The 57546-nt window shown below is 73.1% G+C and carries 50 protein-coding genes; 35 read left to right on the top strand and 15 right to left on the bottom strand.

Annotated elements, in window-relative coordinates; genetic code table 11:
• Nucleotides 1-9: 9 nt before the first annotated feature.
• Entirely contained in the window at nucleotides 10-699 is a 690-nt protein-coding gene (locus AB0I06_RS18100; RefSeq protein ID WP_363119802.1) for a formylglycine-generating enzyme family protein, read from the top strand.
• 63 nt (nucleotides 700-762) lie between these two features.
• Here AB0I06_RS18100 and serC read toward each other — a convergent pair whose 3' ends face one another.
• Nucleotides 763-1881: a phosphoserine transaminase gene (gene serC, locus AB0I06_RS18095; protein ID WP_363119801.1), complete on the bottom strand. Its 1119-nt coding sequence runs from the start codon at nucleotides 1879-1881 to the stop codon at nucleotides 763-765.
• A gap of 75 nt (nucleotides 1882-1956) precedes the next feature.
• On the opposite strand from serC, the gene AB0I06_RS18090 reads away from it, so the two are divergent.
• From AB0I06_RS18090 to AB0I06_RS18075, 4 genes are all read left to right on the top strand, one after another.
• Nucleotides 1957-4842: an FAD-binding and (Fe-S)-binding domain-containing protein gene (locus tag AB0I06_RS18090; protein WP_363119800.1), complete on the top strand. Its 2886-nt coding sequence runs from the start codon at nucleotides 1957-1959 to the stop codon at nucleotides 4840-4842.
• A gap of 121 nt (nucleotides 4843-4963) precedes the next feature.
• Entirely contained in the window at nucleotides 4964-6100 is a 1137-nt protein-coding gene (locus tag AB0I06_RS18085; RefSeq protein WP_363119799.1) for a peptidoglycan bridge formation glycyltransferase FemA/FemB family protein, read from the top strand.
• Between the two features lie 161 nt (nucleotides 6101-6261).
• A complete protein-coding gene (locus AB0I06_RS18080; RefSeq protein WP_363119798.1) occupies nucleotides 6262-7221 on the top strand; it encodes an EamA family transporter in 960 nt (319 codons plus the stop codon).
• Nucleotides 7222-7292: 71 nt separating this feature from the next.
• Nucleotides 7293-7895, top strand: a complete 603-nt coding sequence (locus AB0I06_RS18075; protein ID WP_363119797.1) for a DinB family protein — start codon at nucleotides 7293-7295, stop codon at nucleotides 7893-7895.
• A gap of 89 nt (nucleotides 7896-7984) precedes the next feature.
• Here AB0I06_RS18075 and AB0I06_RS18070 read toward each other — a convergent pair whose 3' ends face one another.
• Nucleotides 7985-8773, bottom strand: coding sequence for a hypothetical protein (locus tag AB0I06_RS18070; protein ID WP_363119796.1), 789 nt, complete (start codon nucleotides 8771-8773; stop codon nucleotides 7985-7987).
• Between the two features lie 341 nt (nucleotides 8774-9114).
• Between AB0I06_RS18070 and AB0I06_RS18065 the strand changes: the two genes are divergently transcribed.
• Genes AB0I06_RS18065 through AB0I06_RS18020 form a run of 10 tightly spaced genes read left to right on the top strand, consistent with a single transcriptional unit; the run spans nucleotide 9115 to nucleotide 19834 of the window.
• Nucleotides 9115-9909 (top strand): TIGR03084 family metal-binding protein, encoded by a 795-nt coding sequence (locus AB0I06_RS18065; RefSeq protein ID WP_363119795.1) that lies wholly within the window; start codon nucleotides 9115-9117, stop codon nucleotides 9907-9909.
• A complete protein-coding gene (locus AB0I06_RS18060) occupies nucleotides 9906-11573 on the top strand; it encodes an acyclic terpene utilization AtuA family protein (RefSeq protein WP_363119794.1) in 1668 nt (555 codons plus the stop codon). The genes AB0I06_RS18065 and AB0I06_RS18060 overlap by 4 nt, the downstream gene beginning before the upstream one ends.
• Nucleotides 11570-13168, top strand: coding sequence for a carboxyl transferase domain-containing protein (locus AB0I06_RS18055; RefSeq protein ID WP_363119793.1), 1599 nt, complete (start codon nucleotides 11570-11572; stop codon nucleotides 13166-13168). The genes AB0I06_RS18060 and AB0I06_RS18055 overlap by 4 nt, the downstream gene beginning before the upstream one ends.
• Before the next feature lie 10 nt (nucleotides 13169-13178).
• Nucleotides 13179-15023, top strand: coding sequence for a biotin carboxylase N-terminal domain-containing protein (locus AB0I06_RS18050; protein WP_363119792.1), 1845 nt, complete (start codon nucleotides 13179-13181; stop codon nucleotides 15021-15023).
• 42 nt (nucleotides 15024-15065) lie between these two features.
• Nucleotides 15066-16196: an acyl-CoA dehydrogenase family protein gene (locus AB0I06_RS18045; protein WP_363119791.1), complete on the top strand. Its 1131-nt coding sequence runs from the start codon at nucleotides 15066-15068 to the stop codon at nucleotides 16194-16196.
• 38 nt (nucleotides 16197-16234) lie between these two features.
• Nucleotides 16235-17803, top strand: coding sequence for a 4-coumarate--CoA ligase family protein (locus tag AB0I06_RS18040; protein WP_363119790.1), 1569 nt, complete (start codon nucleotides 16235-16237; stop codon nucleotides 17801-17803).
• On the top strand, nucleotides 17800-18534 hold the full coding sequence (locus AB0I06_RS18035) for an enoyl-CoA hydratase family protein (RefSeq protein ID WP_363119789.1): 735 nt from the start codon (nucleotides 17800-17802) through the stop codon (nucleotides 18532-18534). The genes AB0I06_RS18040 and AB0I06_RS18035 overlap by 4 nt, the downstream gene beginning before the upstream one ends.
• Nucleotides 18522-19133 carry a TetR/AcrR family transcriptional regulator gene (locus AB0I06_RS18030; protein ID WP_363119788.1) on the top strand — a complete coding sequence of 204 codons (612 nt, stop codon included), beginning with the start codon at nucleotides 18522-18524 and terminating at the stop codon, nucleotides 19131-19133. Before AB0I06_RS18035 ends, AB0I06_RS18030 begins: the two co-directional genes overlap by 13 nt.
• A 54-nt stretch (nucleotides 19134-19187) precedes the next feature.
• The gene (locus AB0I06_RS18025; protein ID WP_030849479.1) at nucleotides 19188-19436 is read left to right on the top strand and encodes a type II toxin-antitoxin system CcdA family antitoxin; all 249 of its coding nucleotides are present in this window, start codon (nucleotides 19188-19190) and stop codon (nucleotides 19434-19436) included.
• Complete coding sequence (locus tag AB0I06_RS18020; RefSeq protein WP_363119787.1) at nucleotides 19433-19834, top strand: DNA-binding protein; 402 nt, start codon at nucleotides 19433-19435, stop codon at nucleotides 19832-19834. The genes AB0I06_RS18025 and AB0I06_RS18020 overlap by 4 nt, the downstream gene beginning before the upstream one ends.
• 3 nt (nucleotides 19835-19837) lie before the next feature.
• Here the strand turns inward: AB0I06_RS18020 and pdxH are convergent, their stop codons facing one another.
• Nucleotides 19838-20506, bottom strand: a complete 669-nt coding sequence (gene pdxH, locus AB0I06_RS18015; protein WP_363119786.1) for a pyridoxamine 5'-phosphate oxidase — start codon at nucleotides 20504-20506, stop codon at nucleotides 19838-19840.
• Between the two features lie 283 nt (nucleotides 20507-20789).
• Here pdxH and AB0I06_RS18010 point away from each other — a divergent pair, with 283 nt between their 5' ends.
• Nucleotides 20790-21890, top strand: coding sequence for a citrate synthase 2 (locus AB0I06_RS18010; RefSeq protein WP_363119785.1), 1101 nt, complete (start codon nucleotides 20790-20792; stop codon nucleotides 21888-21890).
• Here the strand turns inward: AB0I06_RS18010 and AB0I06_RS18005 are convergent.
• Nucleotides 21869-22411, bottom strand: coding sequence for a diadenosine tetraphosphate hydrolase (locus AB0I06_RS18005; RefSeq protein WP_363119784.1), 543 nt, complete (start codon nucleotides 22409-22411; stop codon nucleotides 21869-21871). The two genes, AB0I06_RS18010 and AB0I06_RS18005, sit on opposite strands and share 22 nt — an antisense overlap.
• 465 nt (nucleotides 22412-22876) lie before the next feature.
• Between AB0I06_RS18005 and AB0I06_RS18000 the strand changes: the two genes are divergently transcribed.
• Nucleotides 22877-24271, top strand: coding sequence for a PAS domain-containing protein (locus AB0I06_RS18000; protein WP_363119783.1), 1395 nt, complete (start codon nucleotides 22877-22879; stop codon nucleotides 24269-24271).
• A 22-nt stretch (nucleotides 24272-24293) separates the two neighbouring features.
• Here AB0I06_RS18000 and AB0I06_RS17995 read toward each other — a convergent pair whose 3' ends face one another.
• Entirely contained in the window at nucleotides 24294-25049 is a 756-nt protein-coding gene (locus AB0I06_RS17995) for an SIS domain-containing protein (protein ID WP_363119782.1), read from the bottom strand.
• A 271-nt stretch (nucleotides 25050-25320) separates the two neighbouring features.
• Here AB0I06_RS17995 and AB0I06_RS17990 point away from each other — a divergent pair, with 271 nt between their 5' ends.
• Together AB0I06_RS17990 and AB0I06_RS17985 are read left to right on the top strand one after the other, a co-directional pair.
• Nucleotides 25321-26013 carry a metal-dependent transcriptional regulator gene (locus AB0I06_RS17990; protein WP_363119781.1) on the top strand — a complete coding sequence of 231 codons (693 nt, stop codon included), beginning with the start codon at nucleotides 25321-25323 and terminating at the stop codon, nucleotides 26011-26013.
• Between the two features lie 632 nt (nucleotides 26014-26645).
• On the top strand, nucleotides 26646-27533 hold the full coding sequence (locus AB0I06_RS17985) for an alpha/beta hydrolase (RefSeq protein ID WP_363119780.1): 888 nt from the start codon (nucleotides 26646-26648) through the stop codon (nucleotides 27531-27533).
• Between the two features lie 19 nt (nucleotides 27534-27552).
• On the opposite strand, the gene AB0I06_RS17980 is transcribed toward AB0I06_RS17985, so the two are convergent.
• The 3 genes from AB0I06_RS17980 to AB0I06_RS17970 all read right to left on the bottom strand — a co-directional run bounded on the left by AB0I06_RS17980 (nucleotide 27553) and on the right by AB0I06_RS17970 (nucleotide 30737).
• Nucleotides 27553-29175 carry a transporter gene (locus AB0I06_RS17980; RefSeq protein WP_363119779.1) on the bottom strand — a complete coding sequence of 541 codons (1623 nt, stop codon included), beginning with the start codon at nucleotides 29173-29175 and terminating at the stop codon, nucleotides 27553-27555.
• Entirely contained in the window at nucleotides 29172-29963 is a 792-nt protein-coding gene (locus tag AB0I06_RS17975; RefSeq protein WP_363119778.1) for an ABC transporter ATP-binding protein, read from the bottom strand. The genes AB0I06_RS17980 and AB0I06_RS17975 overlap by 4 nt, the downstream gene beginning before the upstream one ends.
• Before the next feature lie 111 nt (nucleotides 29964-30074).
• Nucleotides 30075-30737 carry a bifunctional DNA primase/polymerase gene (locus AB0I06_RS17970; protein WP_363119996.1) on the bottom strand — a complete coding sequence of 221 codons (663 nt, stop codon included), beginning with the start codon at nucleotides 30735-30737 and terminating at the stop codon, nucleotides 30075-30077.
• Between the two features lie 306 nt (nucleotides 30738-31043).
• Here AB0I06_RS17970 and AB0I06_RS17965 point away from each other — a divergent pair, with 306 nt between their 5' ends.
• Both AB0I06_RS17965 and AB0I06_RS17960 read left to right on the top strand, forming a co-directional pair.
• Entirely contained in the window at nucleotides 31044-32429 is a 1386-nt protein-coding gene (locus AB0I06_RS17965; protein ID WP_363119777.1) for a transcriptional regulator, read from the top strand.
• Between the two features lie 200 nt (nucleotides 32430-32629).
• Entirely contained in the window at nucleotides 32630-34360 is a 1731-nt protein-coding gene (locus AB0I06_RS17960) for a hypothetical protein (RefSeq protein ID WP_363119776.1), read from the top strand.
• 88 nt (nucleotides 34361-34448) lie between these two features.
• Here the strand turns inward: AB0I06_RS17960 and AB0I06_RS17955 are convergent, their stop codons facing one another.
• Nucleotides 34449-35759: an ABC transporter substrate-binding protein gene (locus AB0I06_RS17955; protein ID WP_363119775.1), complete on the bottom strand. Its 1311-nt coding sequence runs from the start codon at nucleotides 35757-35759 to the stop codon at nucleotides 34449-34451.
• A 117-nt stretch (nucleotides 35760-35876) separates the two neighbouring features.
• Here AB0I06_RS17955 and AB0I06_RS17950 point away from each other — a divergent pair, with 117 nt between their 5' ends.
• Entirely contained in the window at nucleotides 35877-36377 is a 501-nt protein-coding gene (locus AB0I06_RS17950) for a hypothetical protein (RefSeq protein WP_363119774.1), read from the top strand.
• 46 nt (nucleotides 36378-36423) lie between these two features.
• Nucleotides 36424-37305, top strand: coding sequence for a formyltetrahydrofolate deformylase (gene purU, locus AB0I06_RS17945; protein ID WP_363119773.1), 882 nt, complete (start codon nucleotides 36424-36426; stop codon nucleotides 37303-37305).
• A gap of 42 nt (nucleotides 37306-37347) precedes the next feature.
• Here purU and AB0I06_RS17940 read toward each other — a convergent pair whose 3' ends face one another.
• Both AB0I06_RS17940 and AB0I06_RS17935 read right to left on the bottom strand, forming a co-directional pair.
• On the bottom strand, nucleotides 37348-38658 hold the full coding sequence (locus AB0I06_RS17940; protein WP_363119772.1) for a maleylpyruvate isomerase N-terminal domain-containing protein: 1311 nt from the start codon (nucleotides 38656-38658) through the stop codon (nucleotides 37348-37350).
• The gene (locus tag AB0I06_RS17935; protein ID WP_363119771.1) at nucleotides 38655-39236 is read right to left on the bottom strand and encodes a sigma-70 family RNA polymerase sigma factor; all 582 of its coding nucleotides are present in this window, start codon (nucleotides 39234-39236) and stop codon (nucleotides 38655-38657) included. The genes AB0I06_RS17940 and AB0I06_RS17935 overlap by 4 nt, the downstream gene beginning before the upstream one ends.
• Before the next feature lie 363 nt (nucleotides 39237-39599).
• On the opposite strand from AB0I06_RS17935, the gene AB0I06_RS17930 reads away from it, so the two are divergent.
• Nucleotides 39600-39980 (top strand): STAS domain-containing protein, encoded by a 381-nt coding sequence (locus AB0I06_RS17930; RefSeq protein ID WP_363119770.1) that lies wholly within the window; start codon nucleotides 39600-39602, stop codon nucleotides 39978-39980.
• Between the two features lie 168 nt (nucleotides 39981-40148).
• Nucleotides 40149-40661 carry an EF-hand domain-containing protein gene (locus tag AB0I06_RS17925; RefSeq protein WP_363119769.1) on the top strand — a complete coding sequence of 171 codons (513 nt, stop codon included), beginning with the start codon at nucleotides 40149-40151 and terminating at the stop codon, nucleotides 40659-40661.
• A gap of 29 nt (nucleotides 40662-40690) precedes the next feature.
• On the opposite strand, the gene AB0I06_RS17920 is transcribed toward AB0I06_RS17925, so the two are convergent.
• Nucleotides 40691-42193 carry an AMP-binding protein gene (locus AB0I06_RS17920; RefSeq protein WP_363119768.1) on the bottom strand — a complete coding sequence of 501 codons (1503 nt, stop codon included), beginning with the start codon at nucleotides 42191-42193 and terminating at the stop codon, nucleotides 40691-40693.
• Between the two features lie 100 nt (nucleotides 42194-42293).
• Here AB0I06_RS17920 and AB0I06_RS17915 point away from each other — a divergent pair, with 100 nt between their 5' ends.
• From AB0I06_RS17915 to AB0I06_RS17900, 4 genes are all read left to right on the top strand, one after another.
• The gene (locus AB0I06_RS17915) at nucleotides 42294-43496 is read left to right on the top strand and encodes an amidohydrolase family protein (protein WP_363119767.1); all 1203 of its coding nucleotides are present in this window, start codon (nucleotides 42294-42296) and stop codon (nucleotides 43494-43496) included.
• 9 nt (nucleotides 43497-43505) lie between these two features.
• A complete protein-coding gene (locus AB0I06_RS17910) occupies nucleotides 43506-44639 on the top strand; it encodes an acyl-CoA dehydrogenase (RefSeq protein ID WP_363119766.1) in 1134 nt (377 codons plus the stop codon).
• 6 nt (nucleotides 44640-44645) lie between these two features.
• Entirely contained in the window at nucleotides 44646-45620 is a 975-nt protein-coding gene (locus AB0I06_RS17905) for an acyl-CoA dehydrogenase family protein (RefSeq protein WP_363119765.1), read from the top strand.
• Between the two features lie 443 nt (nucleotides 45621-46063).
• Complete coding sequence (locus tag AB0I06_RS17900) at nucleotides 46064-46543, top strand: ATP-binding protein (protein ID WP_363119995.1); 480 nt, start codon at nucleotides 46064-46066, stop codon at nucleotides 46541-46543.
• 400 nt (nucleotides 46544-46943) lie between these two features.
• Here the strand turns inward: AB0I06_RS17900 and AB0I06_RS17895 are convergent, their stop codons facing one another.
• A complete protein-coding gene (locus AB0I06_RS17895) occupies nucleotides 46944-47870 on the bottom strand; it encodes a cyclase family protein (RefSeq protein WP_363119764.1) in 927 nt (308 codons plus the stop codon).
• Nucleotides 47871-47974: 104 nt separating this feature from the next.
• On the opposite strand from AB0I06_RS17895, the gene AB0I06_RS17890 reads away from it, so the two are divergent.
• From AB0I06_RS17890 to AB0I06_RS17880, 3 genes are all read left to right on the top strand, one after another.
• Nucleotides 47975-48889, top strand: a complete 915-nt coding sequence (locus AB0I06_RS17890; RefSeq protein WP_363119763.1) for an SDR family NAD(P)-dependent oxidoreductase — start codon at nucleotides 47975-47977, stop codon at nucleotides 48887-48889.
• A gap of 110 nt (nucleotides 48890-48999) precedes the next feature.
• Nucleotides 49000-50148, top strand: a complete 1149-nt coding sequence (locus AB0I06_RS17885; RefSeq protein ID WP_363119762.1) for an acyl-CoA dehydrogenase family protein — start codon at nucleotides 49000-49002, stop codon at nucleotides 50146-50148.
• Entirely contained in the window at nucleotides 50148-51197 is a 1050-nt protein-coding gene (locus AB0I06_RS17880) for a Zn-dependent alcohol dehydrogenase (RefSeq protein WP_363119761.1), read from the top strand. Before AB0I06_RS17885 ends, AB0I06_RS17880 begins: the two co-directional genes overlap by 1 nt.
• Here the strand turns inward: AB0I06_RS17880 and AB0I06_RS17875 are convergent.
• Nucleotides 51187-52200: a helix-turn-helix domain-containing protein gene (locus AB0I06_RS17875; protein ID WP_363119760.1), complete on the bottom strand. Its 1014-nt coding sequence runs from the start codon at nucleotides 52198-52200 to the stop codon at nucleotides 51187-51189. The genes AB0I06_RS17880 and AB0I06_RS17875 overlap by 11 nt on opposite strands.
• Before the next feature lie 71 nt (nucleotides 52201-52271).
• Here AB0I06_RS17875 and AB0I06_RS17870 point away from each other — a divergent pair, with 71 nt between their 5' ends.
• Nucleotides 52272-53573 carry an MFS transporter gene (locus AB0I06_RS17870; protein ID WP_363119759.1) on the top strand — a complete coding sequence of 434 codons (1302 nt, stop codon included), beginning with the start codon at nucleotides 52272-52274 and terminating at the stop codon, nucleotides 53571-53573.
• A gap of 22 nt (nucleotides 53574-53595) precedes the next feature.
• Here the strand turns inward: AB0I06_RS17870 and AB0I06_RS17865 are convergent, their stop codons facing one another.
• A complete protein-coding gene (locus tag AB0I06_RS17865) occupies nucleotides 53596-54567 on the bottom strand; it encodes a WYL domain-containing protein (protein ID WP_363119758.1) in 972 nt (323 codons plus the stop codon).
• A gap of 62 nt (nucleotides 54568-54629) precedes the next feature.
• Here AB0I06_RS17865 and AB0I06_RS17860 point away from each other — a divergent pair, with 62 nt between their 5' ends.
• Nucleotides 54630-56120 (top strand): MFS transporter, encoded by a 1491-nt coding sequence (locus tag AB0I06_RS17860; protein ID WP_363119757.1) that lies wholly within the window; start codon nucleotides 54630-54632, stop codon nucleotides 56118-56120.
• A 206-nt stretch (nucleotides 56121-56326) separates the two neighbouring features.
• Nucleotides 56327-57445 (top strand): class I SAM-dependent methyltransferase, encoded by a 1119-nt coding sequence (locus AB0I06_RS17855; RefSeq protein WP_363119756.1) that lies wholly within the window; start codon nucleotides 56327-56329, stop codon nucleotides 57443-57445.
• The last annotated feature ends 101 nt before the right edge of the window (nucleotides 57446-57546 follow it).

The following is a 57546-nucleotide window of genomic DNA, read 5'->3' as shown; positions in this document are numbered from 1 at the left end:
TTTCCGTTCATGGGGCAGGGTGTGGACAACGACATGGTGGCCGTCCCGGCGGGGTCCGTCACCCTGTCCGACCGGCGGACCGAGCGCAGTTGGACGGTCGAAGTCGCGCCGTTTCGGATGTCGGCGTACCCGGTCACCCAGGCCTGGTACGCAGAGGTCACCGGCGAACGCCCGAGCGCGGCCCGGGGCGAGCTGCTGCCCGTCGAGGGCGTGTCCTGGTGGGACGCCGTCCGCTTCTGCGACGCACTGTCCCGGCGCGAGGGCCTGACCCCCGCCTACACGGTCCGGCCCGGTGATGAGACCGCCGACTGGGACACCACCGCCGACGGATACCGGCTGCCGACCGAGGCCGAGTGGGAACACGCCTGCCGCGCCGGCACCACCGGCCCCCGCTACGGCCCGCTCGACGACATCGCCTGGTACCGGGCCAACTCCGGCGACGGCGTCCACCCGGTGGGCGGCAGGGAACCCAACGCCTGGGGCCTGTACGACATGCTGGGCAACGTCTGGGACTGGTGCTGGGACCTCTACGACGCCGACGTCTACGGCTCCTACCGGGTGCTGCGGGGCGGCGGCTGGTCCGACGAGCACTGGAGCTGCCGCGCCTCGGTGCGCCGCCGGAGCCACCCGACCTTCCGGATCGACGACGTGGGATTCCGCGTGGCGCGCTCGGCCCCGCCCGAGCCCGAACGGGGCTGAGCACGGCCGAGGGCGCCCCGCTCGTGCGGGACGCCCTCGTCACTCAGGTCGTGTGCGTGAAGGTCAGAGCTTCTCGATCACGTAGTCGACGCACTTGGTGAGCGCCTCGATGTCCGCCGGGTCGATCGCCGGGAACATCGCCACCCGCAGCTGGTTGCGGCCCAGCTTGCGGTACGGCTCGGTGTCGACGATGCCGTTGGCGCGCAGCACCTTGGCGACGGCGGCGGCGTCGACCTCGTCCGTGAAGTCGATCGTGCCGATGACCTGCGAGCGCTTGGCCGGGTCGGTGACGAACGGGTTGGCGTACTTGATGTCCTCGGCCCAGCCGTACAGCGTGCGGGCGGAGGTCGCCGTGCGCCGGACCGCCCAGTCCAGGCCGCCCTGGCCGTTGATCCACTCCAGCTGCTGGTTCAGCAGGAAGAGGGTGGCGAGGGCCGGGGTGTTGTACGTCTGGTTCTTGCGGGAGTTGTCGATGGCCGTCGGCAGCGAGAAGAACTCCGGCACGTGGCGGCCGGAGGCGTGGATCCGCTCGGCGCGCTCGATCGCGGCCGGGGAGAAGACGCCGATCCACAGGCCGCCGTCGGAGGCGAAGGACTTCTGCGGGGCGAAGTAGTAGACGTCGGTCTCGGAGACGTCCACCGGCAGGCCGCCGGCGCCGGAGGTGGCGTCGACCAGGACCAGCGCGCCCTCGTCGGCACCGGCCACGCGCTTGATCGGCATGGCGACACCGGTCGAGGTCTCGTTGTGGGTGAACGCGTAGACGTCCACGCCCGCCTCGGCGACCGCCTCGGGGTGGGTGCCCGGGTCGGCGGAGATGACGTCCGGCTCGGCCAGCCAGGGTGCGAGCTTGGCGGCCTTGGCGAACTTGGAGGAGAACTCGCCGAAGCTGAGGTGCTGCGACCTGTTCTCGATCAGGCCGTGCGTCGCGACGTCCCAGAACGCCGTCGAGCCGCCGTTGCCGAGGACGACCTCGTAGCCGTCGGGCAGCTGGAACAGCTCGCTGATGCCTTCGCGCACCTGGCCGACCAGGTTCTTGACGGGGGCCTGGCGGTGTGAGGTGCCCAGCAGAGAGGTGCCGGTCGCGGCGAGGGCGTCCAGCGCCTCCGTCCGCACCTTGGAGGGACCCGCGCCGAAACGTCCGTCCGCGGGCTTGATGTCAGAGGGAATCCGGATCTCAGCCACGCAGGCGAGCGTAGCCGTTTGTGGAAACGCGGGCGAAACGTCGTCCGTCGGGTGAGACGGTGTTGAGTGGGGGACATGGGGAATCTCGAAGCAGAACTGCGGGGGGCCGTCCGCGGCGAGGTGGGGTTCGACGTCACCTCCCGTGCGCTGGTCACGATGGACGCGTCCAACTACCGGCGCATACCTCAGGGGGTCGTCGCCCCCGTCGACGCCGACGACGTGGCCGCCGTCCTCGCGGTGTGCCGGGAGCACGGCGTTCCGGTCGTCGCCCGCGGCGGGGGCACGTCCATCGCCGGCCAGGCCACCGGCACCGGTGTCGTCCTGGACTTCACCAGGCACATGAACCGGCTGGTCGCCCTGGAGCCCGGGGAGCGGACGGCCGTGGTGCAGCCGGGACTGGTGCTCGACCGGCTCCAGGAGGCCGCCGCCCCGCACGGGCTGCGGTTCGGGCCGGATCCGTCCACGCACAGCCGGTGCACGCTCGGCGGCATGATCGGCAACAACTCGTGCGGCTCCCACTCGGTGGCGTGGGGGACCACGGCGGACAGTGTGCGGGAGCTGGACGTCGTCACCGCCCGCGGGGAGCGCCTGCGGCTCGGCCGGGACTGGACCGGGGCGCCGGACGGGCTGAGGGCCCTGGCCGAGGGGGAACTGGCGCGCCTGCGCACCGGGTTCCCGGAACTGCCCCGCCGCATCTCCGGCTACGCGCTGGACGCCCTGCTGCCCGAGCGGGGCGCCGATGTGGCCCGCTCCTTCTGTGGCTCCGAGGGCACCCTCGGTGTGCTGACGGAGGCGGTCGTACGCCTGGTCGAGGCGCCCCGCGCGCGGGCGCTCGCCGTGCTGGGGTACGCCGACGAGGGCGCGGCGGCGGAGGCCGCCGCCGGGCTGCTGCCACTCCGGCCGCTGACCGTGGAGGGGATGGCGGCGGACCTGGTGCCGTCCGCGGCCGGACTGCCGCGGGGCGGGGCCTGGCTGTTCGTGGAGACCGGCGGGGAGTCGGCGGCCGAGGCACGCGCGCGTGCGGAGGCGATCGTGCGGGCGGCCGACGTGGTGGACGCGCTCGTCATCACCGACCCGGCCGGGCAGCGTGCGCTGTGGCGGATCCGGGAGGACGCGAGCGGTACGGCGACGCGCATGCCGGACGGGACCGAGGCGTGGCCGGGCTGGGAGGACTGCGCGGTGCCGCCCGCCCGGCTCGGGGCGTATCTGCGGGACTTCCGGGCGCTGATGGCGGCGCACGGGCTGCGCGGCGCGCCGTACGGGCACTTCGGGGACGGCTGCATCCACGTCCGGATCGACTTCGACCTGCTGACACCGCCCGGGATCGCCCGTTTCCGCCGCTTCTCACAGGAGCTCGCCGACCTGGTGGTGGCGCACGGCGGGTCGCTGTCCGGGGAGCACGGCGACGGGCAGGCGCGTGCCGAGCTGCTGCCGCGGATGTACGGGGACGAGATGGTGGGCCTGTTCGAGCGGGTGAAGGGGGTGTGGGACCCGGACGACCTGCTCAACCCCGGGATGCTCGTCCGCCCGGCGCCCCTGGACACGAACCTGCGCTTCTCCGCCCTGCCCCGCGAACCGGTCGACGTGGCCTTCGGCTACCCCTCCGACGGCGGCGACTTCTCGGCGGCGGTGCGGCGCTGCGTGGGCGTGGCCAAGTGCCGTACGGCGCCGGCGCCGGGCTCGGGCGTCATGTGCCCCTCCTTCCGGGTGACGGGCGCCGAGGAGCACTCCACACGCGGTCGGGCCCGGCTGCTGCACGAGATGCTCGCCGGTGAGGTGGTGACGGACGGCTGGCGCTCGACCGAGGTCCGGGACGCGCTCGACCTGTGCCTGTCCTGCAAGGGCTGCCGCTCGGACTGCCCGGTCGGGGTCGACATGGCCACGTACAAGGCGGAGTTCCTGCACCACCACTACGCCGGGCGGCGCCGCCCGGCCGCGCACGTCGTGATGGGCAGACTGCCGGTGTGGCTGCGGGCGGTGTCCCGTACGCGCACTGCGTGGCTGGTCAACGCGCTGTCCCGGGTACGGCCCCTGGCATGGGCGGCGAAGCGGCTGGGCGGGATCGCCCCGGAGCGGGACCTGCCGCGGGTGGCGTCGCGGACGTTCAGCCGGTGGTGGGAGGGGCGCGGGGCACCCGGCCCCTCCGCGCAGGGCGAGCTGGTCGTCCTGTGGCCCGACACCTTCACCGAGCACCTCTCGCCGGATGTGGGGCGGGCGGCCGTGCGCGTGCTGGAGGCGGCCGGGCTGCGGGTGGCGCTGCCGCCCACCCTGCACCTGGCGAAACCGCCCGTGGGCGACGGCAGGACGGTCGCCCTCGACCCGCTGTCCCTGCTGCGCGGCCGGGGCCGGGTCTGCTGCGGGCTGACGTACGTCTCGACGGGCCAGCTGGACCGCGCCCGGGCCGTCATGCGCCGCACCCTCGACCTGATGGAACCGGTGCTGGAGACCGGCGCCCCGGTCGTGGTGCTGGAGCCGAGCTGCGCCGCGGCCCTGCGCACCGACCTCCCCGAGCTGCTGCACGACGACCCGCGCGCGGCCCGGCTCGCCGCGAAGGTCCTCACCTTCGCGCAGACGCTGGAGCGCCATGCCCCCGGCTGGACCCCGCCGCGCGTGGACCGCCCGGTGGCCGGGCAGACCCACTGCCACCAGCACGCGGTGCTGGGCGACGCCGCCGAGCGCCGGCTGCGGGAGGCGGCCCTGCTCTCCGGTGAACTGAGCGGCGGCTGCTGCGGCCTGGCGGGGAACTTCGGCTTCGAGAAGGGCCATTACGAGGTGTCCGCCGCCTGCGCGCAGGAGCAGCTCCTGCCGTCCGTGCGGGACGCCCCCGACGGCACGGTGGTCCTGGCGGACGGTTTCTCCTGCCGCACCCAGCTGGAGCAGCTGGCGGGCGTGCGGGGCAGGCACCTGGCGGAGGTGCTGGCCGAGGCGCTGGAGGAGGACCGCCGGCCCGGCGGCGCGTAAGGCGTTCGGGCCACGGCACGGGTCCACCCGAGTGTCTGAGCCGGGGGAGAGACGGGGCCGCTCCTAGGCTCGCGGGACCAGTCACCGCCCGCCGAGGGCCGCTGCTCGAAGGAGCCCGCGCATGAGCGTCCGCGTCCAGCCGATCACCCGTGACGAGCACCTCGCGTTCGTCACGGCCCGCCCCTCCGCGAGCCACACCCAGCTCCCCGCCTGGGGCGAGGTGAAGCCCGACTGGCAGGCGGAGAGCCTCGGCTGGTTCGACGACGGCGGGCAGCTCGTCGGCGCGGGGCTGGTGCTGCTGCGCCCGCTGCCCGGGCCGCGGGTGCCCGGGCTGCCGCGCCACCTCGCGTATCTGCCCGAGGGCCCGCTCCTGGACTGGCACGAGCCCGGCCTGGAACGGCTGCTGGAGCCGATGCTCGCCCACCTGAGGCGGCGGGGCGCCTTCGCGGTGCGGATGGGGCCGCCGGTCGTGGTGCGCCGCTGGAGCGCCGAGGCCGTCAAGGCGGCCATCGCGGACCCGTCCGCCCGGCGGCTGCGCGACGTGCGGGCGACGTCGTACGAACCGCGGGCCGGGCAGGTCGCGGACGGTCTGCGCCGCATGGGCTGGCGGCAGTCCGGGGCCGCCGGGGAGGACGGCTTCGCCGCGGGACAGCCCCGCTATGTCTTCCAGGTGCCCTTCGCCGGCCGGTCGCTGGAGGAGATCCACGGCGGCCTGAACCAGCAGTGGCGCCGCAACATCAAGAAGGCGGAGAAGGCCGGGGTGAAGGTCGTGCGCGGCGACCTGGAGGACCTGCCGGCCTTCCACGAGCTGTACGGCGAGACCGCCGAGCGGGACCGTTTCATCCCGCGCCCGCTGCCGTACTTCCAGCGCATGTGGAGCGCGCTCACCGCCGAACACCCGGACCGGATGCGGCTCTACCTCGCCTACCACGACGGGGAGGTGCTCGCCGCGGCCACGATGCTGACCGTGGGCGACCACGTCTGGTACTCCTACGGCGCCTCCACCGACCGCCGCCGCGAGGTCCAGGCCAGCAGCGCCGTGCAGTGGCGCATGATGACCGACGCGCACGAACTCGGCGCCGCCGTCTACGACCTGCGCGGCATCACCGACACCCTGGAGGAGTCCAGCCATCTGCTGGGCCTGCTGCGCTTCAAGGTGGGCACCGGGGGCGAGGCGGTGGAGTACCTCGGTGAGTGGGACTACCCGCTCAACCGCCTGCTCTACAAGGCGTTCGACATGTACCTGTCCCGCCGCTGAGGTCTCACAGCCCGAGACAGAGGCAAAAAGGGTTCACGCACCTGACGAAGTCCATTACCCTGGACTGTGCAGTGCATCGGGCTGTACGTTGAGTGCATCCGGGTGTACGCACCGCACACACGCAGGACCCGGACACCGCCCCTCGAGTACAGGACCCGCCAGTGACCCCGCCGGAGACCGCCACCCCGCTTCCGTCCGCGACCGCCGACGCCACCGCGCCGGGCGCCGGCCCGGGCCGGTTCGGCTTCCTGGGGCCCGTGGGCCTGGTGCTGGCGGGCGGGATCTCCGTGCAGTTCGGCGGCGCCCTGGCCGTGACGCTGATGCCGAGGGCCGGTGCTCTCGGGGTGGTGGCGCTGCGGCTGCTGGTCGCGGCGGTCGTGCTGCTCCTGGTGTGCCGTCCGCGGCTGCGCGGCCACTCGCGCGCCGACTGGGGCACGGTCGTCGTCTTCGGCGTCACCATGGCCGCGATGAACGGCCTCTTCTACCAGGCCGTCGCCCGCATCCCGCTGGGTCCCGCCGTCACGCTGGAGGTGCTCGGCCCGCTCGCCCTGTCGGTCTTCGCCTCCCGCCGCGCGATCAACGTCGTCTGGGCGGCGCTCGCCCTCGCCGGTGTCTTCCTCCTCGGCGGGGGCGGCTTCAGCGGCCTCGACCCCACCGGTGCGGCCTTCGCCCTGGGTGCCGGCGCCATGTGGGCGGCCTACATCGTCTTCAGCGCCCGTACGGGCCGCCGTTTCCCGCAGGCGGACGGACTGGCCCTGGCGATGGCGGTGGGCGCGGTGCTGTTCCTGCCCCTGGGCATCGCCGAGTCGGGGACGAAGCTGCTCGACCCGGTGACGCTCGGCCTCGGCGCGGCGGTGGCCCTGCTCTCCTCGGTCCTTCCCTACACCCTCGAACTCCTCGCGCTGCGCCGCCTGCCCGCCTCCACCTTCGCGATCCTGATGAGCCTCGAACCGGCCATCGCCGCGACGGCCGGCTTCCTCATCCTCGACCAGGCCCTCAGCGCCGCCGAGGCCGCCGCGATCGCCCTGGTCGTCGCGGCGAGCATGGGCGCGGTACGCACCCAGGTGGGCCGCGGCCGCAAGAAGACGGCGGCGCTCGAGGGCACGGCACTGGAGGGCTGACGGGCCTTGGCGTCCGGCGGTCCCGGGGCCGCCGGGCCCCGGTTGTCAGTGCCGGCTGCGAGACTGCGCGCATGACCGCTCCGGATCCGAAAGCCGACCTCCTGCGCTATCTCCAGGAGGCGCGGAACGCGCTGTTGTGGAAGCTCGACGGGCTCTCGGAGTACGACATCCGCCGGCCGCTGACACCGACCGGCACCAATCTGCTCGGACTGGTCAAGCACACCGCCGGTGTGGAGCTGGGGTACTTCGGCGACACCTTCGGCCGGCCGTTCTTCGCGCAGGACCCGCCGCCCTGGTGGTACACGGAGGACGCCGAGCCGAACGCCGACATGTGGGCCACGGCGGACGAGTCCCGCGAGGACGTCACCGGGCTGTACCGCGCGGCGTGGGAGCACGCGGACGGCACGATCGCGGCCCTGCCGCTGGACGCGGTCGGACGCGTCCCGTGGTGGCCCGAGGAGCGGCGCGAGACCACGCTGCACCACATCCTGGTGCGGGTGATCGCCGACACCAGCCGTCACGCCGGTCACGCCGACATCGTGCGCGAGCTCATCGACGGGTCGGTCGGTCTGACGCCGGGCAAGGACAGCGTGCCGCCGGGCGACCGGGCCATGTGGGAGGCCCACCGGCACCGGCTGGAGAAGGCGGCGCGCGCGGCGGACGAGGCCGGCTGAGCCGACCGGGCCCACCGGGCCCACCGGGCCCACCGGGCCCACCGGGCCCACCGGGCCCACCGGGCCCGTGACACCGCGGGCGCCGAGCCCTACCGCACCACGACCCCGCGCACCGAGATCCCGTAGTGCGCCCTCAGCCGACGCAGTTCCCACACTCCGACGGCGGTCACCGACAGCGGCGCCCCGAGCATGAACACCGCCCGCACCGGCCCCGGCACCCCCGCGTACGCCCCGCTGAACAGGTCGATCAGCGTCATCTCCCACACCAGCGTCATGGCGAGCAGCGGCGGCATGGTCGGGTGGATGTCGGCCGTGCGGAACACGTGCAGCAGCGCGAGGCCGATGCCCCAGGCGATGAACGGCAGCACCCACACCAGGATGAGCACGATGATCACCCATGTGGCCACGGTCATCGCCGGGTTGGTGGCGAACCGTCCGTCGACGAAGCCGGTCAGCACCGTCAGCGGGAACACGAACACCGCGGCGATCAGGGCGAAGATCGCCCCGAACGGCTTCGCGGCCCGGCGCAGCAGATCCCGCCGGGCCGACGGCGCGGTCAGCGCCAGCAGGACGCCCACCACCACCGGCAGGGTCACGGACAGCACCAGCACGTTGATCCACGACTGGTGGACGCGGTCGTCGGCGACGTCCCGCAGGGAACTGCCGACCTTGTAGCTCACCGACACCCACACCACCGCGGCCAGCCCCACCAGCGTGCGGATCTTCTGCATGCGGGCGATGAAGGCGTCCTCGACGAGGTCGGGCCGGGACGGCCGGAACACCCGGCGCGCGGTGTGGACGGGCCCGATCCGCCGCCGCAGCCGCGCGACGGGGCCGGGGAGCGGTGGCGCCGGGTGGGGCACATAGGGGTGCGGCACATGGGGTGGATAACCACCCCCGGGCGGCGGCATGTGGGGCGGATAACCACCCCCCGGCGGCGCGTACGGGCCGGGCGAGGGCGGCAAGGGCCCTGGCCGTGGGCCGTTCGGGTCGTGAGGCGGCTGCCCGCCCGGATTCCAGTTGCTCATCCTCGTGTCCCCCCGATGCGTGACCAATGGAACGAGCGCGACCCGGAGTGTAGTGATCCCGCCGCCGAGGAGCACCCTTCCGGCCACCTCACCAATTCATGCAAGCACGCTTGATTGTTTCCGGGGTCGCTGCCATGCTCCTCAGCACGCCGCACCACCCCGCACACCGAAGTGCCCCGAGGGGAGCGCCCGTGTCCGATCCGACGTCCGTGATCGACGACCTGCGCGAGGAGAGCGAGGAACTCGACCGCCTCGTGGCCGGGTCGCCCCCGCGGCGCTGGTCGCTCGCGACCCCCGCGCCCGGCTGGACCGTGGCCCACCAGATCGCCCACCTCGCCTGGACGGACCGCTCGGCCCTGCTCGCCGTCACGGACGCCGACGGCTTCCACGCGCTGGTCGAGAAGGCCCTCGCCGCCCCCGACTCCTTCGTCGACGAGGGCGCAGAGGAGGGCGCCGCGCTCCCGCCCGCCGAACTGCTCGCCCGGTGGCGGGAGGGCCGTACGGCACTTCAGAGGGCGCTGCGGGCGGCCCCGCCCGGGGCGCGCTTCCCCTGGTACGGCCCGCCCATGTCGGCCGCCTCCATGGCGACGGCCCGGCTGATGGAGACCTGGGCCCACGGACAGGACGTGGCCGACGCGCTCGGTGTGGCGCGCCCGCCCACGGACCGGCTGCGCCATGTGGCCTGGCTCGGGGTGCGCACCCGGGACTTCGCCTTCGGCGTGCACGGCCTCACCCCGCCCGCCGACCCCTTCCGCGTCGAACTGCGCGCCCCCTCGGGCGACCTGTGGACGTACGGCCCCGACGACGCCCCGCAGCGGATCACCGGCCCCGCCCTCGACTTCTGCCTCCTGGTCACCCAGCGCGCCCACCGCGCCGACCTGGCCCTGCGGGCCGAGGGCCCCGACGCCGACCGCTGGCTCGGCATCGCGCAGGCCTTCGCGGGACCGGCCGGCAGCGGACGCCCGCCGAAGGACCCCGCCTCGTGACCCTGCGCATAGGCAACGCCTCCGGCTTCTACGGCGACCGCTTCGAGGCGATGCGCGAGATGCTCACCGGAGGCGAACTCGACGTCCTCACCGGGGACTACCTCGCCGAGCTGACCATGCTCATCCTCGGCCGGGACCGGCTCAAGGACCCGACGGCCGGCTACGCCCGCACGTTCCTGCGGCAGTTGGAGGACTGCCTCGGACTCGCGCACGAGCGCGGCGTCAGGATCGTCGCCAACGCCGGCGGACTGAACCCGTCCGGACTCGCCGACGCCGTCCGGCGGCTGGCGGACCGGCTGGGCATCCCCGTACGCGTCGCCCGGGTGGCGGGCGACGACCTCACCGCCGCGCATCCCGGCAGCCTCGCCGCCCACGCCTACCTCGGCGGCTTCGGCATCGCCGAGTGCCTGCGGGCGGGCGCCGACATCGTCGTCACCGGGCGGGTGACGGACGCGGCCCTGGTCACCGGGCCCGCCGCCGCCGGGTTCGGATGGACACCGCAGGACCACGACCGGCTCGCGGGCGCGGTGGTCGCGGGACACGTCCTGGAGTGCGGGGCGCAGGCCACCGGCGGCAACTACGCCTTCTTCCGGGACGGCGACGTGCGCCGCCCCGGCTTCCCGCTCGCCGAGCTGCACGAGGACGGCAGCTGCGTCATCACCAAGCACCCCGGCACCGGCGGCTTCGTCGACGTCGGCACGGTGACCGCGCAACTGCTGTACGAGACGGCCGGAGCGCGGTACGCGGGGCCGGACGTCACCGCCCGGCTGGACACCGTACGGCTGCGCCAGGACGGGCCCGACCGGGTGCGGATCGAGGGCGTGCGCGGTGAGGCGCCGCCGCCCACCCTCAAGGTCGGGCTCAGCAAGCCGGGCGGCTTCCGCAACGAGGTCGTCTTCGTGCTCACCGGCCTCGACATCGAGGCCAAGGCCGCCCTGGTGCGGGACCAGCTGGAACCGGCCCTCGGCAAGGTCGCCGACGTGCGCTGGGAACTCGTCCGCACCGACCGGCCCGACGCGGACACCGAGGAGACGGCGAGCGCGGTGCTGCGGCTGGTGGTCAGGGACCCCGACCAGCAGACCGTGGGACGTGCCCTGAGCGGGGCCGCGGTGGAGCTGGCCCTGGCGAGTTACCCCGGCTTCCATGTGACGGCGCCACCCGGGAAGGGCTCGCCCTATGGGGTCTTCGAGGAGGTGTACGTCCCCCATGGGGCCGTCGACCATGTGGCCGTCCTCCATGACGGACGCCGGATCACCGTGCCGCCCCCACAGGACACCCGGGCCCTCGAACCCGCGCCGGAGCCCGCGCTGCCCGAGCCGCTGCCGCCGGGGCCGTGCCGTCGCGCCCCCCTGGGGCTGGTCGCCGGGGCCCGCAGCGGCGACAAGGGCGGCAACGCCAACGTCGGGGTGTGGGCCCGCACGGACGAGGCCTGGCGCTGGCTCGCGCACGAGCTGACCGCCGACCGGTTCCGGCAGCTGATTCCCGAGAGCCGCGAACTGACCGTCGTACGGCACCTGTTGCCGAACCTGCGCGCCCTCAACTTCGTCGTCGAGGGCATCCTCGGCGCCGGTGTCGCCGCGCAGCACCGCTTCGACCCGCAGGCCAAGGGTCTCGGCGAATGGCTGCGCTCCCGCCACCTGGAGATACCGGAGGCCCTGCTGTGACCGTCCTGTCCTCCGCGCTCGACCCCGCGGGCCCCGAACACCGGGCCAACCGCGAGGCGATGCTCGCCAAGCTCGCCGCACTCGACGCCGAGCACGCCAAGGCCCTCGCGGGCGGCGGCGAGAAGTACGTCGCACGGCACCGGCAGCGCGGCAAGCTCCTCGCCCGCGAGCGCATCGAACTGCTCCTCGACCCGGACACCCCCTTCCTGGAGCTGTCCCCGCTGGCCGCCTGGGGCAGCGACCACACCGTCGGCGCGTCCCTCGTCACCGGCATCGGTGTCGTCGAGGGCGTCGAGTGCCTGATCACCGCCAACGACCCCACCGTGCGCGGCGGGGCGAGCAACCCCTGGTCGCTGAAGAAGGCCCTGCGCGCCAACGACATCGCCCTCGCCAACCGGCTGCCCGTGATCAGCCTGGTGGAGTCCGGCGGCGCCGACCTGCCCTCCCAGAAGGAGATCTTCATCCCCGGCGGCGCCGTCTTCCGGGACCTCACCCGGCTGTCCGCCGCTGGGATCCCGACCGTCGCGGTCGTCTTCGGTAACTCCACCGCGGGCGGCGCCTACATCCCCGGCATGTCCGACCACGTGATCATGGTCAAGGAGCGGGCGAAGGTGTTCCTCGGTGGCCCTCCGCTGGTGAAGATGGCGACCGGCGAGATCAGCGACGACGAGTCCCTGGGCGGCGCCGAGATGCACGCGCGCACCTCGGGCCTCGCCGACCACTTCGCCGTCGACGAGCCGGACGCGCTGCGGCAGGCCCGGCGCGTGGTCGCCCGCCTCAACCACCGCAAGGCGTACGAGGATCCGGGCCCCGCCGAGCCGCCGAAGTACGACGCCGAGGAGCTGCTGGGCATCGTCCCGGGCGATCTGTCGAGCCCCTTCGACCCGTGCGAGGTCATCGCCCGGATCGTCGACGCCTCCGACTTCGACGAGTTCAAGCCGCTCTACGGCACCAGCCTGACCACCGGCTGGGCCGCCCTGCACGGCTATCCGGTCGGCATCCTCGCCAACGCCCGGGGGGTGCTGTTCAGCGAGGAGTCGCAGAAGGCCGCCCAGTTCATCCAGCTCGCCAACCAGCGCGACATCCCGCTGCTGTTCCTGCACAACACCACCGGCTACATGGTCGGCAAGGAGTACGAGCAGGGCGGCATCATCAAGCACGGCGCGATGATGATCAACGCCGTCGGCAACTCCAGGGTCCCCCACCTGTCCGTCCTGATGGGCGCCTCCTACGGCGCCGGCCACTACGGCATGTGCGGCAGGGCCTACGACCCCCGCTTCCTCTTCACGTGGCCCAGCGCCAAGTCGGCCGTCATGGGCCCGCAGCAGCTCGCGGGTGTGCTGTCGATCGTCGCCCGCCAGTCGGCCGCCGCCAAGGGGCAGCCCTACGACGACGAGGCGGACGCCGCGCTGCGCGCCATGGTGGAGCGGCAGATCGAGTCCGAGTCGCTGCCGATGTTCCTGTCCGGGCGGCTGTACGACGACGGCGTCATCGACCCGCGCGACACCCGCACCGTCCTCGGCCTGTGCCTGTCCGCGATCCACACCGCCCCCTACGAGGGCGCGCGCGGCGGCTTCGGCGTCTTCCGGATGTGAGGAACCCTCAGTGATCACTTCCATGCTGGTCGCCAACCGGGGCGAGATCGCCTGCCGGATCTTCCGCACCTGCCACGACCTGGGAATCCGTACCGTCGCGGTGCGCTCGGACGCCGACGCGAACGCCCTCCACGCGCGCGTGGCCGACGCGAGCGTACGACTGGCGGGGGAGACGCCCGCCGACACCTACCTGCGCGGCGACCTGATCATCGAGGCCGCCCTCGCCGCCGGCGCGGACGCCGTGCACCCCGGCTACGGCTTCCTCTCCGAGAACGCCGGCTTCGCCCGGGCCGTCGAGGCCGCCGGCCTGGTCTGGGTGGGACCGCCCCCGTCCGCGATCGAGGCGATGGCGTCCAAGACCCGCGCCAAGCAGCTCATGGGCATCCGGCCGCTCACCGAGGTCACCGAGGCCGACCTGCCGGTGCTGGTGAAGGCGGCGGCCGGCGGCGGGGGCCGCGGCATGCGGGTCGTACGCCGTCTCGCGGACCTGGACGCCGAGTTGGCCGCAGCCCGGGCCGAGGCCGCGAGCGCCTTCGGCGACGGTGAGGTCTTCACCGAGCCGTACGTGGAGAACGGCCGCCATGTGGAGGTGCAGATCCTCGCCGACAGCCATGGCACGGTCCGGGCCCTGGGCACCCGCGACTGCTCCCTCCAGCGCCGCCATCAGAAGGTGATCGAGGAGGCCCCGGCCCCGGGCCTGTCCGGCGCGCTGGAGGACGAGCTGTGCGCCCTCGCCGTGCGGGCCGCCCGGGCCGTGGACTACGCGGGCGCCGGAACGGTCGAGTTCCTGGTCGCCGACGGCAGGGCGCACTTCCTGGAGATGAACACCCGCCTCCAGGTGGAACACCCCGTCACGGAGGCGGTGTTCGGCGTCGACCTGGTCGCGGAGCAGATCCGGATCGCCGAGGGCCGGCCCCTCGCGGCCGAGCCTCCCCGGGCCCGGGGCCACGCCGTGGAGGCCCGCCTGTACGCCGAGGACCCCTCCCGCGACTGGGCCCCGCAGACGGGCACCCTGCACCGCCTCCGCGTCCCCGGCCAGGTCCGCCTGGACACGGGCTACACGGACGGCGACGAGATCGGCGTCCACTACGACCCCATGCTCGCCAAGGTCGTGGCCCACGCCCCCACCCGCGCGGAGGCCGTCCGCGTGCTCGCCGCCGCCCTGGAGCGCGCGGTGCTCCACGGCCCCGTCACCAACCGCGACCTCCTGGTCCGCTCGCTGCGCCACCCCGAGTTCACCACGGCCCGCATGGACACCGGCTTCTACGGCCGCCACCTGCCCGGCCTGATCCAGCCGTCGCCCGACCCGCACGCCCCCCTGGCCGCCGCCCTCGCCGACGCCCACGGCCTCTCCCGCTTCGGCGGCTGGCGCAACGTGCCCGCGCAGCCGCAGGCCAAGCGGTACCTGATGGCGGGCGAGGAGCACGAGGTCCGCTACCGGCACACCCGGCAGGGCCTGGAGGCGGACGGGGTACGGGTGGTGCACGCCGACTCCGGCCTGGTCGTACTCGAAGCGGACGGGGTGGAGCGGAAGTACGAGGTCACCCGCTACGGCGAGCAGGTCTGCGTCAACGCCACCGCCCTGACGGCCCTGCCCCGCTTCCCCGACCCCGCCGCCCAGCACGCCCCGGGTTCCCTCCTGGCCCCCATGCCGGGCACGGTCGTCCGGGTCGCCGACGGCCTGGCGGCCGGCGTGCCCGTGAAGGCGGGCGAGCCCCTCCTCTGGCTGGAGGCGATGAAGATGCAGCACAGGATCACGGCCCCGGTCACGGGAACACTGACCGACCTGCGCGTCGTACCGGGCCAGCAGGTCGAGCCGGGCTCACTGCTGGCCGTGGTGACGGAGACCTCTTAGGGGCGCGGGGAACTGCGCGATCAGCCACGACGAAGGAGTCACATGGCCACGATCGAGACCGACGAACACAAGTCCCTGCGCACAGCCGTCGCCGCACTGGGCAAACGCCACGGCCGGGAAACCGACACCGCCCCACTCTGGTCCGAGGCGGGAAAACTCGGCTACCTGGGCGTCAACCTCCCCGAGGAGTACGGAGGAGGGGGCGGTGGCATCTGCGAACTCTCCATCGTCCTCGAAGAGCTCGGCGCGGCAGGCTGTCCCCTCCTCATGCTGGTCGTCTCACCGGCGATCTGCGGCACCGTGATAGCCCGCTTCGGAACGGACGCCCAGAAACGACAGTGGCTCCCCGGCCTCGCCGACGGCACCCGCCTCATGGCCTTCGGCATCACCGAACCCGACGCCGGTTCCAACTCCCACCGCATCACGACCACGGCCCGACGCGACGGCACGGACTGGCTCCTCACCGGCCGCAAGGTCTTCATCTCCGGCGTCGACATCGCGGACGCCACCCTGATCGTCGGCCGCACCGAGGACGCCCGCACCGGCCGCCTCAAGCCCTGCCTCTTCATCGTCCCGCGCGACACCCCCGGCTTCATCCGCCGTCCGATCGACATGGAACTCCACGCCGCGGAGAAGCAGTTCGAGCTGGTCCTGGACGATGTACGGCTGCCCGCCGACGCCTTGGTCGGCGACGAGGACGCGGGCCTGCTCCAGCTCTTCGCCGGCCTCAACCCCGAACGCGTCATGACGGCCGCCTTCGCGATCGGCATGGGCCGCCACGCCCTCGCCAAGGCCGTCGAGTACGCCCGCGACCGCACCGTATGGAACACCCCCATCGGCGCCCACCAGGCCATCGCCCACCCCCTGGCCCAGGCGCACATCGACCTCGAACTCGCGCGCCTGATGATGCAGAAGGCCGCCGCCCTCTACGACGCGGGCGACGACATGGGTGCCGGAGAGGCCGCCAACATGGCCAAGTACGCCGCCGGGGAGGCCTGCGTCAAGGCCGTCGACCAGGCCGTGCACACGCTCGGCGGCAACGGCCTCACCCGCGAGTACGGCCTGGCCCGGCTGATAACGGCCGCGCGCGTGGCTCGTATCGCCCCGGTGAGCCGGGAGATGATTCTCAACTACGTCTCCCACCAGACCCTGGGCCTGCCCAAGTCGTACTGAGGACCCGAGACGGCCCGCGCCGCGAGGAGGAACCCGCCTTGTTCCGCAGCGAGTACGCAGACGTCCCGCCCGTCGACCTGCCCATCCACGACGCCGTCCTGGCCCGGGCCGCCGAGTTCGGTGACACCCCGGCCCTGATCGACGGCACCGACGGCACCACCCTCTCGTACGAGCAGGTGGACCGGTTCCACCGGCGCGTCGCCGCCGCCCTCGCCGAGGCCGGTGTCCGCAAGGGCGACGTCCTCGCCCTGCACAGCCCCAACACCATCGCCTTCCCGACCGCCTTCTACGCGGCCACGCGCGCGGGTGCCACCGTCACCACCGTGCACCCGCTCGCCACGGCCGAGGAGTTCGCCAAGCAGCTGCGGGACTCGGGGGCCCGCTGGATCGTCACCGTGTCACCGCTGCTGGACACCGCCCGCCGGGCCGCCGAACTCGCGGGCGGGGTACGCGAGATCTTCGTGTGCGACGGCGCGAGCGGCCACCGCTCCCTGATCGACATGCTGGCCTGCACCGCCCCCGAGCCCCGGGTCGCCGTCGACCCCGCCGAGGACGTCGCCGCCCTGCCCTACTCCTCCGGGACCACCGGCACCCCCAAGGGCGTGATGCTCACCCACCGGCAGATCGCCACCAACCTCGCCCAGCTGCACCCGGCGATCCCCGCCGGCCCGGGCGAGCGCGTCCTGGCCGTCCTGCCCTTCTTCCACATCTACGGTCTCACCGCCCTGATGAACGCGCCCCTGCGGCAGGGCGCCACCGTCGTCGTCCTGCCCCGCTTCGACCTGGAGCAGTTCCTCGCGGCCGTCCAGAACCACCGCATCACCGCCCTGTACGTGGCCCCGCCGATCGTCCTGGCCCTCGCCAAGCACCCGGCCGTCGCCCGGTACGACCTGTCGTCCCTGCGGTACATCATCAGTGCCGCCGCGCCCCTGGACGCCCGCCTCGCCGCCGCCTGCTCCCGGCGGCTCGGCCTGCCGCCCGTCGGCCAGGCCTACGGCATGACGGAACTGTCGCCCGGCACCCACGTCGTCCCCCTGGACGCCATGAGCGACGCCCCGCCCGGAACCGTCGGCAAGCTCATCGCCGGCACCGAGATGCGCATCGTCTCCCTCGACGACCCCGGCAGGGACCTCCCCGTCGGCGAATCCGGCGAGATCCTCATCCGCGGCCCCCAGATCATGAAGGGCTACCTGGGCCGTCCCGACGCCACCACGGCCATGATCGACCCCGACGGCTGGCTGCACACCGGCGACGTCGGACACGTGGACGGTGGGGGCTGGCTGTTCGTCGTCGACCGTGTCAAGGAACTCATCAAGTACAAGGGCTTCCAGGTGGCACCCGCCGAACTGGAGGCGCTGCTCCTCACCCACCCGGGCATCGCCGACGCCGCCGTCGTCGGCAGGTACGACGACGACGGCAACGAGGCCCCGCACGCCTACGTGGTCCGCCAGCCGTCCGCGGCCGACCTCACCGAGGCGGAGATCATGATGTTCGTCGCCGAACGCGTGGCCCCCTACAAGCGGATACGCCACGTCACCTTCATCGTCGGCGTTCCCCGCGCGGCCTCCGGCAAGATCCTCCGCCGACAGCTCAGGGAGAGCACATGACACTCGTCGCCCGCACCCGCGACCGCGCCGTGGAGACCCTGTCCCTCGACTCGCCGCACAACCGCAACGCCCTCTCGGTGGCCCTCGTCGGCGAACTGGCCGACGCGCTCACCGACGCCGCCGAGGACCCCGGCGTCCGCGCCATCGTCCTCACCCACACCGGCAACACCTTCAGCGCGGGCGCCGACCTCAAGGACCCCCCACCACCCGAGGCGCTGGTCGCCCTGCTGCGGCAGATCATCGAGCTGCCCAAACCGGTCCTCGCCCGGGTCACCGGCCACGTCCGCGCGGGCGGCCTCGGCCTCCTGGCCGCCTGCGACATCGCCGCCGCCTCCACGGACGCCACCTTCGCCTTCACCGAGGTCCGCATCGGAGTCGCCCCCGCGGTCATCTCCCTGCCGCTCCTGCCCCGCGCCGACCCCCGCGCCCTCGCCCGCCACTACCTCACCGGCGAACGCTTCGACGCGGCGCAAGCGCGGGCGACGGGTCTGCTGACGACCTGCGCCAAGGATGTCGACACGGCCCTCGAGCCCATCCTCGAAGGCCTGCGCCGCTCCGCCCCCGACGCCTTGGCCGAGACGAAACGGCTGCTCACGGCTAGGGTGCTGGAAGCCTTCGACCGGGACGCCGCCGACCTGACCGCGCTCTCGGCCCGGCTGTTCTCCTCGCCGCAGGCCCGCGAGGGGATGACGGCCTTCCTCGAACGACGGGATCCGGCATGGGTGGTGTGAGCACGGCCGACCGTGCGGAGAGAGTCCCCAAGCAGGACCGCAGCCGGGCGACCCGGCAGCGGCTCCTGGAGGCCGCCGTGTCCTGCCTCGCCGAGCACGGCTGGGCAGGATCGACCGTCTCCGTCGTCGCCGAACGCGCCGGTGTCTCCCGGGGCGCCGCCCAGCACCACTTCCCGACCCGCGAGGACCTCTTCACGGCGGCCGTCGAGTACGTCGCCGAGGAACGCTCCACGGCCCTGCGCGCCCTGTTCCCCGACGGCGCGGCCGGAGACCGCCACGCCGTCGTCGCCGCCCTGGTCGACCTCTACACCGGGCCGCTGTTCCGCGCGGCCCTCCACCTCTGGGTCGCCGCGTCCAACGAGGAGCAGCTGCGGCCCCGCGTCACCGAACTCGAATCACGCGTCGGCCGCGAGACCCACCGCATAGCCGTCGACCTCCTGGCCGCCGACGAGTCCCTGCCGGGCGTCCGCGAAACGGTCCAGGGCCTGCTCGACATGGCCCGCGGCCTGGGCCTGGCCAACCTCCTCACCGACGACGCGGCCCGCCGGGAACGGGTGGTGGCCCAGTGGGCGGGACTGCTGGAGGAGACGCTGGGCTGAGAAAGCAGGTGTCAGCGCGGACGCGGGATGCGCATACCGCAGTATGCTCGCAGCATGGCGGACACGACACGCATCACAGTGACACTGCCGACCGACCAGGTCGCCGAACTCAGGAAACTCACCGACAACGTCTCCGGTTATGTCGCCGAGGCGGTGGCACGCCAGCTGCGGCATCAGCTGCTCGGCGCCGACCTGATGCGTCACCAGGAGGAGTACGGGGCCTTCACCGAGGAGGAACTGGCCGAGGCCCGCTCCAGGATCTTCGGTACGACGGATGCCGGCGGATCGGCGAGTGCTGCGTGATGGAGCACGTCGAGACGGTCGTCCTGGATTCTCAGGGGCTCTCCGCCTGGATTGCCCAGGACCGCAAGATCCTGGCCATGTTCCAGGTGCTGCACGCCATGGGCGCCGATTTCGTCATCGGCGCCAACACCATCGTGGAAGTCAGCCATGCGCGGGTGAACATGCCTCGACTGCAGTGGGCGCTCTCGCGGGTCAAGGTCGAGCCGGTGACCGAGGCCGCCGCGAAAGCATCCGCTGAACTGCTGAAGGCCGCCGAGCTGCACGGCCACAAGTACGCGATCGACGCGACTGTCGCCGAGGTGGCACTGCGCCAGCCGGGCCCGGTGGCCGTGCTGACGTCCGATGTCGACGACATGGCGCGGCTGTGCGGCGACCGCGTCCGGCTCATCGGCATCTGAACCTCACGGACTGAGCCGCTCCACCCGCCAGCTCCCGTCCGGCTGCTCCACGTACCGCAACCGGTCGTGCAGCCGGTTCTCCCGGCCCTGCCAGAACTCCACCGTCTGCGGGGCCACCCGGAAACCGCCCCAGTGCGGGGGCACCGGCACCTGCTCGCCCTCCGGGTAGCGGGCCGCCAGCTCCGCGTACGCGGCGTCGATGTCGGCCCGGGTGGAGATCACCGAGGACTGGGCGCTGGCCCACGCGCCCAGCTGTGAGCCGTGCGGGCGGGTGCGGAAGTACGCCGCCGTCTCGTCGCGGCCGGTGCGCCGGGCGATCCCGCTCACGATGACCTGCCGGGCCATGGGATGCCAGGGGAACAGCAGAGAGACGAAAGGGTTCTCCGCCAGGTCACGGGCCTTGCGGGACTCGTAGTTCGTGTAGAAGACGAAGCCCTGCTCGTCGAAGTGCTTCAGCAGCACCGTGCGGGCACTCGTCCGACCTTCGGCGTCGGCCGTCGAGACGATCATGGCGTTCGGCTCGAACAGCCCGCCGTCGGTCGCGGCCTGCTTGAACCAGCGCGCGAACTGCTCGACGGGGCTCGCCGCCAGCTCGGTCTCGGAGAGCCCCTCCGCCCGGTACTGCTTGCGCATCGAGGCCAGATCGAAGGGGACGTCGTCGCGGTGGGTCACCCGGTCATCTTGCCGTACGGACGGTGTCCTTCGTCACTGCATGGCACTGAGTGCCGTGAACCCTCCCCAAAGCTGGCACTCGGGGATATCGTTTCCGTGCCGTTCCGGTTGGGTGACCGCCGACCGCACGGGGCATCACAGGGGGAGACCGGCCGGGACCGCGAGTCGCGCAGACGACCGTGGATCCACCGGACGGCCGCCCGCTTCGCCAGCTGACTGACACATGGTTCGCACGACCCACCCCACTACACCATCTGTCACTTACATCACGAGGAGCCGCCTGATGTCCGACTTCGTACCCGGGCTCGAGGGAGTCATCGCGTTCGAGACGGAGATCGCCGAACCGGATAAGGAGGGCGGCGCGCTCCGGTACCGAGGCGTCGACATCGAGGACCTCGTCGGCCACGTCTCGTTCGGCAACGTCTGGGGCCTGCTCGTCGACGGCGCCTTCAACCCCGGTCTGCCGCCCGCCGAGCCGTTCCCCATCCCCGTGCACTCCGGCGACATCCGCGTGGACGTCCAGTCCGCCCTGGCCATGCTGGCGCCCGTCTGGGGCCTCAAACCCCTCCTGGACATCGACGTCGAGGAGGCCCGCGAGGACCTGGCCCGCGCGGCCGTCATGGCACTGTCGTACGTCGCCCAGTCGGCGCGCGGGCAGGGCCTGCCGATGGTTCCGCAGCGCGAGATCGACAAGGCCCAGTCCGTCGTCGAGCGGTTCATGATCCGCTGGCGCGGCGAGCCGGACCCCAAGCACGTGGCCGCGGTGGACGCCTACTGGACGAGCGCCGCCGAGCACGGCATGAACGCGTCCACCTTCACCGCCCGGGTCATCGCCTCGACCGGCGCGGACGTGGCGGCGGCGCTGTCCGGCGCCGTGGGCGCGATGTCGGGTCCGCTGCACGGCGGCGCCCCCTCCCGGGTCCTCGGCATGATCGAGGAGATCGAGCGCACGGGCGACGCGGAGGCCTACGTCAAGAACGCGCTCGACAAGGGCGAACGCCTCATGGGCTTCGGCCACCGCGTCTACCGCGCCGAGGACCCCCGGGCGAGGGTCCTGCGCCGCACCGCCCGCGAGCTGGGCGCCCCCCGCTTCGAGGTCGCCGAGGCCCTGGAGAAGGCGGCCCTCGCGGAACTCCACGCCCGCCGCCCCGACCGCGTCCTGGCCACCAACGTCGAGTTCTGGGCGGCGATCGTCCTGGACTTCGCCGAGGTCCCGGCGCACATGTTCACGTCCATGTTCACCTGTGCCCGCACGGCCGGCTGGTCCGCCCACATCCTGGAGCAGAAGCGCACGGGCCGCCTGGTGCGCCCCTCGGCCCGCTACGTGGGCCCGGGCACCCGCAACCCCCAGGAGGTCGAGGGCTACGGGGACATCGCCCACTGACCGACCCACCCGACGGCCTCACCCATCCCGGGTGAGGCCGTCCGCCGGCCTCCCTCCGCGAGCCGGTCCAGCTCCTCACCGATGACCTCCCGCAGCCGGTCGTGCCGGGACCCGAGCGCGTACCGCCCCTCGCCCCACCACTCCCGCGGATACAGCCACACGGGCAACCGCACCAGCTCCTCGGGCTCCCAGTCGTACCGCGGCCACACATGCGCGTGCAGAAACCCGTCGGCGTTCCCGAGGATCTCCAGATTCACCCGCCGGAACCCCGACTCCACCCGCCGGCAGGCCCGCTCCACGGCCTCCCCCAGCCGGTCCATGCCGTCCAGGAACGCCAGCCGCCGGCTCCGCGGCAGCTCGGACAGCCGTTGCACCCCGGGATCATCGGTCAGCAATACCGAGTAGCCCGGCAGGAACTGCACATCACCGATCACCGCGAATCCGGCGTCCAGCCTCCGCAGCACGGTCGGGTTCTCACCCCGCAGGGCGCTGCCGATCCGGTCGTCGCGCCACGTACCCACTACCGCCGCCCCCCGGAAAGCACGGGAAAACGCAGACGACCCGCGAGTCTGGTTCCTCCTGGGGAGGAGCCGGCCGGACGTACCGGCGACTCGCGGGTCGGGTGACTGCCTGAGATTGGGCCGGCTGCGCGCTTGGATCACGCGCTGGTCCGGCACCGCACTGAGTGTGGTGACGAGCCCTAGCCCGCAGCCACCTCACGCGTCCGGTTCTCATACATCTGCCGAACCACCTCCCTTCTCGTGTACCTGGAACCCTAGGAAACGGTCCGGCCCCGCATCAACTGTTTTTACCGGGTCCGATCCGCCCCGTGGGACCGTCCCGTGGCGTTGACGTGGGGATTGCCGCCGTACAACGATTCCTTCAATGTTCTGGGAACTCGGTGTGCGCTGGGTCACGTTCCAGTTGAATGATGGCAAGGAGCGCCGGCGTGCCGGACGTACGGACGCAGCCTGCAGGGGGTCCAGGTGAGTGCTTCCCGGCGTAGTGGGACCACCGACGAGCTGGGGCCGGACGAGCCCGAGCACGGCTCGGACGGTTCGGATCTGCTGGCCGCGTTGCTGGACGGGATGGACGCGGCGCTGTGCGCGTTCGACGCCGACGGGGTCGTCACGCACTGGAACCGTGAGGCCGAGCGGATCCTCGGCTGGAGCGCGGACGAGGCCGTGGGGCGGCGCGGGCTGGCCGGATGGGCCGTGCGCAGCGCGGACGCCGAGGAGGTCGAGGGGCGGCTGCTGTCGGTGATGCACGCGCCGGGGCGGCAGGTGCACGAGTTCGCCCTGCTGACCAAGGACGGCGGGCGGGTGCTCGTGCGGACGCAGTCGGCGGCGGTGCGCGGGCCGGACGGAAAACCGGCGGGGGTCTACTGCGCGTTCAGCGAGGTGCACGCGCAGATCGACCTGGAGCGGTCGATCGCCCTGAGCGAGGCCCTGTTCGAGGACGCCAGCTGGGGCGTCGTGCTGGTGGACGTGGACCTGCGGCCGGCCGTGGTGAACGCGCACGCGGCCCGCGCGCTGGGCACCGGGCGCACGTCGGTGCTGGGGCGCCCGCTCGGGGAGTTGCTGTCGCAGGGCGTGGAAGAGCTGGAGAGCGCGCTCCAGCACGTGCTGGCGGAAGGCGCGCCGCCCGCGCCCGCCGAGGTGTGGGTGACGGTGCGCGCGTCGGAGGGCGAGAAGCGGCGATGCTGGCGCAGCGGCTTCCTGCGGCTGGCCTCGCCACTCGCGGAGGAGCCCGTTCCGCTGGGGGTGGGCTGGCTGTTCCAGGACGTCACGGAGGCCAAGCAGGCCGAGCAGGAGGCGTCCTTGCTGCGGTTCCGTATGCAGCAGCTGCACCGGGCGTCGCGGGCCGCCGCCGAGTGCGAGGACCCGGGGGAGGCGGCGACGGTCCACCTGGACTTCGCCCTGGCCGGTTTCGCCGACCACGCGCTGATCGACCGGGTGGCCGGGGGCGCGCTCACCGACGCGGAGACCGAGGGGCCGGTGCGGCTGGTCCGGATCGCCGCCACACCCTCCGGGGCGCCGGGCCCGAGCAAGCTGGCGGGCCGCGCGGGCCTGCCCGTCCGGTACGCCGAGGGCCACCCGGCCCTCCAGTGCGTCGAGCGCGCGGGAGCCCTGCGCGCCGGCGCGGGCGCGGTCTCACCGGAGGCGGCCCGCGAGTGGGCCCTGGCCCGCCAGTGGCCCCCGGACGCGGTGCACGCCCTGTGCGCGGTGCTGCGCAGCCGGGGCCGGACCCTGGGCGTCGTGACGTTCCTGCGGGGAGCGGGCCGCAGCGCCTTCGAACGCTCCGACGCGATGTACGCGGAGGACGTGGCGGTACGGATCGCGGCGTCCCTGGACCTGGCCGGGTTGTCGCAAGGGGAGTGAGCGGCGCTCGCGCCCGGTCTTCTCAGTGCCGGTAGAAGATCCGGTCGCGGTACTGCTCCATCACCCGGGTGTTCCAGTCGTGGCCGCCGTCGACGTTCCCCGAGCGCAGCAGGGGCGGTTCGATGCCGCGGTCGGCGAGGGTGGTGGCCGTGGTCGCCATGACGGCCTGGAGGAGCGCCGAGGTGACGACCGTGGAGGCGGGGGCGAAGGGGGCCGGGATGCCGTCGTGGGTGAGTTCCGCGTCGCCGACCGCGATCTTCGAGTCGAGGACGAGGTCGCAGTGGTCCTTGAGGTACGTGCCGGAAGAGTGCCGGGACTTCGTCTGTGAGGCGTAGGCCACCGAGGTCACGCCGATGACCTTGACGCCCAGGGAGCGCGCGCTCATGGCCATCTCCACGGGCAGGGCGTTGCGCCCCGACAGGGAGATGATCAGCAGGGCGTCGCCCTCGCGGAGCGGGGAGCTGTCGAGGACGGCGCTCGCGAGGCCGTCGACGCGTTCCAGGGCGGAGCCGAGCGGCGCGGGCATGACGTCGACGCCGACGACCCCCGGCACGGCGAGCAGATTCATCAGCGCGAGGCCGCCGGCCCGGTAGACGAGGTCCTGCGCGGCGAGGGAGGAGTGCCCGGCGCCGAAGGCGAAGAGCCGGCCGCCGCCCGCGACGGTGTCAGCGAGGAGCGTCCCGGCCGCGGCGATGGCGTCGCCCTCCTCGTCGCGGACCCGCCCCAGCAGGCCGATCGCGGCGTCCAGGAACTGTCCGGCCGGCGCGCGGTCGCTCATACGGGGTCCCTTCGGGCGGGCTCGGCGGCTTGTGTCGCGCATCACCGTGCGGTCTGGACCAGCGCGGTGTCAATACGGCCGTGCGGGTCGCGCGCCGAGCGCCCGGGCGATGCCCGAAAGGGAACTCCGTACCCTTGCGCCCGGCCGTGTAATCCCGGGCTTTCCCTCCGGCGGCACGGTTGTCGGTGGTATCCGGCAGAATTGGTTGCAGGGCCAGCGCACACGCCGGTGAGCCGTCCAGCCTCCGGCAGATCTCATTCGAGGGGCACGTATGTCCGGACTGATCGACACCACGGAGATGTATCTCCGCACCATCCTCGAGCTGGAGGAAGAGGGTGTGGTCCCCATGCGCGCCCGTATCGCCGAGCGGCTGGACCAGAGCGGTCCCACCGTGAGCCAGACCGTGGCGCGGATGGAGCGCGACGGCCTGGTGTCCGTGGCGAGCGACCGGCACCTGGAGCTCACGGACGAGGGACGCCGGCTGGCCACGCGGGTCATGCGCAAGCACCGCCTCGCCGAGTGCCTGCTCGTGGACGTGATCGGTCTGGAGTGGGAGCAGGTGCACGCCGAGGCCTGCCGCTGGGAGCACGTGATGAGCGAGGCCGTGGAGCGCCGCGTCGTCGAGCTGCTCCGGCACCCCACGGAGTCGCCGTACGGCAACCCGATCCCGGGTCTGGAGGAGCTCGGCGAGAAGGACGGCGCCGACCCGTTCCTGGACGAGGGCATGGTGTCGCTGGCCAGCCTCGCCCCGGGCGCCGAGGGCAAGACCGTGGTGGTGCGCCGGATCGGCGAGCCGATCCAGACGGACGCCCAGCTGATGTACACGCTGCGGCGGGCGGGCGTGCAGCCCGGCTCGGTGGTGAGTGTGACGGAGTCGGCGGGCGGGGTGCTGGTGGGCAGCGGCGGCGAGGCGGCCGAGCTTCAGTCGGATGTCGCCTCCCACGTGTTCGTCGCCAAGCCCTGAGCCGCCCGGCGCCGTGCGGGTGTGCCCCGGCATCGTCAACGGCCTTGGCGGGCGGGGCCCTTGCGGGTTGGCGTGATCCGGACCGCATCCGCGATCCACTGCGTCGAATCGCAGCGCTCGTGGGCTTCCCGTGCGACGCTGTCGCGTGAGGCATATGACCTGAGGGGCTCTGGGCCGCGGCTCGACAGCGATGTCACCCGGCCGGGGAGGGGGCTGGAGGATGTGCCGTGACGTCGGGGATGGCCCCGGCGCCCTGTGGCGCCGGGGCCTGTCCTCCCCTGTGCTGACCCGGAGCCCCGAGCTCTCAGGGTCATTCCCTCCGGACCGGTTTCCCCGAGCGGTCCGTCCCCCGCTGAAGATCTCCCCCCGGCAGCGCCGGTCAATCCCCGGGGGTGGTCACTCGAACGAGGGGTGTTGCCCGCGAGAACCCCATCCTCGAATGCGCATTCGATAGTCTGCGGACGGCGCACGGCACGGTGCACCCCGCACGGCACACGTGCTCGGACAGGTACGACGGCAAGCAGGGCAGAAGGAACAGCAGGGCAGAAGAACAGCAGGCGGAACACGGTTCACAGGACCGGCCGGCTCGCAGGGGAGTCACGGTCCGCGCGAAGCTTGGGGGGTGCCAGGGCATGGCGCGACGCATCGACGTGACCGGGACGGGCGGCGTACGCCTGGCGGCCTGGGAGTTCGGCGACCCGCCCAAGACCGATCCGGCGCGGGACGGGCAGGGATCGCCCGACGGGCACACCACGCCAGGCGTGCTGTTACTGCACGGCCTCATGGGCCGCGCCTCGCACTGGGCGTCCACCGCCCGCTGGCTCTCCGCGCGCTACCGCGCGATCGCCCTCGACCAGCGCGGCCACGGCCGCAGCGACAAACCCCCGCAGGGCGCCTTCACCCGTGACGCCTACGTCGACGACGCCGAGGCCGCCCTGGAGCAGCTCGGCCTCGCCCCGGTCGTCCTCATCGGCCACGCCATGGGCGCGCTGACCGCCTGGCAGCTCGCCGCCAAGCGCCCCGACCTGGTCCGCGGCCTGATCATCTGCGACATGCGGGCCTCCGCGCTCGGCGGTGCCTCCCAGCGCGAGTGGGGCCAGTGGTTCGAGTCCTGGCCGCTGCCGTTCGCCACCCTCGCCGACGTCCGCAAGTTCTTCGGCGAGGACGACCCCTGGGTGGAGCGGCCCAATCCGGCCAGGGGCGAGTTCTACGCCGAGGTGATGGCCGAGTCCCCGGACGGCTGGCGCCCGGTCTTCGAGCCGGAGCAGATGCTCCGCTCCCGTGAGACGTGGGTGTACGACGCGCACTGGGAGGAGCTGGCCCAGGTCCGCTGCCCCACCCTGGTCGTGCGCGGCCTGGACGGCGAGCTGGGCCGCGCCGAGGCCCAGGAGATGGTCCGCGTCCTGCCCCGCGGCCAGTACGCGGAGGTCGCCGACGCCGGCCACCTGGTGCACTACGACCAGCCGGATGCCTGGCGCGCCGCCATCGAGCCGTTCCTGGACGCGCTCGGCGACCACTGACGCCTGCCCGCCGGGGGCGTCACCCCTTGCTGACCGCGGCCAGGATCTCCGGCAGCCGCCGGGCCGTGCGCGGCGCGGCCAGCTTCAGCCCCGCCGCCGTGAGCGCCGCCCCGTACGCGGTGCCCACCGGCAGCAGCAGCCAGGCCCAGTCCTCGCCGCCGGCGCTCACGTTCAGCCAGATCGTGAGGGCGATGACGGGCGCGCACAGCAGCGCGGCGGCCATCATCCCGCCGAAGATGGAGATCCAGGCGAGACCCACCTGCCCGGGGGCGACGTTCTTGTAGCCCTCCTGGGGGATGGAGTAGGGGAAGCGGGCGGACGTCCACGCCCCGGTGGCGAGCATCGCGCCGAGCAGCGCGAAGGACAGCCCGAGCGCCTCGGGCAGCCGCCGCCAGTCGCCGAGCACGGCCGTCGTCAGGACCGTCACGAGCGTGGCGTACGGCAGGGTGATCAGCAGCAGGGCGTACGCCCGGGCGCGCAGCTCGGCGTAGGCGTCGCGCGTCGAGGAGATCGTCAGCGCGACCATCCAGAACGCCGAGGTGTCCTGCCCGAACTGGTTGTACATCTGGATGCCGAGCATCCCGGCGGCGAAGCAGGAGAAGTACACCGACCCGGTGCCCTGCCAGGCGTTGAACACCGGCACGATCAGCCCGATGGCCAGCGATGTCACCCAGGCGGCCTTGGTCTTCGGGTCGCGCCAGACGTACCGCAGGCTGCGCTCCATGACCGCGCCCGTGCGGCTGGGGGCACCTCCCAGGCTTTCGGCACCGGGGGAGCGCAGCAGCCGCGTGAGCCCGGTCGACGAGCGCTCCTTCGCTGCCGACTCGGCACCCGCCAGGGTGGAGCCGTCGGGCGAGGTCATCAGCCGCGTCAGATGCCGCGACCAGAGGGCGAGCAGCGCCACCAGCGCACCGGCGGTCAGGGCCAGTTGGGCCGCGGCGCGCCCGTACGAGCCCTCGCTCACCGCGTGCACGGCCCCGATCGCCGTCGCGGGCGGCAGCCACTGGAGCACGTCGGCGGCCGGGTCGAGTTCGCCCAGGCCCGACGTACCGAGCCGCTGCGCGCCGAAGTTGACGATCTGCGCCCCGACGGCGATGACCAGCCCGCTGAGCACCGCGAGGTCGCGCCCCTTGCGGCTGGTCAGCAGCCGCACGTTGGCGGCGGCGACGGCCCGCGCGAGGGCCACGCACACCAGCAGCGCCAGCCCGACGGCGACGACACCGACGGCGAACGCCGCCCCGCCCCGCGCCACCGCGACCACGGATCCGACCAGCAGGCACAGGGTGAACAGCGGCCCGATGCCCACCAGCGAGGCCGTGAGCAGGGCCCGTACCAGCGGCCGGGGCCGCAGCGGCAGCATCACCAGCCGGGTCGGGTCGAGGGTCTCGTCGCCGCTGGGGAAGAACAGCGGCATCACCGCCCAGCCGAGCCCCAGCACCGCCACCGCCAGCACGACCACCGACTCGGCGTGCGCGTGCCCGCGCAGCGCGATCAGGCCGATCAGCTGGAGCGCGGCGAACAGCAGGGCGCAGACGGCCGAGGCGATGTAGGCCGCCTTCCGGCCGCCGGACTGCCGCAGTCCGTTGCGCAGCAGTGACAGCTTCAGCCGGACGAAGACGGGGGTGATCGCGGGGGTGCTCACCGCGACCCGCCGCCCAGCCAGTCCAGATCGGACCCGGCGTCCCGGCTCTCGGCGCCGACGAGTTCGAGGAAGGCCCGTTGCAGCGAGGGCGCGTCCCCGCGCACCTCGGCGAGGGTGCCGGTGGCGCGGATCCGCCCGGCGGCCATCACCGCGACCCAGTCGCACAGCGACTCGACGAGCTCCATGACGTGGGAAGAGAACACGACGGTGGCGCCGGAGGCGGTGTACCGCTCCAGGACGCCCCGGATGGTCTGCGCGGAGACGGGGTCGACACCCTCGAACGGCTCGTCCAGGAACAGCACTTCGGGATTGTGGAGGAGAGCGCCGGCGAGCCCGATCTTCTTGCGCATGCCGGTCGAGTAGTCGACGACCAGCTTGTGCTGGGACCCGGCGAGATCGAGGACGTCGAGGAGCTGGGTGGCCCGCTTGTCGACCTCGGCACCGGGCAGCCCGCGCAACCGCCCGCTGTACGCCAGCAGTTCCCGCCCCGAGAGCCGCTCGAACAGCCGCAGCCCCTCCGGCAGCACGCCGATCCGCGCCTTCACCTCGACGGGGTCCCGCCACACGTCGTGCCCGACCACCTCGACGGTCCCGTGGTCGGGCCTGAGCAGCCCGGTCACCATCGACAAGGTGGTCGTCTTCCCGGCCCCGTTCGGCCCGACGAGCCCGATGAACTTGCCCGCGGGCAGCTCCAGATCGATCCCGGCGACAGCGACCTGCTGCCCGAACCGCTTCCAGAGCCCCTGCACACGCACAGCGCTGACTCCCACCGCGCCTCCCTCCGTCACCCTGCACCCTACGGTTTCGGTGGGGCCCCAGGGGCGCGGGGAACTGCGCGACGAGCCACGAACAACGCACAGCCGCCGACGAAGACGAACCAGGCAGACGAACGGGCGCTCCTAACGATCCCTGCCGCACGCATAGGCCAACGGCGAGATCAACTCCTCCGCGTCCGGCAGCCACCGATTGGCCGGAGTCGGCCGGCAGGCCCACTGCACGGCCCCCCGCGACCCGAACCGCGTGGGCGGCGCGGCCACATACGCCCCCTCGCCCAGCACGGTCAGATCCAGCGACGACACCGACCAGCCCAGCTTCCGCACCAGGTCGGGCACCTTCGCCCCGGCCCCCGGCAGCACGAAGAACTCCATCCGCCGGTCCGGCGTGAGCGTCACCGGCCCGAGCGTCAGCTCCATCCGCTCCATCCGCGCCAGCGCGAGGAACCCGGCCGTCTCCGCCACGGAGATCGCGTCGAACGTACGCCCCGTCGGCAGCAGGATCGACGCGGTCGGCTGCTTCTGCCACATCCGCCGCGCGACCGTCGCGCTGCCCGTCGCCTGCGTCGCCCAGTCCGGACGCGCCGGGTGCGACCCGGGCGCCGGGCACGCCGCGTCACCGCAGGAACAGCGCTGACTGCCGTCGACGGCTTCCAGCCAGGTGCCGGGGAACACGTCCCAGTGGCGCTCCTCGGCGTAGCGAACAGCGGTCTCCAGCAGCGATTCCCCGCGCTGCTTCGGGATCTGAGCGGCTTCCGTGCCGGCGATCGTCTCTTCCACGATGAACACAACTCTGGTCGTCACCAGGGGTTACGCCCGCCCGCGTGCGCGGGGGAGAGCATCGCCCCTGTTCGCGGGGCGCATGGGTGCATGTGCGGGGGCGCGCGGGAGGAACCGTCGTCGGAGCTGGGTAACCACGAGGGGGGCCGGCGACAGCCGGTACCCCGGCATTCCTCACATGCCTCGCATTTTCGCCTGGTCGGCGGGGCATTGATCTTCACGGCCGGATCCTTTCGCTGGGACGTGGGAGGCCCGGCCGCGGAAGACACGTCAACTCGGTGCGTGGGCAGGCACCGCAGCCACAGGGGGTACGCCATGGCCGCAAGGCCGCTCGTCGCCCGGCAGCCGAACGAACGGCTCCAGGCGCTCATCCAGGAAGCCGGATGCTCCAACGCCGGCCTGGCCCGCCGGGTCAACATGTGCGGTGCCGAGCACGGCCTCGACCTGCGCTACGACAAGACGTCGGTGGCGCGCTGGCTGCGCGGGCAGCAGCCACGCGGACGGGCCCCGGCGATCATCGCCGAGGCCCTGGGCCGCAAGCTCGGCCGTACGGTCACGATCGACGAGATCGGCATGGCCAACGGCAAGAACCTCGCCTCGGGCGTGGGCCTGCAGTTCTCGCCGACGGTCCTGGGGGCCATCGAGCAGGTCTGCGAGCTGTGGCGCAGCGACGTGGGGCGGCGGGACTTCCTGGCCGGCTCCTCCGTCGCCGCGTCCGCGCTGGTCGAGCCCAGCCGCGACTGGCTGATCTCCGCGCCCGACGCGCAGGTGTCGCGCTCGGCGGGACCGCGGGTGGGGCAGTCCGACGTCCAGGCGGTGCGGGCCATGACGCAGGCGCTGGTGGATCTCGACCACCAGTACGGCAGCGGGCATGTGCGGCCGGTCGTCGTGCACTACCTCAACAGCGTCGTCTCGGGGCTGCTGGCGGGCTCGTACCGGGAGGCCGTCGGGCGGGACCTGTTCGCCGCGGTGGCCCGGCTGACGGAGCTCGCCGGATACATGGCCGTCGACACCGGGCAACCCGGCCTGGCCCAGCGCTACTACATCCAGGCGCTGCGGCTCGCGCAGGCGGCGGGGGACCGCGGCTACGGCGGGTACGTCCTCGCGGCCTCCATGAGCCACCTCGCCGCGCAGCTCGGAAACCCGCGGGAGATCGCGCAGTTGGCGAGGGCGGCGCAGGAGGGGGCGCGGGGGCGCGTGTCCCCGCGTGCGGAGTCCATGTTCCACGCGGCGGAGGCGCGCGGGCACGCCCTCCTGGGCGACGTGCGCGCCGCCCAGACCTCGGCCGGGCGCGCGGTGAGCGCCCTGGAGGCGGCCGACCCGGCCGCCGGGGACGACCCGGTGTGGATCGCGCACTTCGACGAGGCCTATCTCGCCGATGAGTTGGCCCACTGCCACCGGGACCTGGGGCAGGCCGAGGCGGCGGCCCGGTGCGCGCAGGAGTCGCTGGCCGGACACCCCCGGTCGCGGGCGCGCCGCCGGGCCATCGGCTATGTGCTGCTGGCCACGGCGCAGGTGCAGCAGCGGGAGATCGAAGAGGCCTGCGCCACAGGCATGAAGGCCGTGGAACTGCTGGAGGGGCTGCGGTCCAACCGGGGCGCCGAGTACCTGGAGGACTTCCAGCAGCGGCTGGAGCCGTACCGGGACGAGGCGGTGGTGAGGGAGTTCGGAGCACGGCTGGACCTCCAGGCCGCGGCGTGAACACACGGCCCGCCGATGCGTGAACGTACGGAAAACGGCCGCCCGGCCCGGGGGAGGTGACAGGAACGGCGGCCGTGATCCGGCGGTGTTACCGCGCTCACAGGGCAGGAGGCCGGGCCCTGCTCTGCGTGGCACGGGGCTCCGGGGACCCGGTAGCGTGAGCCGACGATTCACAAGGTCCCCCATTAGTAGGAGTCCCGGTGACGCAGAGTGGACAGGGCGAGGAGCCCTCGGCGCGCCCCGCGCGCGAAGGCATCGTGCTGCCCTCGGACGGTGGCGAGCCCCTGCTGCCGGGCATGACGGGCGGACCGGGTGACGCCCCCGGCCACCGGACCGCCCCGCCGCCGACGGGCGGGCCGCAGGCGTCCGCCCCCGCGGAGGGCCAGACCTGGGGCCGGCCGTGGGGCCCGGGGCAGCAGCAGACTCCGCCGCCGGACCGAAGCGGGCAGTCCGCGCAACAGTGGGGCACGCAGGCCCCGCCCGCCTGGGACGCCCAGGCCCCGGGAGCACTCCCTCCGGAGGGCGCCCGGCATCAGAACCCGTACGCCGGTGCGGCGGGGAACCCCGACCCGTACGGCGCGGCCCAGCCGTCCGCGGCTCCGCCCGGCCACAACCCGTACGGCACCCCCGGCGCCGGTGCCCCGCTCCCCCCGGAGGGCTCGGGCGCACCCGCGTACGGCTACCCGCACGGGACCGGCCCCGGCGGACAGCAGTCGCAGGCGGCCCCCGGCCACGGGTATCCGCACGGGACCGGCCTGCCGCCGGCCGTCGACGCGTACGGCGCACCCGGCGGGCCGTACGCGCACTCCCCGGCCTCCGGTGCCTACGGGACCGCCCCCGGCGGCGCGCCCCTGCCCCCGGCCGCCGACGAAGGGGCCACGCAGTACATACCGCCCGTGGCCGCCGACGAGGGGGCGACCCAGTACATACCGCCCGTGTCGCCGGCCGCCGACGAAGGGGCCACCCAGTACATACCCCCCGTCCGGCCCGGGGCGCTGCCGCCCGAGATGCGGTCCGGGGCGGACCCCGAGGCCACGCGGTTCCTCGGGACCGGGCCGCTGCCGCCCGCCCCGAACCCGGACGCCGAGGCGACGCAGTACATCGCGCCGGTGCCCGGCGGGGACAAGCAGCCGCCCGCCGAGTTCGACAACCTCTTCCGCGGTGGCGGTCAGGGCGCCGAGGGCCCGGCCGGGGCCACGCAGCAGATGCCCCGCATCGAGCAGCCCCGCCCCCAGCCCGCGTACGGCGCCCCCGAGCCCTCTCACGTTCCGCCCGGCGCAGGGCGCTCGCGCGGTGGCCGTTCCGGCTCGCGCGTGCCCGTCATCGCGGCCGTCGGCATCGGCATCGCCGTCCTCGGCGTCGGCGCGGGCGCGCTGCTCGCCAGTGGCGGAGGCGGCGGGGACGAGGGCGGTGACAACAAGACCGTGGCGGCCTCCGCGCCCGCGACGGACGGCTCCGCCTCACCGTCGGCCGACCCGGCCCGGGCCCAGGCCGTCGAGCTGGACAAGCTGCTGGCCGACAGCGGCAACAGCCGCAGCACCGTGATCGCGGCGGTCGCCGACGTCAAGGGCTGCGACAACCTCTCCCAGGCCGCGAAGGACCTGCGCGACGCGGCCAAGCAGCGCAGCGGGCTGGTCACCCGGCTCTCCGGCATCGAGGTCGACAAGCTGCCCGACCACGCCGCGCTGACCAGCGCCCTCACCAAGGCCTGGCAGGCCTCCGCCTCGGCCGACAACCACTACGCGGCCTGGGCCGACCAGACCGCCGGCCGCAAGGGCTGCAAGAAGGGCCAGGCCCGCGTCACCGGCCAGACCCAGGCCGGCAACCGGGCCAGCGGCGTCGCCAGCGCCGAGAAGGCCAAGGCGGCCGGGCTGTGGAACGGGATCGCGAGGAAGTACGGCCTGACCGAGCGCCAGCCGACCCAGCTGTGACGGGGACGGCGCGGGCGGGACGTCCCCGGCAGGGACGTCCCCGGCAGGGACGTCCACGGCCGGGCCGTCACGCACCGGGCCGCCGGGCTCAGTGGTTCACGTCGGCGTCCTGAAGCGTCTTCGTCGTGTCGACGAAGCCCTTGCGCGCCGACACCAGCCGCCCCTCCCGCACCACCTGAAGGGTCACGTTCGCGTTGACCAGACGCGGGAAGCCCACCGAGGCGAGCTTGTCCTGGAACCGCCACCGAAGCGTCGGCGTGAGCCCGCCCGTGGTGACCTTCAGACCGTCGTCCAGGGCCTCCGTCACCGTGTCCGCGGTCACCGCGCCGCCGCCGAGCGACTCCGCGATCTGCCGGAACACCGTGTAGGCGATCCACGTCGTCTGCACTCCGGCGTCCGCGGGGTCGATGCGGTTGTCGCCGAAGGCCTCCTCGCGGATCACCCGCTTCATCTCGTCCCAGCGCCGGTCGCTCGCCACCGGGTACCAGCCGGTGATGTACGAGCCCTCGTAGGGCCCCGAGGCGCCGCCGGTCGCGTCGATCACCGTCTGGTCCACGCTGCCGAGCACGGTGGCCGTCCGCACGTCCGGGTAGTCCTCGCGGGCCCGCCGGAAGGAGTCCATGAAGGTGCCGTTGCGGTCCCCCAGCGCGGGCACCACACACCCGTCGTCCGCCGCGCCGGCCGTCGTCGTGCGCAGCGCGCGCTCCGCCTGGCCGTCGTACTCGGTGGCGTCCTCCGCCGCCCGCAGGTCGTGCGAGGCCCGGTGGCCGCCCGCCTTGAGACCGGAGTCGAGCAGCGGGGGCAGCTGATCGCCCGTGATGGTGTCGGGCCGGATCAGCGCGACGGTCCCGCACCCGGCGAGGGCGCTGCCCAGACCGGCGAGCAGCGCGGGCTGGCCGCCGTTGACCGGGTAGGACAGGGGGCTGGTGAACTCGGCGTTGGTGATGCCGTAGCCGCCCAGGTAGGGGATGCCCGCCCCCTCCAGCGAGGGGAAGAAGGAGTCCGCGTGCTGGCTGTAGGACCCGACGACCGCGACCACGTTCTCCTTGGCGGCCCGCCGGGCGCACTTCGCGGCGGCCACGCTGTCGTTGTGGTCGTTGCAGGTCAGCACGTTGAGCTCGCGGCCGTTGATCCCGCCGTGGGCGTTGACCCAGCGGGCGTAGGCCTGGGCGAACGCGGGCATGCCGGGCTTGTTGGTGGCCCTGGTGTCCTGCGGGGCCCAGGTCATGACGGTGATGGTGTCGCCCCCGGCATCCCCCGTGGTGCCGGGGACGACACCGCAGCCGGCGAGGAGCGACGCGCTCGCGACCGCCGTGCCCGCGCGGAGTATGCCGTTTCTGGCGTGACGGGTGAGGAGGCCGGGGAGGAATGGGCTGCGGGTGCGTCGCCTGCCGGTCATGGTTCCGCACGATTCCGTCACATCACCAACCCTTGAGTGATCTCGGGTCGACAATGGGTGACGCGCCGGTGAATTGCGGGGGTCGGTGTGACCGATGTGGAGGGGAACGTACGATCGATGACCGTGCAAGCTTCGGAGAACTCTTCCCGTCGTGGCCGTCGCTCATCCACCATGGGCGGCATGCCTGTCAACGACATGCCGTGGTGGCGCTGGCGCAGCAACGTGCGCTCGGCGTTGCACATGCTCTCCGACCCGGGGTTCCAGAGGGAGGTCTGGCTGGCCGGCGTGGAGGGCTACGGGGACGTGACCGACGCGGTGTACCGGCTGGTCGAGGACACCTGGCTGGACCACTGGTCCGCCGAGAAGTACGTCGGCACGATCTTCCGCGACTCCCAGGAGGCGGCCCTCGTCGACACCGCGGTGCTGCGGGTGCTGCGGATCATGCACCAGGTCGGGCCGGACGCGCCGGTCGCCGCGTACCTCGAGCACGAGGCGTGGCCGGAGGCGGTCCGGGCGGCCCGGGACGCGCATGTGCGGCTCGCGGCGAGCGACGGCGAGGAGCCGGACACGCCGCCGCGCAGCCTCGACGTGCTGCGGATCATGACCAGGTCCGCCTAGCGGGACGATTGCCGGTGGTGTCGTTCCTTGTGGGAACCTGTCCTGCATGAACGAGCAGTCCACCAGCGCCGCGGTCCCGCCCGACCAGTACGTCCTCACCCTGTCCTGCCCTGACCGCAAGGGCATCGTGCACGCCGTGTCGAGCTACCTCTTCATGACCGGGTGCAACATCGAGGACAGCCAGCAGTTCGGCGACCACGACACGGGACTGTTCTTCATGCGGGTCCACTTCTCGGCGGACGCGCCGGTGACCGTGGAGAAGCTGCGGGCCAGCTTCGCGGCGATCGGTGACTCGTTCCAGATGGACTGGCAGATCAACCGGGCCGACCAGAAGATGCGCATCCTGCTGATGGTCAGCAAGTTCGGGCACTGCCTCAACGACCTGCTGTTCCGGGCGCGGACCGGGGCGTTGCCGGTGGAGATCGCCGGGGTGGTGTCGAACCACACGGACTTCGCTGAGCTGGTGGGCTCGTACAACATCCCCTTCCACCACATTCCGGTGACGAAGGACACGAAGGCCGAGGCCGAGGCGCGGCTGCTGGAGATCGTGCGCGACGAGGGTGTGGAACTGGTCGTGCTCGCCCGGTACATGCAGGTGCTGTCGGACGACCTGTGCAAGGCGCTCTCCGGGCGGATCATCAACATCCACCACTCGTTCCTGCCGAGCTTCAAGGGCGCGAAGCCGTACCACCAGGCGCACGCCCGGGGTGTGAAGCTGATCGGGGCCACCGCTCACTATGTGACGGCCGACCTCGACGAGGGGCCGATCATCGAGCAGGAGGTCGAGCGGGTCGGGCACGATGTGACGCCCGAGGGGCTGGTCGCGATCGGGCGGGACGTGGAGTGCCAGGCGTTGGCCCGGGGTGTGAAGTGGCATGCCGAGCGGAGGATTCTGCTCAATGGGCGGCGGACAGTGATTTTCGCCTAGGAGCTCGGTTCGTCCCGTGCGGGTGCGGCGCCCCTGAGCCGCTCACATCCTGCTCAGTGAGGCGGCCGCGAACAGGACGTCCCTGATCGCCTCCTTGTCTCCCACCTGGCCTGCCGCCGCCTCCTGCGGAGGGACGTGGCCGGCGGCCAGGCGGCAGAACTCGACGCCGTCCAGGGCCACATGGGCCACCTCGTGCTCGGCGGAGCCCTTCGCCGCGGGGGAGTCCAGCGGGATCAGCCACTCGCCGCCGCCCGAGCCCTCGATCTCCAGGCGGAGGCTGCGGCCCGGTTCGCCCGCCGCGACCAGGTGGCGGTGGTGGGCGGGGGAGGCCAGCCCGGCCCGGCGGCGGTGGGCCAGGGCCGTCGGCAGCATCCGGGCCGCCAGGTCGATCATGCGGTGCAGATGGCGCGGCGAGGGCGGGTCGTAGGGGTAGTCGACCGCGTCGGCGATGTCCTCCGCGTGCACCCAGCACTCGAAGGCGCGGTCGAGCATCGCGTCGTGCAGGGGCAGCTCGAAGTCGCCGTAGGACACGGGCAGCCGGCCACCGCCGTCCGTGAAGGACACCGTGCGCACGAGGTTGTGGCTCTGTTCCCGCCAGGGCGCCCGCAGGAAGCGGGAGGGCGGGAAGTGCGAGGCGCGCCAGAACGCCTCGGTGCGGGCCGCCGGAGTCGGGTGCCGGGGCGGGGCGTCGCCCAGCGGATCGTCCAGGCCGAGCGCGACCGCCACCAGGCCGTCGACGCTGAGCAGGTGCGCGATGACCCCGGCGACCGTGGTGCGGCGGCTGGTCGGCTCGTCGGAGCGGAACCAGCGCAGCCGTACCGGCGCGTGCCACTCGGCGTCGCCGAAGTCCTGGAGCAGCGCGTCCAAGCGCGCGGTCTCGGCGTCGTAGGCGGCCGCCCACTCCGGTACCGGGATGCGCGGCGGGCGCCGCTCCAGGCAGGTCTGAAGGACGCGGGTGCGCAGTCCGGGGTCCAGGTCGAGACTCTCGGAGCGGTGCAGCAGTCCGACCGCCTGGCGCAGCCGCCGGGCCTCGTCGGCGCAGTCGCCGCACTCGCCGAGGTGCTCCTCGACGGCCGTGGCCTCCTCGGCCGAGCAGGCGGCCAGCGCCCAGGCGCCGAGCAGGGCCTTGAGCACGGCGTGCTCGAAGACGGGCGGTGCGGGCGGCGGCGTGGGCAGCGGCAGTCCGCCGTCCTCGACGGAGACCCGGGGCATGGGGATGCGCGGCGGGCGTCCGGGCTCCGGGGCGTCGCCGCCGTCGTCCCGGGCGCCGTCCCCGTCCCGCCGGCTGCCCTGCTCCTCGCGGCCGTCCTCCTCGCCGCCGTCGTACGCCTCGAACCGCTCGGGCCCGTTCACACCGCACCCCCGAATCCGGGCGGTGCGCCCGGTGCCTCGGTCTCGTGGGCGGTGGAGAGCAGTTGCAGGCCCAGGCGCAGCCGGCGGCGGGCCTCGTCCTCGGTGATGCCGAGGTCGGCGGCGGTCTGGCGGTAGTCGCGGCGCTGGAAGTAGGCCCGTTCCAGGGCCGAGCGCAGCGGGACCGGCATGGACTGGACGATGTAGTCGGCGCGGGCGGCGACCGAGGCGCGGCGCACCCGGTGCTCCAGTTCCTCCGCGGTGCCGGCGCCGTCGCGGGCGAGGGCGGCGGTCTCGGTGGCGCGCAGCCGCTGCACCGCCAGCCGGTGGGTCAGCGTGGCGACCCAGGTGCGCAGCGGGCCCTGCTTGGGGTCGTAGGTGTCGGGATGCTCCCAGACGTGGAGGAAGACCTCGCGGGTGACGCGATCGGCGGCGTGTTCGTCGCCGAGCACGCGGTGGGCCAGGCCGTGCACCAGGGAGGCGAACCGGTCGTAGAGCTCACCGAGGGCGGCCGCCTCTCCGCGGGCGAGCCGCTGCTGCATCTTGCGGTCCCAGCGCGGCGGTACGTCCTTTTTCGCCATGCGGCCCCCTCACCCCCTGCTCGTGTCCCGCGCGCGTGCCCTGTCCAGCCTGTGCCCGACGTCTCCTCGAATGTAGTCGGCACGTCCGGTAGCGCACGCCCCTTTGTGGCAATGTGCGCCCCCTGACCGGCCGCAGGTGGTAGAGGACCACCGGCGCTCGCACCGGGTGCCTTTGGGCTCGCGCCTACCCATGAACTCTCCGATCAGACCTGACTGAAGAGGATCGAACAGGATCGAACTCGACTAAAACAAGCCTCTTCCGCGGGGGATCCGTTTTTCGGGTTGCGTTTCGGGGAAACGCCCGCTGGGCAGCCGCGCTGCAAGGAAGCGTAGGGACTGCTTCCGTTCTGGCGAGCGAGGGGCGTGGTGGTGACCTTCAAAGTGACCGGCGGTGAGCAGGGCCAATGGGCCGTGCTCCAGGTGTCGGGCGAGCTGGATCTGGTGACATCCCCGGTGCTGCGTCAGCGTGTGCACGACGTGGTCGCCGAGGGACACCACTGTCTCGTCCTGGATCTGTCCGAGGTGTTCTTCTGCGACTCCAGCGGTGTCGGTGTGCTCATCGCGGCCCGCCGGCTGATCCGCTCCTGCCAGGGCCGGCTGCGCCTGGTGCTGCCAGCCCGGGGCGCGGCCGACGGCTCCCACGTCAACCGGGTCCTCGGCGCGCTGGGCGTCCGCAGGCTGTTCGACGTGTACGGCGATGTGGACGCGGCCCTGGGCGACGAGGGCGAACCCCTGTCCGCGTGACGGGGCGGTGAGGCACGGGCGGCCGAGTGTCGCCGTTCCGGCACACCGTTGTCCCGGAATTCCCCCGGTCTTGGCTGAAGTGACGTTTTTCCACGCCCGAACGGCTCCCTCCGTCGTACGCTCCGACCGAGACCCACCCCACCCGACGTAAGGCGGCCCGAAAGAGACATGGTCAGCAGCGAGTACGAGCGCAGGATCGCCGCCCGGTTCGCCACCTTCGACCAGGACGGCAACGGCTACATCGACCGCGAGGACTTCTACGGCGCGGCCAAGGGGCTCCTGGCGGAGTTCGCAGTGGCGGCCCGGTCCGACAAGGGGCAGGCCCTGTACGGCGGTGCCGAGGCCTTCTGGCAGGGCATGGCCGGGATGGCGGACCGTGACGGCGACCAGCGCATCACGCGCGAGGAGTTCGTCAACGGCGCGGTCAAGCGCCTGCGCGACAACCCCGACCGGTTCGCCGAGATCGCCCGCCCCTTCCTGCACGCGGCCCTGGACGTCGCCGACACCGACGGTGACGGTGCCGCGACGGTCGAGGAGGCCGCACGCGTCCTGAAGTGTCTCGGCGTCCCCGAGGATGCCGCCCGGCCGGCCGCCGCCGCGCTCGACGGGGACGGTGACGGCAAGGTCGGCGAGGCCGAGGTCGTCCCGGCCTTCGCCCGCTACTTCACCGTGCCCGAATAGCCCGAGCGGGGCCGCGCGCCCGAGCGGTCTCACATGCCCGCGAAGCGCGCGCGGAGCCGGTACTTCAGCACCTTCCGCAGGGTCTCGCCCCGCGGAAGGGCGTCCACCACCTCCAGCCGCTCGGGCAGCTTGTGCACCGACAGCCCCTCGGCGCGCAGGAAGGCGGTCACGCCCGCGAGCGTCAACGCCTCGGAGCCCGGGGGCTGTTCCACCACCGCGCACACCAGCTCCCCGCGTTCGGCGTCCGGCAGCCCGATCACCGCCACGTCGCCGACCGCCGGGTGCCGGTGCAGCAGGTCCTCGATCTCCCGGGCCGAGATGTTCTCGCCCTTGCGGATGATCACGTCCTTCAGGCGGCCGGTGAGCACCAGGTGCCCGGTCTCCGTCAGGTGCCCCAGGTCGCCGGTGCGCAGGAAGCCGTCCTCGTCGAAGGCCTGAGCCGTGTGCCCCGGGTCCAGGTACCCGCGGCACACGGCCTCCCCGCGCAGCCGCACCTCCCCGTCCACGACCCGGATCTCCATGCCCTCCGGCGGCCGTCCCTCGGTCGTCGCCAGCAGCTCGGGGCTGTCGTCCGGTGTTCCCATGGTGATCATCGGCACCTCGGTCATGCCGTAGCCGTGGGTGAGTCGCACGCCCATCTCCCGCTCCACGGCGTGGTACAGCTCCGGCGGCTTGGGCGCCCCGCCGCCCGCCAGCAGCCGCAGGGTCGGCACCACGGGCGTGCCCGGCCGCTTGCGCTGCTCGGCCAGGAACATCGAGTAGAACGCCGTCGACCCGCCGGCCATGGTCACCCCGTGCGCGCGGTAGGCCTCCAGCGCCTCCGGCAGCGCGAACTGCTCGAACAGCACCGCCGGGAAGCCGTACAGCAGCAGCATCACGGTGTAGTCGGGCCCGCCGATGTGGGCGTAGGGGAAGGCGATCGAGCCCACGTCGTCCGCCGAGGGGCGCAGCGCGTGCGCCAGGCAGGAGCCGCCCGCGAGCAGTGAACGGTCCGTGTGCAGCACGCCCTTGGGTTCGGAGGTGGTGCCGGACGTCCAGTAGATCCAGCGGACGGCGGTGCCGTCACGGGGCGGGGGAGGCAGCACGGAGGGGTCGCCGTCGGGCAGGTCGCCGTAGGCCTCGAAGACGCCCTTCGCGCCCAGCCGGCGGGCCATCTCCGCGTGGTCGAAACCGCGCCAGAGGCCCGGCACGGCGAAGAACTCCGCCCGGGACTCGCGCAGCGCGAAGCCGACCTCGCGGTCCCGGTGGAAGGGGATCAGCGGGCTCTGCACGGCGCCGAGCCGGGCCAGGGCGAAGGACAGCACGGCCGTCTCGATACGGGTGGGCAACTGCCAGGCCACCACGGTGCCGGGGCGTACGCCCATGCCGTGCAGCCCGGCCGCGACCCGCTCGGCACGCGCGCGCAGGCCCTCGAAGGTGAGCGTGCGGCCGTCCTGGAGGAACAGCGGCCGGTCGGGGGTGAGAGCGGCGCGGCGGGTGACCAGCTCCCACAGGGTGCGGGACGCACTCAGGGCGTGCGGGGTGTCGTTCACTGCTGCCCCCTGCTCCTTGGATACCGCTTGGCTGGCGGGTCGTCAGATGCGATGCTATCTGACGGAGCATCAGATGAGCACCGTCCGGCGGAGGGGACCCATGGCCACCGAACTGCCCCGCATCATCAGCGTCGACGACCACGTGATCGAGCCCGCCCACCTCTTCGAGACCTGGCTGCCGGCCAGGTACCGCGAGCGCGGGCCCAAGGCGCTGACCGCCGGGATCGGTGAACTCGCCTACGTCGGCGGCAAGTACCGGATCACCATGGACCCGGACGGCCAGCCCACCGACTGGTGGATCTACGAGGATCTGAAGTTCCCGTACAAGCGCAACATCGCCGCCGTCGGCTTCGACCGGGACGAGATGACCCTGGAGGGCATCACCCGCGCGGAGATGCGGCCCGGGTGCTGGGACCCGAAGGAACGGCTGAAGGACATGGACCTCAACCATGTCGAGGCGAGCCTCTGCTTCCCCACCTTCCCCCGGTTCTGCGGGCAGACCTTCGCCGAGGCGCACGACAAGGAGGTCGCCCTCGCCTGTGTGCGCGCCTACAACGACTGGATGGTCGAGGAGTGGTGCGGCGACAGCGGCGGGCGGCTCATCCCGCTGTGCCTGATCCCGCTGTGGGACGTGGGCCTCGCGGTCGCGGAGATCCGCCGCAACGCCGCGCGCGGGGTCAGGGCGGTGACCTTCTCCGAGATCCCCACCCACCTGGGCCTGCCGTCCATCCACTCCGGCTACTGGGACCCGTTCTTCGCCGTCTGCGAGGAGACCGGGACGGTCGTCAACATGCACATCGGATCGTCCTCGCAGATGCCGGCCGCCTCCCCCGACGCCCCGCCCGCCGTCCAGGCCTCCCTCAGCTTCAACAACGCGATGGCCTCGATGATGGACTTCCTCTTCAGCGGGGTCCTGGTGCGCTTCCCGCGCCTCAAACTGGCCTACTCCGAGGGCCAGATGGGCTGGGTCCCCTACGCCCTGGAGCGCGCCGACGACGTGTGGGAGGAGCACCGCGCCTGGGGCGGCGTGCGCGAGACGGTCCCCGAGCCGCCGTCGACGTACTACTACCGGCAGATGTACTGCTGCTTCTTCCGCGACAAGCACGGCGTCGCCTCGATCGACGTGGTCGGCCGGGACAACGCCACCTTCGAGACCGACTACCCGCACGTCGACTCGACCTTCCCGCACACCAAGGAGGTCGCCCTCGACCATGTGAAGGGCCTCGACGACGAGACGGTGTACAAGCTGATGCGGGGCAACGCCATCCGGATGCTCGGCCTGGACCTGGACTCGGACCGCTGAGGACCGCCGATGGACCTGTCGTACACGCCCGAGGAGGAGGACTTCCGGGCCCGGTTGCGCGACTGGCTCGCGCGCACACTCCCCGGCCTCCCGCCCGAGCCGTCCCCCGACGACTGGCCCGGGCGGCGGGCGTACGACCTCGGCTGGCAGCGCAGGCTCCACGACGCCGGATACGCCGACGTCCACTGGGGCGCCTCCCCCACCCTGCGGCTGATCTTCCTGGAGGAGACCGAGAAGGCCGGCGCGCCCTACGTGGGGGCCAACTTCGTGGGGCTGCTGCACGCCGGCCCGACCATCGCCGCCGAGGGCACGGCGCGGCAGCGGGAGCGCTGGCTGCCGCCGATCCTGCGCGGCGAGGAGGTCTGGTGCCAGGGCTTCAGCGAACCGGAGGCGGGCTCCGACCTGGCGGCGCTGCGCACGCGCGCCTGGCGCGACGGCGACTCCTACGTGGTGACCGGCTCCAAGATCTGGACCTCCCACGCGGAAGTCGCCGACTGGTGCGAGCTGTTGGTCCGCACCGACCCCGACGCGCCCAGGCACCGGGGCATCACCTGGCTCGCCCTGCCCATGGACGCGCCCGGCATCACCGTACGGCCGCTGCGCACGCTCGCCGGGTCGGCCGAGTTCGCCGAGGTGTTCCTCGACGAGGTGCGGGTGCCGGTGGCGAACCGGGTCGGGGAGGAGAACGACGGCTGGCGCGTGACCATGGTGACGCTGTCCTTCGAGCGGGGCACGGCCTTCGCGGGCGAGGTCGTCGCCTGCCGTCGGGTGCTGGGTGAACTGGCCGCCGAGGCCCGCGAGAACGGTCGCTGGGAGGACCCGGTGCTCAGGCGCCGGCTGGGCAGGCTCAACGCCGAGTTCCGGGCGCTGTGGCGGCTCACGCAGTGGAACGTGAGCGCGGCGGAGGCCTCGGGTGGCGTGCCGGGCGCCGCCGGCTCGGTCTTCAAGCTCCGCTACTCGCACGCCCGCCAGGAGCTCTACGACGCCGCCGCCGAGGTGCTGGGGCCCGACTGCCTCGACCTGGACCGGCCGTGGACCCTGCACCGGCTGTCCTCCCTCTCCTACACCATCGCCGCCGGCACCTCGCAGATCCAGCACAGCATCATCGCCGAGCGCCTCCTCGGCCTGCCGAAAGGACGGTGAGACGCGGTGCGGTTCCGCCTGACCGACGACCAGCGCGCACTGCAAGAGGGAGTGCGGCTGCTGCTCACCCGGCGCTTCGGCGCGCAGGCACTGCGGGCGGCCGTGGGGGCGGGTGAGGCCGCCGACGGCGCGGGCGGCGACGACCCGGGAGCGAGTCGTGCGGCTGCCCGGCCGGATCGGGACGCTGCCGGGGCCGGGGCCGGCCCCGGGCGGCTGGACCGGGGGCTGTGGCGGCTCCTCGGGGACGCCGGTTTCTTCTCGCTGCGGCTGCCGGAGGCGGACGGCGGGGTGGGACTGGGCCTGCCGGAGGCGGCGTTGATGTTCGAGGAGGCGGGGCGGGCGCTGCTGCCCGGGCCGCTCGTCGCCACTCACCTGGCGGCCGGTACCGTCCCGGGCGCGGCCACCGGGGAGACGGTGGTGACGGCCGTGGACGGCGGGCTGGTCGAGTGGCTGGCGGAGGCGGACGTCGTACGCGGGGACGCCACCGGGGCCGTGCCGCTGCGGTCGGTCGATCCGCTCACCCCCCTGCACCGCGCGCCCGACGGGCACGCCGCCGCCCCCGACCCCGTGGCGATCCTGCTCACCGCCGCCGAGCAACTCGGCACCGCCGCGCGCGTCGGTGACCTGGCGGCGCAACACGCCCGGGCCCGCGAACAGTTCGGCCGGCCGGTCGGGGCGTTCCAGGCGGTGGCACACCTGTGCGCGGGGATCCTGGTCCGGGTGGAGACGGCCCGCGCCGCGGTGTACGCGGCCGCCGTCACCGCCGACCCGGCGGACATCGCCGCGGCCCGGCTCCTCGCCGACGAGGCCGCCGTGCGCGGCGCCCGCGACTGTCTCCAAGTGCACGGCGGCATGGGCTTCACCTGGGAGTCCGAGGTCCACCTGCATTTGAAACGCGCATGGGTTCGAACCCAACGTGCGGGCGGTGTCACGGAGAGTGAGGAGTTGCTGGCGGCCGCTCTGTCGCCCGGGGCGGCCTGACAGACCGTCTGGCTGCGGTATCGCCGCGCGGGCGCCGGGAGATGCCATGGATCGTGGCACGACGGGATCACGGAGCGTTGATACCGGCTTGTGTCCTCAGCGTGACTCGTCACGGCCTGGAGTCGATGGCCCGCTCCGGTACCTTGTGTGAGATGCGAGTGGCTCCGAGCGCAGTGCGACCCAGTGGCGCGGCCTGTTCGACTGCCCGCGGCGAGCGTCGCACAGTATGCCGCACGGGTACTCCTTCGCGCTGGAATATGCCCGAAGCGCTTGTTGGCGTGACTGTACGTCAACCATGCTGTCCCACAAGGGATTCACGTTCCGTGATCCTTGTCCCGGCCGTTGTTCTGGCCATGCAGAAAATGGCTACGATCGTGGCCCTCGTGAGGCGCGAGCCTAAGTGTCCGCCGGTTCGGATGGTGTGAGCGGTGCAGGTGCTTCAAGTGCAGCTGGAGATCCGGCCCGACCCAGCAGAAGTGGGGCGAGCCCGGCGGTGGGCCCGCTCCCGCCTGGCCGGGTCCGGCATACAGGCCGACGAACCCCTCGCCGAGACGCTGATCCTGCTGGTCTCCGAACTCGTCACCAACGCCGTGGTGCACACCGGCCGCCCCGCCGTCCTGCGGCTGTGCCTGCCTCCCGTGGTGACGGAGGAGGCCACCGTCCGTCTCGAGGTCGCGGACCGCAGCGGCCGGGCCCCCGTGCCCCGGTGCGCCGGTGACGACGCGACCGGCGGGCGGGGCCTGGCTCTCGTCGACGGGCTCGCCGACCGCTGGGGCTGGAGCGTCGAGGCCACCGGCAAGCGCATCTGGTGCGAACTGGACCGGTGCGCGAAGTCTCCCGGCCTGCCGGCGTCGTGCGGGGGCGGCGCGGTGGCGTACGGCGGCGGGGCCGCCTTCGAGGGGCTGGCCTACGAGGCGGTGTAGCGCGGCGGCACATGCCGCGGGGCTGTGCGGCGGTGCCGGGGCACGGATGCAGGCGGACGGCCGGTTGCCGTCGCGGCATGCGGCGGTGCGCCGGGATGTGCTTCCGTGCGCGCCCACGGCAAAAGCCGCATAAGCGATATTTCACCGAACGGGTGTTGACGCGTCGTGACCATGTGCTCACGCTGGTGAGCAGCGATTCGCCGTGAGGGGACGACGAGGGCTTCGGTGGACGGCAGCCCTCGTCGAGTGTGAGTCGTGATTCGGCGTCGGCTTCCTTCGGGGCCAGGAAGTCGGGGCGGGAGCGCCGGAGTCGGGTGGCGGCGCGCGCTGCCGTGCTCGGGGCGAGCAGCGCGGCGCCGCCATCCAGCTTCAGGGGATGGCGGCCCGGCCGCGCCGGGGCCTACAGCACGGCGACCGGCGCCACCGGAGAGCCGGTCGCCCCGGTGAACGGCTCGGGGGTCGCCGTCAGCAGGAACGCGTAGCGGCCCGCTTGTCCACAGGCTGTGGACAACTCTTCGAGGTTCCAGTTCTGGCCCTGCGGCATGCCCATCTCGACGAGGTGCAGGGCGTGCACCGGCAGCCAGAGGTCCGCCACCTCCGGCGGGAACACCTCGAAGGTCAGGGTGTCGTTGGCGACGGCCGCGACGTCGCGCGCGTGGAACCACCGCGGCGTACGGATCGAAAGACCCGGCGACGGATGCGCGTAGCCGTGCCGGTCCCCGGCCAGGCAGGCCCTGATCTGCCCGGTCCGTACGAGCACGACGTCCCCGGCCCGCACCCGGGTGCCCGCCAGTTCCTCGGCGGCCTCCAGGTCCTCGGGCGTCACCGCGTACCCGCCGTCGAGCCGGTCCGTGCCCCGGGCCCGGGCCACGTCGAGCAGCACCCCGCGGGAGACGATGTGCCGGACGGTGCCGATACCGCTGAACTCGGCTCCGCCGTGCGCGGTGACGGTGCCGGCGGGGCGGCCGTTGTAGAGCCGGCCTCCGTGCGAGACGTGGGACAGGGCGTCCCAGTGGGTGGCGGCCTGGAGTCCCATGGTCACGACGTCGTCGCTGCACGCGACCGTGCCCGGGCCGAAGATCTCCTGGTTGATCTGCACCATCGCGTGCAGTGGGTCGACCCGGCCGGGGATCATGCCGGTCTGCACGCCGTCCTGCCGGAGGGGCAGGGCGAGCGGGATGCGCAGACCGGTGCGCACGGTCGCCGCGGCTCGCCTGACGACCTCGTCGGTGATCAGGTTCAGGGTGCCGATCTCGTCGTCGGCTCCCCAACGGCCCCAGTTGTTCACGCGCTTGGCGATGTCGTGGAACACGTCCGGCAGCGACATGAGTCCTCCCCGGGGCTTGTCTTCCCGTATCTGACGGGTCGTAGAATCCGGTGACGAAGTACCTAACGGTCCGTCAGAAACCGTGGGACGGGAAGGGGCCGGGCGTGGGGAACTTCTTGGCAGGCAAGGTCGTCGCCGTCACGGGCGCCGGGCGGGGCATCGGCCGGGCGGTCGCCCTCGCGGCGGCGGCCGAGGGGGCGAGGGTCGTCGTCAACGACTACGGCGTCTCGGTCGACGGCGGCTCGCCGACGAGCGAGATCGCCGAGGCCGTGGTCAAGGAGATCGAGGCGACGGGCGGCACGGCCGTGGCCGTCGCCGACGACATCTCCACGATGGCGGGCGGGCAGCGGGTCGTCGACGTGGCGCTGACCTCGTTCGGGCGGCTGGACGGGGTGGTCTGCGTCGCCGGGATCCTGCGGGAGCGGATGCTGTTCAACATGACCGAGGAGGAGTGGGACCCGGTCGTCGCGACGCATCTCAAGGGCACGTTCACGGTGTTCCGGGCGGCCTCCGCGGTGATGCGCAAACAGCGTTCCGGCACGCTCATCGGCTTCACCAGCGGCAACCACCAGGGGTCGGTGTCCCAGGCCAACTACAGCGCCGCCAAGGGCGGGATCATCTCGCTGGTGCGCAGCGCCGCGCTGGGGCTGCACAAGTACGGGGTGACCGCGAACGCGGTGGCGCCGGTCGCCCGGACCCGGATGTCGGCGGGAGTGCCGGTGGAACTGGCCGAGATCGGGGAGCCGGAGGACGTCGCCGCGCTGGTGGTGTACCTGCTGTCCGACGCGGCCGCCCGGCGGGAGATCACCGGGCAGGTGTACACGGTGGCCGGGGCGAAGATCGCGGTGTGGGCGCAGCCGAGGGAACTGCGCGCCGCGTACGCCCCCGGCGGGTGGACCGCGGAGAGGATCGCGGAGTTCCTGCCCGGGTCGGTGGGGGTGGATCCGATGCCGATGCTGGAACGGGTGCGGGAGATGGAGCGGGCGGCGGGGCGGGGGGAGCGGCCGAACGCCCAGTAGCTCGGGGAGTGGGGTGGACGGGCGGGTGCGGGTGGAGTGTGGCCGTTCGCGCAGTTCCCCGCGCCCCTCAGGAGATTCGCCCCTGCGGCGCCGGCGAGAGGAGCACCCTGATGGACTTCGACTTCGGGCCGGAGGACGACGCGTTTCGCAGCGAAGCTCGTGACTGGCTGGCCACGCACGTCAAGGGCGAGACCGACCGCCGCACCTGGGAGCGCACCCTCGGCGCCGCCGGGTGGATCGGGCTCGGCTGGGGCGAGGAGGGTTACGGAAATCGCAGGGCGGCCCTCACCCAGCAGGTCGTCTGGGCCGAGGAGTACGCCCGGTCGGCCGCGCCCCCGCGCTCCGGGCACATCGGGGAGAACCTGCTCGCCCCCACGCTCCTGGCCCACGGCACCGACGAGCAGAAGTCCCGGTTCCTGCCGCCGATCGCCGCCGGGGAGGAACTGTGGTGCCAGGGCTACAGCGAACCCGGCGCCGGATCGGATCTGGCCGGTGTGCGCACCGCGGCCGTGCGCGGGCCGGGCGGCGGGGCGTACCGCGTCACGGGGCAGAAGATCTGGACGTCGCTCGCGCACGAGGCGGACTGGTGTTTCGTGCTGGCCAGGACCGAACCCGGCTCCGTGCGCCACCACGGGCTGACGTTCCTCCTCGTTCCCATGGACCAGCCGGGCCGGATCGAGGTCCGTCCCATCCGCCAGCTGACGGGCACCAGCGACTTCAACGAGGTCTACTTCGACGGTGCCCACGCGGAGCACGTCGTCGGCGGCGAGGGCGACGGCTGGCGTGTCGCCATGAGCCTGCTCGGCTTCGAGCGGGGCGTGTCCACGCTGGCCCAGCAGATCGGGTTCGCCGCGGAACTGGCCGGTGTGGTGCGGGCGGCCGTCGAGTCGGGCGCGGTGCGCGATGCCGTCGTACGGGAGCGGCTCGTGCGGCAGTGGGCCGAGCTGCGGACGATGCGCTGGCACGCCCTGCGCACCCTGGGCGGCCGTGGTGACGCGGGGGCCCCGAGCGTGGCCAAGCTGCTGTGGGCCGGCTGGCATCAGCGGCTCGGGGAGCTGGCGGTGCTGGTGCGGGGCGCGGCGGCCGGAGTGGGCCCCGCCGACTGGTCCGCCTCGGCGCCGTACGAACTGGACGCCGCGCAGCACCTGTTCCTCTTCTCCCGGGCCGACACGATCTACGGCGGCTCGGACCAGATCCAGCGCACGATCATCGCCGAGCGCGTGCTCGGCCTGCCCAGGGAGCCCAAGGGGGCCGTGTGATGCGAGGTGTGATCTTCGACGGGAAGCAGGTCCGGGTCGTGACGGACCTGGAGGTGCGCGAGCCGGGGCCGGGCGAGGTGCGGGTCGCGATCGCGGCGGCCGGGCTGTGCCACAGCGACCTGTCGGTGGTCGACGGGACCATACCCTTCCCCGTCCCCGTGGTGCTGGGCCATGAGGGGGCCGGGGTCGTGGAGGCGGTCGGTGGGGGCGTCACCCATGTCGCGCCCGGGGACCATGTGGCGCTGTCCACCCTGGCGAACTGCGGCACGTGCGCGCAGTGCGACAGGGGCCGGCCGACCATGTGCCGGCAGACCATCGGGCGCCCGGGCCGGCCGTTCGGCCACCGGGGCTCGCCGGTGCACCAGTTCGCGTCCAGCTCGGCGTTCGCGCAGCGCACGGTCGTCAAGGCCGTACAGGCGGTCCGGATCCCCGACGACGTTCCGCTGACTTCGGCGGCGCTCATCGGGTGCGGGGTGCTGACCGGGGTGGGGGCCGTCCTCAACCGGGCGCGGGTGGACAGCGGTGACAGTGTCCTGGTCATCGGGACGGGCGGCGTCGGACTGAACGTGCTCCAGGGGGCCCGGCTGGCGGGGGCCGGGCGGATCGTGGCCGTCGACGCGAACCCGGCGAAGGAGGAGACGGCACGCCTCTTCGGCGCGACCGACTTCCTCACCTCGGCCGACGGTGTGCGGGACCTGCTGCCCACGGGCGCGGACCACGCCTTCGAGTGCGTCGGCCGGGTGGAGCTGATCCGGCAGGCGATCGACTCCCTGGACCGGCACGGCCAGGCGATCCTGCTCGGGGTCCCGCCCGCCACGGCCGAGGCGTCCTTCCGCGTCTCCTCGATGTACCTCGACAAGTCCGTCCTGGGCTGCCGCTACGGCTCCTCCCGCCCCCAGCGGGACATCGCCCTGTACGCCGGCCTGTACCGCCAGGGGCGGCTGCTGCTCGACGAACTGGTCACCCGGACCTACCCCGTCGAGGACTTCGACACGGCGGCGGCCGACGCGCGGGCGGGACGGGTGGCGCGGGCGGTGCTCACCTTCTGAGAGCGCCGGCCCCGTCGAGCTGCGCGCGGAACGTCCTCCGGTAGGCGGTGGGCGTCACGCCCAGGGCCGTCTGGAGGTGCTGGCGCATCGACTGGGCCGTGCCGAAGCCCGCGTCCCGGGCGACCCGGTCGACGGAGCGGTCGGTGGACTCCAGGAGGTGGCGGGCCCGCTCGACACGCTGCTGGGTGAGCCACTGGCCGGGGCTGACGCCGGTCTCCTCGCGGAAGCGGCGGGTGAAGGTGCGCACCGACATGGACTCCTGCGCGGCCATGTCGCGCAGCTGGATCGGCTCGTGGAGGCGGCCCAGGGCCCAGGCGCGGGCGGTGGTGGTGGACGCCTGCTGCGGATCGGGCACCGGCCGCGCGATGTACTGCGCCTGCCCGCCGTCGCGGTGCGGCGGCACGACCGTGCGGCGGGCCACGTCGTTGGCGATCGCCGCGCCGTGGTCGCGGCGCACCATGTGCAGGCACAGGTCGATGCCGGCCGCCACGCCCGCCGAGGTCAGGATGTCGCCGTCGTCGATGAACAGGACGCCCGGGTCGACCTCGATCTGCGGGAACAGGCGCTGGAAACGGTCGGCGTCGGCCCAGTGCGTGGTGGCGGGGCGGCCGTCGAGCAGACCGGCGGCGGCGAGGACGTAGACCCCGGTGCAGATGGAGGCGAGGCGGGTGCCGGGGCGGATGTGAGCGAGGGCGGCGGCCAGTTCGCGGGTGAGCACGCCCTGCTCGAAGACCGGACCGAGTTCGTACGACGCGGGGACGATCACCGTGTCCGCGGTGGCCAGGGCCTCGGGGCCGTGCTCGACCTGGACGGCGAAGTCCGCGTCGGTCCGCACCGGGCCGGGCGGGCGCACCGAGCAGGTGACGACCTCGTACAGCAGGCGCCCGCGGGCGTCCCTGGGGCGGCCGAAGATGCGGTGCGGGATGCCCAGTTCGAAGGGGAGCAGGCCGTCCAGGGCGAGGACGACGACGCGGTGCGGGCGGAACTCCGGCTCACGGCTCATGGCCCGATCGTAGCGAATGCTGTCCTTCGGGCCACTCGATGGAGCGTCCCGCGGACCGGAAGCTCTATGTCGTGACCCAGACAACCGAAGCAGCGGCCGTCCAGCAGCCGCCGAAGCCGACCCGTGCCCGGGTGCACCGCGCCTGGTTCGTCGCCGCCGTCACCTTCGTGACGATCATCGGCGCCGCCGCCTTCCGTTCCGTGCCGGGCCTGCTCATCGACCCGCTGCACCAGGAGTTCGACTGGTCGCGCGGCACGATCGGCGCCGCCGTCTCGGTGAACCTGGCGCTGTACGGCCTGACCGCCCCCTTCGCGGCGGCCCTGATGGACCGCTTCGGCATCCGCCGGGTCGTCGCGGTCGCCCTGACCGTGATCGCGGCCGGCTCCTGGCTCACCGTGTGGATGACCGCGGCCTGGCAACTGATGCTGTGCTGGGGCCTGCTGGTCGGTCTCGGCTCCGGCTCGATGGCGCTGGCCTTCGCGGCGACGGTCACCAACCGCTGGTTCACCGAGCGGCGCGGCCTGGTCAGCGGCATCCTCACCGCCGCCTCGGCCTCCGGCCAGCTGATCTTCCTGCCCCTGCTGTCCTGGATCATCGACCGCTACGACTGGCGCCCGGCGGCCGTGACGGTCGCCCTCGCCGCGCTCGCGGTCGTGCCGTTCGTCTGGCTCCTGCTGCACGACCACCCGGCGGACGTGGGCCAGAAGCCCTACGGCGCCACCGCGTTCGTGCCGAAGCCGCCGCCCGTGCCCGGTGCCGCCCGCCGGGCCGTGACCGTCCTGCTCTCCGCCGTGCGCACCGGCCCGTTCTGGCTGCTGGCCGGCACCTTCGCCATCTGCGGCGCCTCCACCAACGGCCTGATCCAGACGCACTTCATCCCCGCGGCCCACGACGCGCACATGCCCGTCCAGGCCGCCGCCTCCCTGCTCGCGGTCATCGGGGTCTTCGACGTCATCGGCACGATCGCCTCCGGCTGGTTCACGGACCGCTTCGAGCCGCGCCGCCTGCTGGCGGTCTACTACGCGCTGCGGGGCGTGTCCCTGATGTTCCTGCCGCTCCTGCTGGGCCCCACCGTCCACCCCCCGATGATCTTCTTCATCGTCTTCTACGGCCTCGACTGGGTCGCCACCGTCCCGCCGACCCTGGCCCTGTGCCGTGAGCAGTACGGCGAGGACAGCGCGATCGTCTTCGGCTGGGTCCTCGCCTCCCACCAGGTCGGCGCCGCCGCCGTCGCCTTCCTGGGCGGCGTCGCACGCGACACCTTCGGAACGTACGACGTGATGTGGTACGCGTCCGGGGCGCTGTGCGCCGCGGCGGCGTTGATGGCGCTGGTGATCCGGCGGCGCGCGGTGGGGACGGCGGTGACGGGCTGAGGGGTCCGCGGGCCGGGCGGGCTCACGGGGCGCGCCCGAGTCCTTCGTCGATACGGGTGCGCAAGGAGCGCATCGCCTGCCTGAGTTCGGCCGGTTCGATGTCCGTGACGTCGGCGTCGAACGTCAGGAGCAGTCCCGCAAGCCCGGCCCAGGACCACGCACCGAGCGTGAGCCGGCAACCGGAGTCGGTGTCGTGCTCGACCGTGGACCCGCCGGGGGCGAACCGGGCGACGACGGGCGCCGGCAGTGCGACGCGTGCCGACCCGCGGCAGGGCCATGGCGCCGGGGTGTCACCGCGATCGTGCGTGCTCATGACGAATGCGACCGGATCGCCGTGCGGGACGTCGCGGCGGCCGAACGGTATCCCCGTGGGCATGCGCGGTGCGAGTCGGTCGACGCGTATCGCGCGCCATTGGTCCGCCTCCGGCTCGAACGCCACGAGATACCACCGTGCCGCCCACACCACGAGGTCGTGCGGCTCCAGCATCAGCGTCGTCAGGCCCTCCCCGCCGGTGTGGTCCACCCGCATGAGGTGCCGGCGGTTGATCGCGCCGCCGATGAAGCGGATGATCTCGGCGTCGATGGGAGCCGCGGGGAACTCCCAGTAGTTGCGCGCCGCGGAGACGGTGAACGGCTCGGTGCGGATACGGCTGCGGGCGGGCATCGCCTGCTGGAGCGTGGCGAGGGCGCGGGCCGCGTTCTCGCGGATGCCGGACAGGACCGCGGGGACGGTCTGGAGCGCCACGGCCGCGGCGATCGCCTGGTCCTCGTCGAAGACGACCGGCGGCAGGCGGGTGGCGCGGCCGAGCCGGTAACCGCCGCCCGCCCCGCGCACGGCCTCGATCTCGTACCCGAGCTCCCTGAGCGTGTCGATGTCGCGTCGCACGGTCCGTACGGAGACGCCGAGCCTCTCCGCGAGCTCCCGCGCTGTCAGGGTCGTGCCGATGCCGAAGACCGACAGCAGTTTGAGTGCGCGCGCGGAGGTCACCGCCATGCTCCCGCCCCCTCCCGCAAAGCGGCCGATCGGTGGCAACTATATGTGTGACCTTGGCCGCCATGACCGCTTCACAGACCCACCGAGAGGGCACACCCGCCCCCGGCACTCCCTCCGCACACATCTCCGGCGCGAGCGCCGGACTGGCGCTCCTCGTCGTGCTGTTCGGCTCCTTCATGGACCTCGTCGACGCGACGATCGTCACCGTCGCTGCTCCGGCCATCGCCCGCGACACGGGAGCCGGGCCCGCGCAGATCCAGTGGACGATCGCCGCCTACACCCTCACCCTGGGCGCGGGGCTGATCACCGGCGGGCGGCTCGGTGACCAGTACGGCCGCAAGCGCCTGTTCCTGATCGGCCTGGCCGCCTTCATGGTCACCTCCGCCCTCTGCGCACTCGCCGTCGATCCCGGGATGCTCATCGGGACGCGCGCCGCGCAAGGACTGGCCGCGGGGGTGATGGTCCCGCAGGTGTTCGGCGTGATCCGGGCGTCGTTCGCCCCGGCCGGACGCGCCAAGGCGTTCGGTGCCTACGGGGCCGTCCAGGGGCTCGCCGCGGTCGCCGGCCCCCTGCTGGGCGGACTCCTCGTCGAGGCCGACCTGTTCGGTCTGGGGTGGCGCACCATCTTCTGGATCAACGTGCCCCTCTCGATCGCCGCCCTCGTCGTCGGGGCGAAGGTCCTGCCGGAATCCCGCTCCGCCTCCACCGCGCGACTGGACCTCGCCGGGGCGCTGCTCGCGGCCTCGGGCATCCTGCTCGTCCTGCTGCCGGTCATCCAGACCGAGACCTGGGGCTGGACCACGGTCAGCCACGCCCTCCTCGCGGCCGGAGTCGTCCTGCTGACGCTCTTCCTCGCCTACGAGCGCAAGCTCGCCGGGAGCGGCGCAGAACCCGCCTTCGACCCGGCCCTGCTGAGGATCCGCGCGTTCACCGTCGGCCTGGGCGCGTCCGTGCTCTTCTTCGGCGGCATCGGATCGTTCTTCCTCACCCTGTCGGTCTACCTCCAGGCCGGCACCGGCCGGACCGCGTGGGAGACCGGCCTGGTGATTCTGCCCTACGCCCTCGGCTCGATCATCACCTCAGGGCTGGGCGTCGCCTTCGCCGCGAGGGCGGGCCGGGCCTTGCTGATCACCGGCTCGCTCACCATCGCGGCATCCCAGCTCGTGCTCCTGGCCGTCGTCCGGGACGGCGGCGACCCCGGGTACTGGCTCCTCGCCCTGGGGCTGTTCATCGGCGGACTGGGCCTCGGCCTGGCCGCACCCGTCCTCGTCAACGTCGTCCTCGCCGGGGTCCCCGGGCACCAGGCGGGCGCGGCAGGCGGCGTCCTGTCCACCGTCCACCAGATCGGCGGCGCCATCGGCATCGCCGTGCTCGGCACGGTCTTCTTCGCCGCCGTCACCGGTTCGCCGTCCGGCGCACCGGATCCGGCCGGCTACGCACCCGCGCTCGGCATCGTCCTCGGTGTCTCGGCGGCGCTCTACCTCGTGGCGGCCCTGGTGATGGTGGCCCTTCCGAGGACCGCGGCGGAGCACGGCGCACCGGCCGCGCCGTGAGGCCGTGCCCGTCCCGGGCCGGCGGTCCGAAGACGTGCCTTCGCCGCCCGTGCGAGTACGCCCCGGACCTCCCCTGCGCATATCCTGTCCGGCCGGCAACTCCCCTGCTTCGAAAGGTCGGTCGATGACACTCGGCATGGTCCTCGGTGACGTGCGCCTCGTGACTTCGCGCGTTCGCTCACGTTCGACCTTCCGAGGAGTCCGCCGTGTCCACGATCCACTGGGTCGAGGCTCGACCCCGTTCCGCCCGCTGGCACTCTGAGTCCGGCCTGCCCCTGCCCCGCCGCGTCGTCGTCGCCGACGACGGCATGCGGGCCGCCGCCGCCCACCGACTGGCCTGTGAGGGCACCGCGCTGCTGTGGCGCGGGGATTTCCACAACGCGCGCCAGTTGCTGCGCGCGCTCGACCGCCGTGTCGGCCGGAGTGCGCCGGGTACGGCCGCCACGCCGGCCGAGACCTTTCATCTGCACCGCCGGTTCCGTGCCCATCGGGCGCGCGTGCTCGGCAAGGTGCTCGTCCTGCTGGAGGAGGGCCACCGGCTCGGACTGCGCCGGGCGCCCGACGTGCGCCGGGCGTGCGCCGAGGCGTACGGGCCGTCCGAGGGTCCGGTGGCCGTCGCCCTGAGTGAGCTGCTGGGGGTGATCGGCGCCCGGCAGTGGCGCGAGAAGGGCGTGGACGTTCCGGCGCTGGAGGCGCGGATCCATCCGCACTACGGGGTGTTCGCGCCGACCAGGAGCGAGTACGTCGACCTGGTCGCCCGGACCCCGTTGCCCCGTGGCGGTGCCGTGCGCACGGCCTTCGACCTGGGGACCGGGACCGGGGTGCTCGCCGCCGTGCTGGCCCGGCGCGGTGTCGGGCGGGTCGTGGGCACCGACGTCAGCGCCCGGGCGCGGGAGTGCGCCCGGGACACCGTGCGCCGGCTGGGGCTGGACGGGAGCGTCCGGATCCAAGGGCCGGAGCTGTACCCCGAGGGACGCGCCGACCTCGTCGTCTGCAACCCGCCCTGGATCCCCGCCCGGCCGGCCTCCGACCTCGACCTCGGTGTCTACGACGCCGGCGGCGGCATGCTCCACGGGTTCCTCGCCGGGCTCGCCGGCCGGCTGGAACCCGGCGGCGAGGGCTGGCTCGTGCTGTCCGACCTGGCCGAACGGCTCGGACTGCGCAGCCGGGCGGAGCTGCTGAACGCCGTCGAGGAGGCCGGGCTCCGTGTGGCCGGCCGCCTGGACACCCGCCCACGGCACCCACGCGCGCGGGACACCGACGATCCGCTGCACGCCGCACGGGCCGCCGAGATCACGTCACTGTGGCGGCTGACGGTGGGCTGACAGGCACTAGGCCGTGTCCGCAAAGTCCCTCCTGCCCCGCGACGCCTGGCACGCTCCCCCAAGCTCTTCGAGCAGGGGGTACCCCCACTCGCCGCACCGGG

Source organism: Streptomyces sp. NPDC050674 (assembly GCF_040654575.1).
In the GTDB taxonomy this organism is placed as follows: domain Bacteria; phylum Actinomycetota; class Actinomycetes; order Streptomycetales; family Streptomycetaceae; genus Streptomyces.
This window is presented reverse-complemented; position numbering and strand designations above follow the sequence as displayed.

Bases quoted from the DNA above. Each gene is read 5' to 3' on its own strand.
- AB0I06_RS18100 (WP_363119802.1), top strand. From the start codon at position 10: ATGGGGCAGGGTGTGGACAACGACATGGTGGCCGTCCCGGCGGGGTCC.
- AB0I06_RS17860 (WP_363119757.1), top strand. From the start codon at position 54,630: ATGACCGCTTCACAGACCCACCGAGAGGGCACACCCGCCCCCGGCACT.
- AB0I06_RS18035 (WP_363119789.1), top strand. From the start codon at position 17,800: ATGACACTCGTCGCCCGCACCCGCGACCGCGCCGTGGAGACCCTGTCC.
- AB0I06_RS17865 (WP_363119758.1), bottom strand. From the start codon at position 54,567: ATGGCGGTGACCTCCGCGCGCGCACTCAAACTGCTGTCGGTCTTCGGC.
- AB0I06_RS18090 (WP_363119800.1), top strand. From the start codon at position 1,957: ATGGGGAATCTCGAAGCAGAACTGCGGGGGGCCGTCCGCGGCGAGGTG.
- AB0I06_RS17935 (WP_363119771.1), bottom strand. From the start codon at position 39,236: ATGGCGAAAAAGGACGTACCGCCGCGCTGGGACCGCAAGATGCAGCAG.
- AB0I06_RS17965 (WP_363119777.1), top strand. From the start codon at position 31,044: ATGGCCGCAAGGCCGCTCGTCGCCCGGCAGCCGAACGAACGGCTCCAG.
- AB0I06_RS17880 (WP_363119761.1), top strand. From the start codon at position 50,148: ATGCGAGGTGTGATCTTCGACGGGAAGCAGGTCCGGGTCGTGACGGAC.
- AB0I06_RS18085 (WP_363119799.1), top strand. From the start codon at position 4,964: ATGAGCGTCCGCGTCCAGCCGATCACCCGTGACGAGCACCTCGCGTTC.
- AB0I06_RS17895 (WP_363119764.1), bottom strand. From the start codon at position 47,870: ATGTCGCTGCCGGACGTGTTCCACGACATCGCCAAGCGCGTGAACAAC.
- AB0I06_RS17915 (WP_363119767.1), top strand. From the start codon at position 42,294: ATGGCCACCGAACTGCCCCGCATCATCAGCGTCGACGACCACGTGATC.
- AB0I06_RS18045 (WP_363119791.1), top strand. From the start codon at position 15,066: ATGGCCACGATCGAGACCGACGAACACAAGTCCCTGCGCACAGCCGTC.
- AB0I06_RS17950 (WP_363119774.1), top strand. From the start codon at position 35,877: ATGACCGTGCAAGCTTCGGAGAACTCTTCCCGTCGTGGCCGTCGCTCA.
- AB0I06_RS17875 (WP_363119760.1), bottom strand. From the start codon at position 52,200: ATGAGCCGTGAGCCGGAGTTCCGCCCGCACCGCGTCGTCGTCCTCGCC.
- AB0I06_RS17995 (WP_363119782.1), bottom strand. From the start codon at position 25,049: ATGAGCGACCGCGCGCCGGCCGGACAGTTCCTGGACGCCGCGATCGGC.
- purU (WP_363119773.1), top strand. From the start codon at position 36,424: ATGAACGAGCAGTCCACCAGCGCCGCGGTCCCGCCCGACCAGTACGTC.
- AB0I06_RS18075 (WP_363119797.1), top strand. From the start codon at position 7,293: ATGACCGCTCCGGATCCGAAAGCCGACCTCCTGCGCTATCTCCAGGAG.
- AB0I06_RS18025 (WP_030849479.1), top strand. From the start codon at position 19,188: ATGGCGGACACGACACGCATCACAGTGACACTGCCGACCGACCAGGTC.
- AB0I06_RS17885 (WP_363119762.1), top strand. From the start codon at position 49,000: ATGGACTTCGACTTCGGGCCGGAGGACGACGCGTTTCGCAGCGAAGCT.
- AB0I06_RS18030 (WP_363119788.1), top strand. From the start codon at position 18,522: ATGGGTGGTGTGAGCACGGCCGACCGTGCGGAGAGAGTCCCCAAGCAG.
- AB0I06_RS17910 (WP_363119766.1), top strand. From the start codon at position 43,506: ATGGACCTGTCGTACACGCCCGAGGAGGAGGACTTCCGGGCCCGGTTG.
- AB0I06_RS17925 (WP_363119769.1), top strand. From the start codon at position 40,149: ATGGTCAGCAGCGAGTACGAGCGCAGGATCGCCGCCCGGTTCGCCACC.
- AB0I06_RS17955 (WP_363119775.1), bottom strand. From the start codon at position 35,759: ATGACCGGCAGGCGACGCACCCGCAGCCCATTCCTCCCCGGCCTCCTC.
- AB0I06_RS18010 (WP_363119785.1), top strand. From the start codon at position 20,790: ATGTCCGACTTCGTACCCGGGCTCGAGGGAGTCATCGCGTTCGAGACG.
- AB0I06_RS17990 (WP_363119781.1), top strand. From the start codon at position 25,321: ATGTCCGGACTGATCGACACCACGGAGATGTATCTCCGCACCATCCTC.
- AB0I06_RS17985 (WP_363119780.1), top strand. From the start codon at position 26,646: ATGGCGCGACGCATCGACGTGACCGGGACGGGCGGCGTACGCCTGGCG.